Source organism: Rahnella aquatilis CIP 78.65 = ATCC 33071 (assembly GCF_000241955.1).
GTDB classification, from domain to species: domain Bacteria; phylum Pseudomonadota; class Gammaproteobacteria; order Enterobacterales; family Enterobacteriaceae; genus Rahnella; species Rahnella aquatilis.
Genome location: NC_016818.1, coordinates 514,605 through 572,275 on the forward strand (window position 1 = coordinate 514,605; position 57,671 = coordinate 572,275).

Consider the following 57,671-nt stretch of genomic DNA (forward strand, 5'->3'; position numbering starts at 1 on the left):
CGAATACCTCTAAAATCTGCATTAAAAAGGGCGAAACGAGACGTTTCGCCCTGTAATTCTCACATTCATGCAGTGAATTGCTTCACCGTAAATTGAAAACTAAAGTAAAAAGGCCTGCTCAGACCTTCCCCTGAACGTGATTTCGTGGCACCTTTCCGAAAATCTACAGCGCTTTTCGTTAAACCTTAATGGATTAACGCGGTAAGATAATTTTGCGGTCTTCGGTGGAAGGGCGATAAAGTACCAGCATATTGCCGATGACTTGCACATTACACGCCTTGGTTTCACGCACAATTGCGTCTACGATCAAGGACTTCGTTTCGCGTTCTTCTGCCGCGACTTTAACCTTGATCAGTTCGTGATGTTGCAGCGCCTGTTCGATTTCGGCGAGCACACCTTCAGTCAGCCCGTTGTTGCCCAGCATAACAACCGGTTTCAGTGGATGCGCGAGGCCTTTCAGGTACTGTTTTTGTTTATTGTTAAGATTCATCGTCTTTTTTGCTTAAGTTGGGATTGAAAACGGGTCATTCTACCGCCATCTCATGTATATCACCAACCCGGACTGCTTCGGGGAGGGAATAATACTGACTTAGCCATAGACGTCATGATGCTAACAGCTTGTTCCAAAAGCTCTAACTCAGGGTGGTTGGAAAACTATATGGTTACTAAATAATGTCTAATAAAAAGCGTTCTGCAAGTTCCAGTCGCTGGTTGCAGGAACACTTTAGCGATAAATATGTGCTACAGGCACAGAAAAAAGGGCTGCGTTCCCGTGCCTGGTTTAAACTTGATGAAATACAGCAAGGCGATAAGCTGTTTAAACCGGGTATGACAGTCGTTGATCTAGGGGCAGCACCTGGCGGTTGGTCACAGTATGTGGTGACGCAAATCGGTAACAAGGGGCGAATCATTGCCTGTGATATTTTACCTATGGATCCTATTGTTGGAGTCGACTTCCTTCAGGGGGATTTTCGTGATGAATTAGTTCTCAAAGCGCTGCTCGAACGCGTGGGAGAAAACAAGGTTCAGGTGGTCATGTCCGATATGGCCCCTAATATGAGCGGTACTCCGGCAGTCGATATTCCAAAATCGATGTATCTGGTTGAATTAGCATTGGATATGTGTCGGGATGTATTAGCACCAGGCGGAAGTTTCCTGGTGAAGGTGTTTCAGGGAGATGGCTTTGATGAATACCTGCGGGAAATTCGCTCCCTGTTTACGAAGGTGAAGATTCGTAAGCCAGACGCTTCCCGAGCACGTTCGCGAGAAGTGTACATCGTAGCGACAGGGCGGAAACTGTAGTTCCCTAACGCTGTTTGTTAACACAGTTGTAATATGAGGTTAATCCCTTGAGTGACATGGCGAAGAACCTGATCCTCTGGTTAGTCATCGCAGTTGTATTGATGTCTGTATTTCAGAGTTTTGGTCCCAGCGAATCTAATGGTAACAAGGTAGATTATACTACCTTTACAACCGAAGTGGCCCAAGACCAGGTCCGTGAAGTACGTATCAATGGACGTGCGATTGACGTTATCAAAAAAGACAGCAGCAAATACACAACCTATATTCCGGTTAATGATCCTAAATTGCTGGATACGCTGCTGAGCAAAAACGTGAAAGTTGTTGGAGAACCGCCTGAACAGCAGAGTTTCCTGGCGACTATCTTCATTTCATGGTTCCCGATGCTGCTTCTGATTGGCGTCTGGATATTCTTTATGCGGCAAATGCAGGGCGGCGGTGGCAAAGGGGCAATGTCCTTTGGTAAAAGCAAAGCCCGCATGTTGACGGAAGACCAAATCAAAACCACTTTTGCTGACGTTGCAGGTTGTGACGAAGCGAAGGAAGAGGTGAGCGAGCTGGTAGATTACCTGCGCGAACCAAGCCGTTTCCAGAAACTGGGCGGTAAAATTCCTAAAGGCGTTCTGATGGTGGGTCCTCCGGGTACGGGTAAAACTTTGCTGGCTAAAGCGATTGCCGGCGAAGCTAAAGTCCCGTTCTTTACCATTTCTGGTTCTGACTTCGTTGAAATGTTCGTCGGTGTGGGTGCATCACGTGTGCGTGACATGTTCGAACAAGCGAAGAAAGCAGCTCCATGTATCATCTTCATCGATGAAATTGACGCCGTTGGCCGTCAACGTGGCGCAGGTTTAGGTGGGGGTCACGATGAACGTGAACAAACACTGAACCAGATGCTGGTTGAGATGGATGGCTTCGAAGGTAACGAAGGTATCATCGTTATTGCCGCAACAAACCGTCCGGATGTTCTGGATCCCGCTTTACTGCGTCCGGGCCGTTTCGACCGTCAGGTTGTTGTAGGTTTGCCAGATGTTCGTGGCCGTGAACAAATCCTTAAAGTTCATATGCGCCGTGTTCCACTGGCAACGGATGTTGATGCTTCTGTGATTGCTCGTGGTACACCGGGTTTCTCCGGTGCAGACCTTGCTAATCTGGTCAACGAAGCTGCATTGTTCTCTGCCCGTGGTAATAAACGTGTGGTGTCGATGGTTGAGTTCGAAAAAGCCAAAGACAAAATCATGATGGGTGCTGAGCGCCGTTCCATGGTGATGACTGAATCGCAGAAAGAATCCACCGCATATCACGAAGCGGGCCATGCCATTATTGGCCGCCTGGTTCCTGAACATGATCCTGTGCATAAAGTGACCATTATTCCTCGTGGCCGTGCATTAGGTGTGACCTTCTTCCTGCCTGAAGGTGATGCGATCAGTGCCAGTCGTCAGAAACTTGAAAGTCAGATTTCTACCTTATATGGTGGTCGTCTTGCTGAAGAGATCATCTACGGTGTGGAAAAAGTGTCTACCGGTGCGTCTAACGACATCAAAGTAGCCACGTCGATTGCCCGTAATATGGTTACGCAGTGGGGCTTCTCAGAAAAATTAGGTCCGTTGCTGTATGCGGAAGAAGAAGGCGAAGTCTTCCTCGGTCGTTCAGTCGCGAAAGCTAAACATATGTCTGATGAAACCGCACGTATCATCGATCAGGAAGTTAAGTCTCTGGTTGAACGTAACTATATTCGTGCGCGTACTTTACTGATGGAAAATATGGATATCCTTCATTCAATGAAAGATGCCCTGATGAAGTATGAAACCATTGATGCACCGCAAATTGATGATCTGATGAACCGTACTGAAGTTCGCCCGCCAGCTGGCTGGGATGATGCTAACGGCAAAAACGGTAACAGCAATTCCAATGACGGTGGTGCGCCAAAAGCGCCGACGCCTGTCGACGAACCTCGTACGCCGAATCCTGGCAACACGATGTTTGAGCAATTCAGCGGCAAATAAGCGGCTGATTTGAAAATAATGCTGATAACACTCAACCCCGGGCTTGCCCGGGGTTTTTTATGTGTGCATTCTTTCCCTCGGAATTTGAAAAAGCCTTTATCGATTGCTCAGAAGGGACGTGATTTATGCATCTTACAGCCAGAGAGTCCAGGTTGGACCTCACTTTCCCTCAGGTTATGGGGATCCTGAACGTCACCCCGGATTCATTTTCCGATGGCGGGCGACATAATACGCTTGATCTTGCCCTCAGACATGCTCAGGCAATGGTTGATGCAGGCGCGACAATTCTCGACATCGGCGGTGAATCGACCCGCCCTGGTGCAGCAGAAGTCAGTGAAGATGAGGAACTGGCCCGTGTGGTGCCGGTAGTCGAAGCCATTGCGCGGCGTTTCGATGTCTGGATCTCCGTCGATACTTCAAAAGCCTCCGTGATCTGCGAAGCGGCAAATGCAGGCATGCATCTGATCAACGATATTCGTTCACTTCAGGAACCCGGTGCGCTACAAGCCGCCGCCGAAACAGGTTTGCCTGTTTGCCTGATGCATATGCAGGGTGAACCCAAAACGATGCAGCAAGCCCCGCATTACGACGATGTCGTTGTGCAGGTGGATCAGTATTTTTTTGAGCAAATTGCGCGTTGTGTGAACGCCGGCATTGCGAAAGATAAATTGCTGCTCGACCCGGGCTTCGGTTTCGGTAAAAATTTGGAGCATAACTATCAGTTGCTCGCACGGCTGGCTGATTTTCATCATTTTGGCATGCCATTGTTAGTGGGAATGTCGAGGAAATCCATGGTGGGGCAACTTCTGCATGTCTCCCCTGAGAAACGGGTTACCGGAAGTGTTGCTTGTGCTGTAATTGCCGCCATGCAAGGTGCTAAGATCGTGCGTGTACATGATGTAAAAGAAACCGTTGAAGCGATGCGTATCGTGGAAGCGACACTTTCTGCAAGGGATAAAAACTAATTATGAGTAACCGTAAATACTTTGGGACAGATGGCATCCGCGGAAAAGTGGGCGATACCCCGATTACCCCTGATTTTGTTCTCAAACTGGGCTGGGCGGCTGGCAAAGTATTAGCACGCCATGGTTCGCGTAAAGTGATTATCGGTAAAGACACCCGCATTTCCGGTTATATGCTGGAATCAGCGTTAGAGGCCGGGCTTGCGGCTGCAGGTTTATCGGCATCTTTCACCGGCCCGATGCCAACGCCAGCCGTTGCTTACCTGACGCGTACTTTCCGTGCAGAAGCTGGTATTGTTATTTCAGCCTCGCATAACCCTTACGATGATAACGGTATCAAGTTTTTCACTATCGACGGGACTAAATTGCCAGACGAGGTGGAAGAGGCAATTGAAGCAGAGCTTGAAAAACCCCTGACATGCGTGGAGTCCGCTGAACTGGGTAAAGCCAGCCGCATCGTGGATGCTGCCGGTCGTTACATCGAATTCTGTAAAGGGACATTCCCGACCGAGTTGAGCCTGAACGGCCTGAAAATTGTGGTCGATTGCGCCAATGGTGCCACTTACCATATCGCACCCAGTGTGTTGCGTGAACTGGGGGCAAAAGTCATCGCTATCGGCTGTGAGCCGGATGGGATGAACATCAACGAAGAATGCGGTGCAACGGATGTCCGTCAGTTGCAGCAGCGTGTACTGGCTGAAAAAGCAGATGTCGGGCTGGCATTTGACGGCGATGGTGATCGGCTGATTATGGTTGATCATGAAGGCAATAAAGTTGATGGTGACCAAATTCTCTACATCATCGCGCGTGAAGGGCTTCGGCAGGGGCAACTGAAAGGCGGTGCGGTCGGCACGCTGATGAGCAATATGGGCCTCGAGCTGGCTTTAAAACAGCTGGGTATTCCCTTTACCCGTGCAAAAGTGGGCGACCGCTACGTACTGGAAAAAATGCAGGAAAAAGGCTGGCGTATTGGTGCTGAAAACTCAGGCCATATCATTCTGCTGGATAAAACCACTACCGGTGATGGCATTGTGGCAGGCTTACAAGTACTTACCGCAATGGTGCGCAATCACATGAGCTTGCATGACCTGTGCAGCGGCATGAAATTGTTTCCGCAGATCCTGATCAACGTCCGTTTTGCTGGTGAACATGATCCGCTGGAATCTGATGACGTTAAGCAAGTGACGGCAGAAGTTGAAAAACAGTTAGCGGGCCGTGGTCGTGTGCTGTTGCGAAAATCAGGTACCGAACCTCTGCTACGCGTAATGGTAGAAGGGGAAGATGCAGAACTGGTGGAAAAACTGGCTAACCGCATTGCTGATGCCGTAAAAGCGGTCAAAGCGTAAGCTGATAAAAAACGGTAAATTTTCGGCGATTTTCTCGCTGCGGGATATCCTGACAGCAGGTTTTATCCCGATTTGCCGTTTTTTTCCGCAAACGAACAATTTGATGAAAATTGCCCTTGCACGGCAATACGGCTTTGGTTAGTATTCACACCCGCTTCAGTGGGTCCTTTGATGGCCTGCTAAATAGTGAGAAGCAATTGGCATGCGGTGAACCCGCGAGGATACAGGTACTACTATGTACGACGCTCTTCTGGTGATTTTCCTTATCGTAGCAATCGGGCTTGTCGCTCTGGTTATGCTGCAACAAGGTAAAGGCGCTGATATGGGAGCCTCTTTCGGAGCAGGTGCTTCTGGCACATTGTTCGGTTCGAGTGGTTCCGGTAACTTCATGACCCGTATGACCGGCATTTTGGCGGCACTGTTCTTTATCATTAGTTTGATTCTCGGGAACATGAGCACCAATAAAGGCCAGAAAGGCAGTGAGTGGGAAAACCTGAGTCAGCCAGCAAAAACTGAGCAGACGACTGCACCGGCAGCTCCAGCAGCGCCTAACAGTGACGTTCCTCACTAAGCAGTAAACTTCTTATAAAAGAAGCTAAGTTTTCAAACAGTGGCTTGTGCTTGGACAGTGCAAGCGATTGTGAAAAAAAAGAGTGCCGAGGTGGTGGAATTGGTAGACACGCTACCTTGAGGTGGTAGTGCCCGAATGGGCTTACGGGTTCAAGTCCCGTCCTCGGTACCAATCTTTATGATAATTTGCTTTTTAGCGATTATCGGCGTAGTATTTGCCACGTTTTCGGACGCGGGGTGGAGCAGCCTGGTAGCTCGTCGGGCTCATAACCCGAAGGTCGTCGGTTCAAATCCGGCCCCCGCAACCACTTTCCCTAAGTGTTTATTTCAAATAGACTTTCAGTATCTTCCTGTGATGTTCTGCAGCTTCAATTTGAAAGCTTCTATTTGAAACAATACTTTGCGAAAGTTGTACCGAAGCCGCTATGCGGCGAATAGGGTCCAGTTGCATAAAGCCCCGATTTATCGGGGTTTTTTGTTATTTGGCAACAGAATCACTGGGCTATTTAGCCCTTTTTTTATGTCTTGGGGGTGGGCTTGTCCACATTAGAACAAAAATTAACAGAGCTGATTACAGCACCAGTCGAGGCACTTGGCTTTGAGCTGGTGGGCATCGAGTTCGTTCGGGCTCGCCAATCGACGTTGCGCATCTATATTGATAGTGACGCCGGGATCAATGTTGATGATTGTGCTGATGTCAGCCACCAGGTGAGCGCTGTGCTGGACGTTGAAGATCCTGTCACTGTCGCCTACAACCTGGAAGTTTCCTCTCCAGGCCTTGATCGTCCTATGTTCACCGCTGAACATTACCAACGTTTTCTTGGCGACGAAGTCAGTGTTGTTTTGCGTATGGCAGTGCAAAACCGCCGCAAATGGCAGGGCATCATTAAAGCTGTCGAAGGCGAAATGATCACGGTGACAGTGGAAGGGAAAGATGAAGTGTTCGCACTGAGCAACATCCAGAAAGCGAACCTGGTACCCCACTTTTAAAGAGTTTGGAAGAGGCAACTAGGATGAACAAAGAGATTCTGGCTGTTGTAGAAGCAGTTTCTAATGAAAAATCCCTCCCGCGCGAGAAGATTTTTGAAGCGCTGGAAATTGCATTATCAACGGCGACCAAGAAAAAATACGAGCAGGAAATCGAAGTCCGCGTCAGCATTGACCGCAAAACAGGTGACTTCGATACCTTCCGTCGTTGGGTAGCAGTCAACGAAGTGACTCAGCCGACCCGTGAAATCACCCTCGAAGCTGCGCAATACGAAGATCCGTCAATCGACCTCGGCGGATATATTGAAGATCAAATCGAGTCGGTCACTTTCGACCGCATCACTACGCAGACCGCTAAACAAGTTATCGTACAGAAAGTACGTGAAGCAGAACGCGCGATGGTGGTTGAACAGTTCCGTGAGCAGCAAGGTGAAATTGTTACTGGCGTTGTTAAGAAAGTTAACCGCGACAGTATCGCACTGGATTTAGGCAGCAACGCTGAAGCCGTTATCCTGCGTGAAGACATGCTGCCTCGTGAAAACTTCCGCTCCGGCGACCGTATTCGTGGCGTGTTGTATGATGTTCGCCCTGAAGCACGTGGTGCTCAACTGTTCGTCAGCCGTTCACGTAACGAGATGCTGATTGAGCTGTTCCGCATCGAAGTGCCGGAAATTGGCGAAGAGCTGATCGAAATTAAAGCGGCAGCCCGTGATCCTGGCTCCCGTGCAAAAATCGCCGTAAAAACTAACGACAAACGTATCGACCCGGTCGGTGCTTGTGTCGGCATGCGTGGTGCACGCGTTCAGGCCGTTTCCAGTGAACTGGGCGGTGAACGCATCGATATTATCCTTTGGGATGATAATCCTGCGCAATTCGTTATCAACGCAATGGCACCGGCAGACGTCGCTTCCATCGTGGTTGATGAAGATAAATGCACCATGGATATCGCCGTTGAAGCCAGCAATCTGGCACAGGCGATTGGCCGCAATGGCCAGAACGTGCGTTTGGCCTCCCAATTGTTGAAACAGCATCGTGGTGATGACAAGTGGGAACTGAACGTGATGACAGCAGACGACCTGCAAGCCAAACATCAGGCTGAGGCACACGCTGCGATTGATACCTTTACCAAATATCTGGCCATCGATGAAGATTTCGCCACGGTTCTGGTTGAAGAAGGTTTCTCTACGCTTGAAGAACTGGCTTACGTGCCAGTTAACGAACTGCTTGAAATCGACGGCCTGGATGAAGACACCGTGGATGCGCTGCGCGAACGTGCGAAAGAAGCGTTGACCACGCTGGCTTTAGCTCAGGAAGAAAGTCTCGGTGACAAAAAGCCTGCTGACGATCTGCTTAACCTGGCGGGTCTGGAACGTAGTATGGCATTTAAACTGGCTGCACAAGGGGTTTGTACGCTGGAAGATCTTGCCGAGCAGGGTGTCGACGATCTGGCTGATATTGAAGGTCTTACTGACGAGCAGGCTGGTGAACTTATCATGGCCGCGCGCAATATCTGCTGGTTTGGCGACAACGCGTAATAAACTGTAGCAGGAAGGAACAGCATGACAGATGTAACTGTAAAATCGCTGGCGGCAGAGATTCAGACCCCGGTAGATCGCCTGGTACAGCAATTTGCTGATGCAGGGATCTCGAAGTCCGAATCTGACTCTGTGACCCAGCAAGAAAAAGAAACTTTATTGGCGCATCTCAATGGTGGAAATTCAGGTGCGACAAACAAACTGACGTTACAACGCAAAACGCGTAGTACACTGAATATTCCGAGCACCGGCGGGAAGAGTAAATCGGTGCAAATCGAGGTCCGCAAGAAACGCACTTATGTTAAACGTGATATGACCGAGGCAGAACTTGCCCAGGCCGAAGCGGAAGAGCAGGCGAAGCGTGACGCGGAAGAACAGGCACAGCGTGCAGCAGCAGAGCAAGCCCAGCGCGAAGCTCAGGAAAAAGCCAAACGCGCCGCCGAAGAGCAAGCTAAACGTGAGGCCGCTGATAAAGCTAAGCGTGATGCAGCGGAAAAAGATAAAGTGACCAATCAAAATACCGATGAAGTAATTAAACCAGCTCAGGCAGAGAAAGCACGCCGTGAAGCTGAAGCCGCAGAGCTGAAACGCAAAACGGAAGAAGAAGCCCAGCGTAAGATCGAAGAAAACGCCAAACGCATCGCAGAAGAAGCCCGCAAAATGGCTGACTCTGGTGTCTGGACTGAGGCTACCGCTCCAAGCGAATCAGAATCTGCTGACTACCATGTCACCACTTCTACGCATGCGCGTGCCGCTGAAGACGAAAATGACGCCAAAGTTGAAGGCGAACGTCGTAGCCGTACCCGCGGTGGCAAAGCAACCAAACAGAAAAAAGGCAACAAGCTGTCCGAGTCAAAAGCGGATCGCGAAGAAGCCCGTGCTGTTGGCCGTAATGGTAAAGGCAAACGCAAACCAAGCACGCTGCAGCAGAGCTTCAATAAGCCAGTTGTTGCCGTAAACCGCGACGTTGTCGTGGGCGAAACCATTACCGTTGCCGAACTGGCAAACAAAATGGCCGTCAAAGGTTCTCAGGTCATCAAAACCATGATGAAACTGGGCGCTATGGCGACCATCAACCAGGTTATTGATCAGGAAACTGCTCAGCTGGTTGCAGAAGAAATGGGCCATAAAGTTATCCTGCGTCGTGAGAACGAGCTGGAAGAAGCGCTGATGAGCGATCGTGACACAGGTGCCTCTGCAGCCGCTGAGCCTCGTGCTCCGGTTGTGACCATCATGGGCCACGTTGACCACGGTAAAACCTCATTGCTTGACTACATTCGTTCAACGAAAGTGGCAGCAGGCGAGGCTGGTGGTATTACGCAGCACATTGGTGCTTACCACGTAGAAACCGAAAACGGCATGATCACCTTCCTGGATACACCGGGACACGCCGCGTTTACTTCTATGCGTGCTCGTGGTGCTCAGGCAACAGACATCGTGGTTCTGGTTGTCTCCGCAGATGACGGCGTGATGCCGCAAACCATCGAAGCGGTTCAGCATGCGAAAGCTGCTGGCGTGCCAATCGTTGTTGCGGTAAACAAAATTGATAAACCAGATGCTGATCCAGACCGTGTTCGCACTGAACTGTCTCAGTACGGCGTTATGCCGGAAGAGTGGGGCGGCGAATCTCAGTTCATCCACGTTTCTGCAAAAGTCGGTACAGGTATCGACGATCTGCTGCAAGCTATCTTGCTGCAGGCCGAAGTTCTTGAACTGAAAGCTGTTCGCAGCGGTATGGCAAGCGGTGTTGTGATCGAGTCCTTCCTGGACAAAGGTCGTGGTCCGGTTGCTACCGTTCTGGTTCAGGAAGGTACGCTGAACAAAGGCGACATCATTCTGTGTGGTTTCGAATACGGCCGTGTCCGTGCGATGCGCGATGAAATGGGTCGTGACATTACATCTGCGGGTCCTTCTATCCCTGTCGAAGTACTGGGTCTCTCCAGTGTACCGGCTGCGGGTGATGAAGTTACCGTTGTTCGTGATGAGAAAAAAGCACGTGAAGTTGCTCTGTATCGTCAGGGTAAATTCCGCGAAGTTAAACTGGCTCGTCAGCAGAAATCTAAACTGGAAAACATGTTCGCGAACATGACCGAAGGTGAAGTTTCTGAACTGAACATCGTTCTGAAGTCAGACGTCCAGGGTTCTTGTGAAGCGATTTCTGATGCATTGCAGAGTCTGTCCACCGACGAAGTTAAAGTTAAGATCGTCGGTATGGGTGTCGGTGGTATCACCGAAACTGATGCGACATTGGCCGCTGCTTCTAACGCAATTATTCTGGGCTTCAACGTCCGTGCAGATGCGTCTGCCCGTCGCGTTGTAGAAAGCGAGAGTCTGGATCTGCGTTACTACTCCGTTATCTATAACCTGATTGATGAAGTCAAACAGGCGATGAGCGGTATGTTGGCGCCAGAATACAAACAGCAAATCATTGGCCTGGCTGAAGTTCGTGACGTCTTCAAATCACCTAAATTCGGCGCTATCGCAGGTTGTATGGTGACTGAAGGTATGATCAAGCGTAACAACCCAATCCGTGTACTGCGTGAAAACGTGGTGATCTACGAAGGCGAGCTGGAATCCCTGCGTCGCTTCAAAGATGACGTTGCTGAAGTGCGTAACGGCATGGAATGTGGTATCGGCGTTAAGAACTACAACGATGTGCGTACGGGTGATGTGATCGAAGTCTTCGAAATCATCGAGATCAAACGTACTATCGCTTAACGTTTGCGAAGTAGCTGATATCCAGATGGGGGCCTTGAGCCCCCTTATTTGTCTGGAGCTAGTAAGGAGAAAAGCATCATGGCAAAAGAATTTAGCCGTACTCAGCGTGTCTCTCAGGAGATGCAAAAAGAAATCGCCATCATCTTACAGCGTGAAGTCAAAGACCCGCGCGTAGGCATGGCGACAGTTTCAGGCGTGGAAGTATCACGTGACCTGGCGTATGCCAAAGTGTTCGTCACCTTCCTGGACGTGCTGACCACGGATAATCACGATCCTGATCGTGTCAAAAATGGCATCAAAGCCTTACAGGACGCGTCAGGTTTCATCCGTACGCTGATCGGTAAAGCGATGCGTTTACGTGTAGTACCAGAACTGACATTCGCTTATGACAACTCTTTGGTTGAAGGTATGCGCATGTCCAATCTGGTGACCAATGTCGTGAAGAACGATGCTGAACGCCGTTCAGCTGCAGGCGATGACGAGGAAGCATAATGAGTCGCCCACGTCGCCGCGGCCGTGATATACATGGCGTTCTGCTACTGGACAAATCTTTAGGCTTGTCTTCTAACGATGCCCTGCAAAAAGTTAAACGCCTTTATAACGCTAACCGTGCAGGCCATACCGGTGCGCTCGATCCCTTAGCTACCGGTATGTTGCCGCTGTGCTTAGGTGAAGCGACCAAGTTTTCCCGATTCCTGCTTGATTCTGACAAACGCTATCGCGTGATTGCCCGCATGGGACAACGCACGGATACGTCAGATGCTGAAGGTGCCATCATTTGTGAACGTGAAATGACGTTCACTCAGCAGCAACTGGATGACGCACTCGACAGTTTCCGTGGGGAAACTCAGCAAATTCCTTCTATGTATTCAGCATTGAAATATGAAGGGAAAAAACTGTACGAATATGCACGTCAGGGCATCGAAGTCCCGCGAGAGTCACGCAGCATTACTGTGTATGAATTGCAGTTCATACGCTGGGAAGGCTTTGAAGTTGAGCTGGAAATCCATTGCTCAAAAGGCACTTACATCCGCACTATCGTTGATGATCTTGGTGAGAAGCTGGGGTGCGGTGCGCACGTAAGCTATCTGCGTCGTTTGCAGGTGGCAACTTATCCTTCAGAGCGAATGGTCACAATGGAAAAACTCCATCAGCTGATCGCTCAGGCAGAAGAGCAGGGTATTGAACCGCGCTTGCTGCTGGATCCTTTGTTGTTGCCGATGGATAGCGCATGTGAAGATTTCCCGGAAGTGAACCTGTTACCTGTGGTGGCCGGATATGTCAAACAGGGACAACCTGTTCAGGCATCTGGTGCGCCTGTCAGCGGTATGGTTCGCATCACTGAAGGTGAAGAACGTAAGTTTATCGGTGTAGGAGAAATTGATGATGATGGCCGCATTGCGCCACGTCGTCTGGTCGTTGAATACACCGATTAAGCGCTTTCTGCCCACCTTGCGATCATATATAGCAAAGGGTAGAATAGCGCAGCTTATGCATTGGGTTGCTGAATTAGAGATCGGCACCCGTTTAATTATCTATAATATTTTGGAGTAAGATTATGTCTCTAAGCGTTGAAGCTAAGGCTCAGATCGTTTCCGACTTCGGTCGCGGCACTAACGACAGTGGTTCTACCGAAGTTCAGGTTGCTCTGCTGACTGCTCAAATTAACCATCTGCAAGGTCACTTTGCAGAACACAAAAAAGATCACCACAGCCGTCGTGGTCTGCTGCGTATGGTTTCTCAGCGTCGTAAACTGCTGGACTACCTGAAGCGTAAAGATGTAGCACGTTACACCAGCCTGATCGAACGTCTGGGTCTGCGTCGCTAATCAAGCGAGTTTCAGTGTAAAGGGGCCAATAGGCCCCTTTATTCTAGGAAGCGCAGCCAAATCAGGGTACTGTATGGCTGCTGTTTCTACTGTTATTCTAAGAACATGAACTTCCGTTACAGATGTTTTCGCGCGGCTAATGAGAGACTTTATTGCCACCTTGTCAGGCATATAAGGATTGTCATTAGTCGCGAGAATGTAGTGAGAAGCTCGGATATTTATCGGTGTGATCTGCTGTCATAACAGCTGCGCGCCACAAAAAAGGATATTACATTGCTTAATCCGACTATTCGTAAATTCCAATACGGCCAGCACACTGTTACGCTGGAAACCGGCATGATGGCTCGTCAGGCAACTGCCGCTGTTATGGTTAGCATGGACGACACTGCGGTATTCGTTACCGTTGTTGGCCAGAAAAAAGCTAAACCAGGTCAGAGTTTCTTCCCGCTGACTGTTAACTATCAGGAGCGTACTTACGCTGCTGGTCGTATCCCGGGCAGCTTCTTCCGTCGCGAAGGCCGTCCAAGTGAAGGCGAAACACTGACCTCACGTCTGATTGACCGCCCGATTCGCCCGCTGTTCCCGGACTCTTTCCTGAATGAAGTTCAGGTTATCGCGACTGTGGTTTCTCTGAATCCACAAGTTAACCCTGACATCGTTGCGATGATCGGTGCGTCGGCTGCCCTGAGCCTGTCTGGTATTCCATTCAATGGCCCGATCGGCGCTGCACGCGTTGGTTATATCAACGACCAATATGTTCTGAACCCAACCGCAGATGAGCTGAAAACAAGCCGTCTGGACCTGGTTGTTGCCGGTACGCAGGGCGCGGTTCTGATGGTTGAATCTGAAGCTGAAGTGCTGAGCGAAGATCAAATGCTGGGCGCGGTCGTATTCGGCCACGAACAACAACAAATCGTTATCGACAATATCAACTCACTGGTTGCTGAAGTCGGTAAGCCAAAATGGGACTGGCAGCCAGAAGCGGTTAACGCTGAGCTGCACGCTCGCGTTGCCGCACTGTCTGAATCCCGTCTGGGTGATGCGTACCTGATCACCGAGAAGCAAGAACGTTACAACCAGATTAATGTCATCAAAGCTGATGTTGTTCAGGCTCTGCAAGCTGAAGACGAATCCCTGGATGCGGGCGAAATCTCTGACATTCTGGGCAGCATCGAGAAAAATGTGGTTCGTAGCCGTGTGCTGCGTGGCGAGCCGCGTATTGATGGTCGCGAAAAAGACATGATCCGTGGTCTGGATGTGCGTACTGGCGTTCTGCCACGTACCCATGGTTCCGCTCTGTTCACCCGTGGTGAAACTCAGGCGCTGGTGACTGCAACTCTGGGTACTGCGCGTGATGCACAGAACCTGGATGAGCTGATGGGCGAGAAAACGGACAACTTCCTGTTCCATTACAACTTCCCTCCATACTCAGTAGGCGAAACCGGGATGGTGGGTTCGCCAAAACGTCGTGAGATTGGCCATGGCCGTCTTGCTAAACGTGGTGTGCTGGCGATGATGCCAAAACCAGAAGACTTCCCGTACACCGTACGTGTGGTTTCTGAAATCACTGAATCCAACGGTTCATCTTCAATGGCTTCTGTTTGTGGCGCCTCTCTGGCCCTGATGGATGCAGGTGTTCCGATTAAAGCCGCTGTTGCGGGTATCGCAATGGGTCTGGTTAAAGAAGGCGAAAGCTTTATCGTTCTGTCCGACATTCTGGGTGACGAAGATCACCTGGGCGATATGGACTTTAAAGTGGCCGGTAGCCGCGACGGTATCACCGCGCTGCAGATGGACATCAAAATCGAAGGTATCACCCGTGAAATCATGCAGGTGGCTCTGAACCAGGCTAAGGGTGCGCGTCTGCACATTCTGGGCGTGATGGAACAAGCTATCAGCATTCCACGTGGCGACATCTCTCAGTTTGCTCCGCGTATCCATACCATCAAGATCAGTCCGGACAAAATCAAGGACGTGATCGGTAAAGGTGGTTCTGTGATCCGTGCGCTGACCGAAGAAACCGGCACTACTATCGAAATCGAAGATGACGGTACTGTGAAAATTGCAGCAACCGATGGCGAGAAAGCGAAATACGCTATTCGTCGTATCGAAGAGATCACTGCTGAAATCGAAGTTGGCCGTATCTATCAAGGTAAAGTGACCCGTATCGTAGACTTTGGTGCCTTTGTTGCCATCGGTGGCGGTAAAGAAGGTCTGGTACACATCTCTCAAATCGCTGACAAGCGTGTAGAGAAAGTGACTGATTACCTGCAGATGGGCCAGGAAGTTCCGGTTAAAGTTCTCGAGGTTGACCGTCAGGGTCGTGTGCGTCTGAGTATCAAAGAAGCTACCGCACCTTCTCAGGACGAAACAACTGAGCAACCTGCAGCAGAATAATCTGTAACAGAAGTTTTACAGCTCCTTTCTATTTGGGAAGGAGCTGTTCGTCTCACGGACGCAGGACGCGTTTGTGTTAAGCAAGCGGATGACAGGATGTTCATCCAATGTTTGTCTCCGGGAGTAGAAATGAAGCCTTTCTTGCGCTGGTGTTATGTTGCGACAGCACTTATGTTGGCAGGATGCAGCAACCATGATTGGCGTAAAAATGAAGTTCTGGCGATTCCGTTGCAACCGACGTTGCAGCAGGAAGTCATCCTGGCACGCATGGAACAAATACTTGCCAGTCGGTCATTAACCGATGATGAGAGAGCACAGCTATTATATGAGCGCGGTGTGCTGTATGATAGTCTCGGGCTAAGAGCATTGGCGCGAAATGATTTTTCACAAGCGCTGTCTATTCGTCCTGATATGCCAGAAGTTTTTAACTACCTGGGGATTTACCTAACGCAGGCAGGCAATTTCGATGCTGCCTATGAAGCGTTTGATTCTGTACTAGAGCTTGATCCAACTTACAACTACGCGCGTTTGAATCGAGGTATCGCCCTGTATTATGGTGGCCGATTCTCGTTAGCGCAGGATGATCTGCAGGCGTTTTATCGAGACGATCCAAATGATCCCTTCCGTTCTTTATGGCTTTATCTTGCGGAGCGAGAAATCAATCCGAAGAATGCCGATGTAGCGCTTCAACAGCGTTATGACAAAGCGGACAGAGGGCAATGGGGATGGAATATCGTCGAATTCTACCTGGGCAAAATCAGCGAATCTACGCTGATGGAACGCCTCAAGGCAGAAGCAACGGATAACACTTCGCTCGCTGAGCATCTCAGTGAAACTGACTTCTATTTAGGTAAACATTACCTAAGTCTGGGGGACAAGAACAGCGCCGCGGCACTGTTCAAACTGACGGTAGCTAACAATGTTCATAACTTTGTTGAGCACCGCTATGCATTGTTGGAATTGGCGCTTTTGGGCCATGAGCAAGACGACCTATCAGAATCGGACCAGCAATAGCTGACGACACCAATCAGCCTTTTAATCATGGTATTTACCATTTTTAAGCGCCTTAACGGGCGAGGGTTGCTTTGTTCGTTTTATAATCTAATTTGAGCCGGTTCACACTTTTCAATGAAAATGACTGAAAATTTTCTCGACGAGTTATGTAGACTGGCTGCCATTATTAATGAGGCACGTGTACATGACTACTGAGCTTGAAACCTCTTTTGCTGACCTGGGGCTGTCTGCTCCGATCATTTCTGCCCTGACTGATTTGGGCTACGAAAAACCTTCACCAATCCAGGCTGAGTGTATTCCTCACCTGTTAAACGGCCGCGACGTTCTGGGCATGGCTCAGACAGGTTCCGGTAAAACAGCCGCATTCTCTTTACCGCTGCTGCACAACATTGATGCTTCACTGAAAGCACCACAAATTCTTGTTCTGGCACCGACCCGCGAACTGGCGGTTCAGGTTGCTGAAGCAATGACTGATTTCTCTAAACACATGCATGGCGTGAATGTGGTTGCCCTTTATGGCGGCCAGCGCTATGACGTCCAGTTGCGTGCTCTGCGTCAGGGACCACAAGTTGTTGTGGGTACCCCGGGGCGTCTGCTGGACCACCTGAAACGCGGCACCCTGAACCTCTCTAACCTGAGCGGCCTGGTGCTGGACGAAGCTGATGAAATGCTGCGTATGGGCTTCATCGAAGACGTCGAAACTATCATGGCGCAGATCCCGGCTCAACATCAGACCGCCTTGTTCTCTGCAACCATGCCAGAAGCTATTCGCCGCATTACCCGTCGCTTCATGAAAGATCCTCAGGAAGTGCGTATCCAGTCAAGCGTGACCACGCGTCCTGACATCAGCCAGAGCTACTGGTCTGTATACGGTCTGCGTAAAAACGAAGCGCTGGTGCGTTTCCTGGAAGCAGAAGATTTTGATGCAGCGATCATCTTCGTCCGTACTAAAAACGCGACGCTGGAAGTGGCTGAAGCGCTGGAACGTAGCGGCTACAGCAGCGCTGCACTGAACGGTGACATGAACCAGGCACTGCGCGAGCAGACTCTGGAGCGTCTGAAAGATGGCCGTCTGGACATTCTGATCGCAACCGACGTGGCAGCACGTGGTCTCGATGTAGAACGTATCAGCCTGGTTGTTAACTACGACATCCCGATGGACTCAGAATCTTACGTTCACCGTATCGGTCGTACCGGTCGTGCTGGCCGTGCAGGTCGCGCACTGCTGTTCGTTGAGAACCGTGAGCGTCGTCTGCTGCGTAACATTGAACGCACCATGAAGCTGACCATTCCGGAAGTTGAAATCCCAACTGCAGAAGTTCTGGGCGAACGTCGTCTGGCTAAGTTTGCAGCGAAAGTTCAGCAACAACTGGAAAGCAGCGATCTGGATCAATACCGTGCGCTGCTGGCGAAACTGCAACCAGCAGAAGAGCTGGATGTTGAAACACTGGCGGCGGCACTGTTGAAAATGGCACAGGGCGAACGTCCTCTGATTGTTGCAGCGGATCCGGTCTTCAAAAGCCGCCCACCACGTCGTGAATTCGAAGAACGTGGCGACCGCGGTGACCGTGGCGATCGTCGTGACCGTCCGGCTCGTAGCAATGACCGTCCTGCACGTGATGGCGACAGCCCGCGTCGTGAACGTCGTGATGCTGGCGAAATGGAGCTGTACCGTATCGAAGTGGGTCGTGATGACGGCGTAGAAGTTCGTCATATCGTTGGCGCTATCGCTAACGAAGGCGACATCAGCAGCCGTTACATCGGTAACATTAAGCTGTTCGGTACGCACTCCACTATCGAATTGCCGAAAGGTATGCCGGGCGAGATCCTGTCTCACTTCACCCGTACCCGTATCCTGAATAAACCGATGAACATGCAGTTGATCGGTGATGCGGTGCCACAGGCGCCACGTCGTGATCGCCCGGCCGGTGCTGGCGGTGAGCGCCGTGGTAACGGTGCTCCGCGTCCATTCAACGGCGAACGTCGTGAAGGTGGTCGTGGTACCGGTGGTGCTCCACGTACTTTCAGTGGTGACCGTCGCGAAGGTTCGTCAGCCGCGGGTGATCGTCGTCCGCCAAGCCGCGCACCACGTCGTACTTCTGACGTATAATCTGATTTCAGTTCGCTGATCTTCAGATAATAAAAAACCAGCCTTCATCGGGCTGGTTTTTTTTCGTCTGCCATTTACGGGGTTAGCCAATACGTTGTTCTTTGACCAATTCACCCTGAAGCTGTGAAACAATCTCGAATGAATGCAGGCGTGCCTGATGATCAAAAATCTGGCCGTTGATCATGAGTTCATCGGCTTCGGTTTCACGCAGAATATTTTGCAGGCCCTGCCGCACACTTTCCTTATTACCGACAACCGACATACGCAGCGCATTATCCACGCCAAAGCGTTCCTGAGCTGACCATAAGCTTTCGATGTTATCAACCGGCGCAGGCAGTTTGCCCGGCATTCCGCGACGCAGATTAATGAACTGCTGCTGGTTGGAGGTGAACATCCGGCGCGCTTCTTCATCCGTATCGGCAGCAATGGCATTGATACATACCATGGCGTGTGGTTTCTCAAGCTGTGCGGAAGGCTGGAATTTGCTGCGGTAAATCGCTAACGCCTGATACAACATGTCTGGTGCGAAATGTGAGGCGAAGGCAAATGGCAGACCGAGTGCCGCCGCCAGTTGAGCGCTGTACAGGCTTGAACCCAGTAACCAGATAGGCACATGTAAACCTTGTCCCGGCACGGCCTGTACGGCCTGCTGCGGCTGAACATCACCGAAATACATCTGCAATTCCTGCACATCCTGCGGGAAGTTATCGATCTCACCGGAAAGATGGCGGCGCAGGGCAATCATGGTGCGCTGATCGGTGCCCGGCGCACGGCCCAGCCCCAGATCCACACGGTTCGGATAGAGCGTGGCCAGCGTACCAAACTGTTCGGCAATCACCAGCGGTGAGTGGTTGGGCAGCATCACGCCGCCGGAACCCACACGGATCGTTTTTGTCCCACCCGCGATATACCCCAGCAGCACGGAAGTGGCCGCACTGGCGATGCCGGTCATATTGTGGTGCTCTGCCATCCAGTAACGCTGGTAGCCCCATTTCTCGGCATGTTGCGCCAGTTCCAGTGAACACTGGAATGCGCGGGCAGGGTCCGCGCCTTGCGGAACCGGTGCCAAATCGAGAACGGAAAGGGGAACGGTGTTTTTATCAGACATAATCGCGGCTCACTCTTGATGGAGGTGAGGGGAGAAGCATTCACTCCGCTCATAATTAGTATGAGTATTACCCAATAATGCCGTATTGAATACGGCATTTGTGCCCTTACATGCCGTTTAAACATCCTAAAATCAGATTGAAATAACCTAAACTATCATTTCAGCCAATATGTTGTTTTGTGTTAAAAACTCTCTGTTCACCCCGTTATTATTGAATCTGGCGAACAAAAAGGATGTCGCACCGATGAGTAAACGAATTTTACTGACCCTGCTGCTGGTTGCAGTCGCGGTTTCTCTGGCGGTGCTGTTTCGGGCGCACAATCAGGATCTCTTATTACAGGGCGAAGTTGACGCGCCGGAAGTGATTATTGCGTCGAAAGCCAAAGGCCGCGTCATTGAACGCCATGTGGAGCGCGGCGACGATGTCAAAGCCGGGCAGTTATTGATCACTCTCGACAGCCCCGAACTGATGGCGCAGTTGCGCGCGGCTGAAGCGGCGCGCGATCAGGCAAAAGCCCAGCTTGATCTTTCCGTTAACGGCACCCGTGAAGAAAGTATCCGTAACCTGAAAGCCACGCTGGCGCAGTCGCAGGCGGAATACATCAACGCACGTGATCTTTACAACCGCAATGCCAAAGTGGCGGCCAAAGGCTTCATTTCTGCTTCTGATTTGGAAGATTCCCGCCGTGCCCGCGACAGTGCTTATCAGCAGGTGCTCGTCGCCAAAGCCAATCTGGATGAAGGCATCAACGGCGATCGCGTTGAGCAACGGGAAAGCTATGCCGCCCAGTTGCGTCAGGCGGAAGAAGATCTGCTGGAAGTGAAAGCGCAAACCGATGATTTGCAGGTCAAAGCCCCGGTTGATGGTGAAGTCGGGCCGATTCCCGTTGAAGTCGGCGAGCTGCAAAATGCCTCGAGCCCGTTACTGACGTTAGTCCGTCTGCCTGATGCGTATTTCGTGTTTAACCTGCGGGAAGATATTCTGGCGGGCGTGCGGAAAGGCGATAAAGTCAGGATGCGCGTTCCCGCGCTGAATAACCAGATGATCGAAACTGAAGTGCGCTACATTGCTCCCCTCGGTGATTACGCGACCAAACGTGCCACGCGTGCGACCGGCGACTTTGATTTAAAAACTTTTGAAGTGCGTCTGTATCCCGCCAAACCGGTGCCCGGATTGCGTCAGGGTATGAGCGCATTATGGCAATGGAAAGCTAAGTGAGACCGGTTAAAGCACCGCGCAGTGAAAGGGTAAAAGCCGCATGGCGCTGTTTCAGTCGGGCTTTTACCCGCGAGACCCGACACGCTTTCCGCAAGCCGGTGATTCACTGGCTGTGCTGGATTTTCCCTTTGCTGCTTTTCGGGCTTATCAGCAGCAACTTTTCGGAAGGCACCTTGCTGGATTTACCGGTGTCTGTGGTTGACAACGATCACAGCCCGCTATCCAAAACGCTGGTCCGCAAACTGGATGCCGGTTCCCATGCCCATGTGCAGGCTTTCGAAGGCGGCTTACCTGAGGCGGAATACCGTCTGCGTACCGCGCAGGATTATGCCCTGTTGTATATTCCCGATGCTTTCGAAGCGGATGTATTGGCCGGAAAACAACCCAGCGCGGTGCTCTATTACAATGCCTTATTTTACGGGGCCGGCCTGTATTCCACGCAGGATTACAGCGGGCTTATCACCGAACTTAACACCCGCTACCGTTCCATCATTGCGGCAAAAATCGGCAAAACGCTGCCGTCGCTGGCCAGTGTCGATGTCTCTTATGGCAGCCTGTTCAATGCCAGCGGCAGTTACATTTACTATCAGCAATTCGCGGCAACCATTCACCTGCTGCAACTGTTCACGGTGACCTGCATGATCTACGTGATGGCGCGCAGTCAGGCCTTACTCAGCGCGCCGTCTTTCACACTGGCATTGCTCGGCAAACTCGCGCCGTACACCTTGTGTTTCACCACCTTGCTGATGGTGGAAATCGCCATGCTGGTGGGCTTTTTCGACGCACGTGTCAGCGGTAATCCCTTGTATATGCTGCTGATCGGCTTTTTCTATGTGATCGCCGCACAAAGCCTCGGATTGCTGCTTTTCACCTTCACCAAAACCACGATCACGGCTTACACCATGATGGGGATTTTCGTCAGTATCGCGCTGACATTCTCGGGAATGGCGGTACCGGTGCTGTCGATGCCGCTGCCAGCCCGTATTATTTCCGGTATTGAGCCGCTGAGTTACGCGCTGGCCGCCATGTTTGACGTTTTCCTGCGCGAGGTGTCGGTGCGCGGCATTCTGATGGTGTGTTGCATCCTGCTGATCTATCCGCTGCTGACCAGTTTGCTGGTGCGTAAACGCCTTTATATGCGGATGAAACAACAGGAGCCAGGACAATGACCGGTCGCGAATGGTTTAAAACCTGGTGGAAAACCTTCAGTAAAGTGCTCACTGGTTTGCTCGATAAACCGATGTGGATGATGTTGCTGCTTTCACTGTGCGTGATGAGTCTGGTGTATGCCAACCGTACGGTGTGGGATTTGCCCGTTGCGGTGATCGACCAGGATCACAGTACTGCCAGCCGCATGCTGGCCCGTCAGCTCGATGCGGGATCGAAAATTGCCACCGTCGCGTATGACAATCTGGCTGAAGCGGAACACGATCTGGCGCTGCGGAAACTGTTCGCGGTGATCATCATGCCGGTCGATCTGGAGAAGAAGATCCTCGCCGGACAAAACATCGTGATCCCGGTGTATGGTGATGCCACCAACCGGCTGGCGAACGGCCAGATCCAACAGGATGTACTGTCGGCGTATCAGTCGATCCTCACGCAGTACAACACTGATTTGCTGCTCAGTAACGGTTTCAGTGAGCGTCAGGCCAGCGTGGTGCTTTCGCCGATCCTCGGCCAGTCTCTTGATGTCTTTAACCCCGGCATCAGTTTTGCCGCGATTATTTTCCCCGGCTTGCTGGTGATGTTATTGCAGCACTCGCTGCTGATTGCCAGTGTGCGCGTCAGTATTGTGCTCAACAGCGGACCTTCGGGTAAACCGGCGATCCCGGCGTTTCTCGGCGGCATTTCGGCGCTGATCCCGGTCTGGCTGTTTCTGTCGATTGTATTGTTTGTGTTGTGGCCGTGGGTACTGGGCTACCGGCAGACCGCGAGTATTCCGGAAATCCTGCTGCTGACGTTCCCGTTCCTGCTGGCGGTTCTGGGCCTGGGAAAACTGGTGACGGAATGTCTGCGCAGCGTGGAGCTGATTTACCTGACGCTGGCCTTTCTGACCACGCCGGTCTTCTATATTTCCGGTACCATCTGGCCGTTGCAGGCGATGCCCGCGTGGGTTCGGGCGATTTCTTCCATGCTGCCTTCAACGTGGGCGACCAAAGCGATTGCCGGTGTGAATCAGATGGGATTGCCGTTCAAAGACGTGGGTGGCGATATACTTATGCTTTTGATCCTGTGCGGTTTTTACACCTTTATTGGCATTGCGGTGGGGATGCTGCGCGATGGGGTGCGGCTCAGGGCACTGTTCCGGCCAAAGCCTAAAAAATCATGATCAAAAAAGGGATATGACGTTGCGGCCATATCCCTTTTGCCGGTCAGCTCCGTCTGAATTACTGACGCAATTCCAGTCCGGCGACGCGCTGCCAGTAGCCGTTACAGTCGGCTTTCTCGGTGAGCGTCAGCGGATGCAGACCACGTTCATTGGTACGGAATGCTTCGAGCGTGGCGAGCGTGTCCATGGTTTCCGGCGACAGACGCACAATGTCCACCAGGCCCTGCATTGAGGTCAGTTCGTTACCCAGGTTATAACAATAGCCGCTCTGAGTCTGAATGCCGTTAAGCACGAACACCTGCTGATTTTCCTGTGACAGCATTTTGCGGCCCTGCGGATAATGGATGCAGCAGGTTTCGCATTCATCCTTTGCCCGGTTTTCTGAACGTGCAGTAAAACAGCGCGCTGAATAGGCCAGCGGCAGATGGCCGTAGGACAACACCTCCACTTCGAACTTATCGCGGATGCCCAGATCCTGACACTGGTTCAGCAGATTCACCAGCCAGTCGCGGGAGAGTTCTACCGGCATACACCAGCGCACCATGCCCTGTTTATGCAGCAATTTCAGCGTGACCGCGTTATAGCAATTCAGCGCATGGCCGACGACAAACGGCAGGTTGCGTTCTGCCGCCATATTCACCGCGCCGAAATCATTGGCTTCCAGCAAAAACTCGCCGTTCTCCACATAGCGTTTCAGTTCATTGAGCTCTGACGGTGCCTGCAACAATGCCAGCGTGGAAATGACCACCTGTTTGCCCGTCGCGGCCAGCTGGCGCGCAATCTCCAGCCAGTCATTCACTTTCATCTCACGGCGTTTGCTGCAGACATTTTCGCCGAGGTAAATCACATCCGCGCTGCTGGCTGCGGCGGCCTGATAAAAGTCTTCAACCTGCGCTTTCGGCCAGTAATAAAGGAGGGTGCCTAAAGAATATTTCATCATCGTCTCTTCAGTTACTGCCACTTGCGGTGATAAGCACCCAGCGTCGTTTGGGTGCCCTCAGACATGGAACCCAGCGTGTTCATCCAGGCTTCATCAGTTTTAAAGTTTTGCGGATCGGCCATGCAGCGGTCGATGGCCGCACGCCAGACACGCGCAACCTGGCTGACATACGCCGGGCTGCGCTGGCGCCCTTCGATTTTCACCGAGGCAATATTGGCGGCAAACAGCTCCGGTAATAATTGCAGCGTATTCAGGCTGGTCGGCTCTTCCAGCGCATGATATTTCGCGCCATCTACCAGATAACGGCCTTTACACAGCGTCGGATAACCGGCGTTTTCACCTTCGTCATACCGGTCGATCAGCACGTCATTCAGACGTGATTCCATACCCTGCGTGGTTTGTTGCCAGCGCACGAACCGCGCCGGTGAGCAGGCACCGACGGTATTGGGGGATTCGCCGGTCAGATAGGATGAAAGATAGCAGCGGCCTTCGGCCATAATGCACAAACTGCCGAACGCGAAGACTTCCAGCGGCACAACGGTGGTACGGGAAAGTTGCCGCACCTGATGCATGGAAAGCACACGCGGCAACACCACGCGGGCGACATCAAAGTTGCGTTTATAGAAACGGATGGCTTCGTCGTTGGTGGCAGAAGCCTGCACCGATACATGGCGCTCAACGTGGGGATATTTATTCGCCGCGTAATCGAGCATCGCCAGATCCGCCAGGATCAGCGCATCCGCGCCAAGCTGTGCCGCCATATCCACCGCACGTTCCCAGCGCTGATAACCGTCAGGATGCGCAAACGTATTAATGGCGATATGCAGTTTACGGTGGTGACGATGGACATAACTGGCAGCTTCCTGCAGCTTTTTTTCCGTAAAATTCAGGCCAGCGAAATGGCGGGCATTGGTGTCATCTTTCAGACCGATATAAACCGCATCCGCGCCATTGTCGATCGCCGCTTTCAGCGCAGGTAAATTTCCTGCCGGGCAAAGTAGCTCCATTCTCGTTCCTTACTGCAACCGGTCAGCCAGAGCTGAAAAGTTGGGGGGTGATGAAAAGCCAGTTGCCGACGTCATTCATTCATCAGTCAGGGCTTTGATTGGTGAACTATTTTAGAGAAGGCAGGGATGCAATATTTTGATTTGAGGCAGTTTCTGCGGCTTTGAAGGGCTTACCGCCGTCGGGGAGGTTGTACGTGGCGTTTTTCTGTTGCAGTATTTATTGATGTAGACCGCTGAACGTTCCCGGCAATGTGTCAAAATAGGCCGCATAACTGCCTTAAAACTTGCCGAAAAGTTACCGAAAGGAGTAGTGCCAGTGTTGCAAAAACTACGTGCACGTATGGTCCGTCAGGGGCCATCCCTGTTGAGTGTGCCCTTGAAATTCACGCCGTTTGCGTTGCAGCGTCAGGTTTTGCAACAGGTGCTGAGCTGGCAGCTTCGTCAGGCGCTGGCGGATGGCGAACTGGATTTCCTGGAAGGTCGCTGGCTGAAAATTGATGTCAGCGATCTGAACCTGAACTGGCTGATGTCGGTGGACGAAGGCAAGCTGGTAATTGCCGAACACGGTGAGGCGGACGTCAGCTTCAGCGGTACGGCGAATGACCTGATCCTGATCGCCGCGCGCAAAGAAGACCCGGATACGCTGTTTTTCCAGCGCCGTCTGCGCATCGAAGGTGACACTGAGCTCGGTCTGTATGTGAAAAATCTGATGGATTCTATCGATCTTGATACCATGCCGCTGTTGCTGAAAAACGGTCTGCTGCGTCTGGCCGATTTCGTCGAAGCGGGACTGCAAGAGGACCGCGGGTCAAAAACTCCGGTAGCTGAGCCATGTTAATTCGTACTGAAATTCCGGTCGATGCTGCGGGCATAGACCGTCTGTTGCGCGCCTCATTTCCGACCGGCGCAGAAGCTGATCTGGTGCAGGAATTGCGCGAAGATGGTCTCCTGACGCTGGGCGTGGTCGCCACCGACGATGAAGGCGGGGTGGTGGGTTATGTGGCGTTCTGTCCGGTGGATATCCAGGGCGAAGACCGCAACTGGGTCGCGCTGGCACCGCTGGCGGTAGAGCAATCTCTGCGTGGTCAGGGGCTGGGCGAAAAGCTGGTGTACGAAGGGTTAGATTCCCTGAATGAATTTGGTTACGCTGCCGTTGTGGTATTGGGTGACCCCGCTTACTACAACCGTTTCGGTTTTAAACCTGCTGCGGTTCACGGTCTGCATTGCCGCTGGATTGGTACCGAAGCCGCATTCCAGCTTTTCACCTTGTCAGACGATGCGCTGTCCGACGCCAGCGGTGAAGTAGTCTTCCCGTCAGCGTTTAATCGCTTCTGATTTCAGTCAGAGGCAACAAAGGCCGGTTTTCCGGCCTTTTTCATTTTCCGCTTTCCGCTAATCCCAGATAATTTTCCAGACATTCCGGTGCGTTTCTGACCAGCAACTCTTTTTGCGCCTTACTCAGTTTTTTGACTTTTATTTCCAGCTTTGACGCCAGTGAACGGTCACCCGCCGGACACTGGAACGCCAGCAGTAATTCTCCTTTTCCACGCAATGATTTCGCCCCTTTACCACACTGATGCTGGCTGAGACGCCGCGTCACGTCGGTCGTGATACCGGTGTAAAGCATCCCGGTTGGGGTTCTCAGCATATATAGAAACCAGTGGGCAGTGGCGGGCATAATTTTGGATATTGGAAATAGAAATAAAGGGTGGTGTCAGTTTACCCGAAAGGCACAACTGAGTGAGGTAAAACATCGGTATACAGCGTTAAACTGTGAGAAATGAAAATAAGGACTGGCGATGAATAACCCTGATGACCTGAAACATATCCTGAAATTTCTGAAAAAGAATCATGTGCTGGCGCTGTGTGCCACCGCTGACGGTGAAATGTGGAGCGCTAACTGTTTTTATGTTACTGACGCGGACAGGATGACGCTCTATTTCATGACGGAACTTAAAACCCTTCATGGCTCGCTGATGTCCCGATCACCCCACATTGTGGGAACAATTGCGCCACATCCCAAAACCATTGCGCTGATTAAAGGCATTCAGTATCGCGGCGAAGCGACCGTTCTCGAGGGTGAAGAAGAAAGCCGTGCGCGCAGTCAGTATTGCCAACATTTCCCCGTCGCTCTCACGATGAAAGCGCCTGTCTGGGCACTTAAACTTAGTCACATCAAAATGACCGACAACGCGCTGGGCTTCGGGAAGAAACTGCTGTGGGATCGGGAAGGGGAATAGCCCCTCTGTGCGGAGAGGGGCGTCGGGATTATGCTGCCAGAATCTTCAGCGATTCGCGATTAAAAGCGGGCAGATCGTCCGGCGTCCGGCTGGTGACCAGCGTGTTATTGTCGACCACTACTTCTTTGTCATAAAACTCGGCTCCGGCATTTTTCACATCCACGACCACCGGTTTCACTGTAGTGAGTTTACGTCCCCGCACGACATCGGCATTAATCAGCAACTGCGGGCCGTGGCAGATGGCGAAAATCGGTTTGCCGCTTTGGGCGAAAGCCCGGGTGAATTCAACAAACCGGTCATCGCCGCGCAGGGTATCCGGTGAATGTCCTCCGGGCAGCAGCAGGGCATCAAAGTCAGCCACTTGCACATCATCAATTGATTTATCAATGGTAACAGAGGCTTTCCCCTGCTTGCCTTTAATGACATTACCCGCTTTTTTTTCGATAGTAATGACCTGATGACCAGCCTCTCGATAAGCTTCGGCAGGCGAAGTGAATTCAGAATCTTCAAATTCATCAGTGATGAGTACAGCTATCTTCTTGCTCATGGTTCCTCCTGCTAAGAATGTATCTTTGAACTTACATCCTTAAGCCTAGAAGCCATGGGCGGGCTGATCAAACTGGAATCATCCGAGTCTGGTCAGGTAACAGGAACTGTCTTATAGCGTGATATTCACATTCAGGTAACACTTCAATCTCTGTGTCTGTATGCCGTTATTTAAAAGGAAGTGATATGGCAAAAGTTCTTCTGCTGGGTGGGAGTGGTCTGATTGGAAGGGAGCTTTTACGCCTGCTGCAGCTGGATCCGCGCGTCAGCCGTATTGTCGCGCCGAGCCGCCGTCCCCTGCCGCCAGGCAAGAAACTGATCAATCCGCTGGGCGCAAATCTGACCTCGCTGGTTGTCGCACTCGATGAACCGGTTGATTTGCTGTTCTGCTGTCTGGGAACCACACGGAAACAGGCGGGCAGTGCACAGGCATTTCGGGCCGTGGATTACGATCTGGTGGTTGACTGCGCCAAAGCAGCACGGGAACTGGGCGCACGTCATTGTCTGGCTGTCAGCGCGCACGGCGCGGATGCGCATTCACGTTTCCTCTACAACCGTACCAAAGGTGAAATGGAACTGGCGCTGATGCAACAGGGCTGGCCACTGCTCACGCTGGTCAGGCCGTCGCTGCTGGTTGGCCAGCGTCATCCGCCGCGCCTGCTAGAACAACTGAGTGCGCCGTTATTTAAAATGTTGCCAGGGAAATGGAAAGCCATCGAGTCCGACATTGTGGCAAAAGCCTTGCAGGAACAGGCCTTTAACGCCGGGCTGGGTGGGATCACTGTGCTGGAATCTGATCAGATTGCCGCCAGCATTGAAGAACTTTAATTCGCGTGATCCGCTGTAGCGGATCCTTGTGATAAGGTATCAGGCAAAAAACGCGAATTTTCTGCCTGCCAGATCCTACGCCCGATCCCTGGCGATCTTCACAAATATTTTTCCGCAAACACCGCCAGATCCCTGAAGTCCGGTATCCTTTCTTTCAGCGTTTCATGATCCCAGTTCCACCACTGACTTTTCTCGATCCTGTCGATCATACCTTCGTCAAAACGCATGCCGATCTTTTTCGCCGCCACGCCTGCGACGATGGAGTATGGCTCGACGTCTTTGGTCACCACCGCTGACGTGCCGATTACCGCGCCATTGCCGACTTTTACGCCGGGCATCAGCACGGCGTTATGGCCAATCCAGACATCATTACCGACGGTAACGTGATGTTCGCGTCGCCAGTCGAAAAACCCCTGATCGTCTTCACCCAGCCCGTACGCCGAACTGCGGTAGGTAAAATGGTGCTGAGCCACACGCTGATAAGTCGGATGGTTACCGGGATTGATCCGCACATACGTCGCGATCGACACAAATTTACCGATCGTCGCGTAGAAAATCTGATTGTTTCCGGCGGTGTAGGAGTAATCGCCGATCTGCGTTTCTTCGATGATCGCATTATCGGCAATATGCACATACTGTCCGAGCTGTGATCCGTTCAGTTCGACCTGCTGACCGATTTTAGGCCGGGCATAATCCTGTTCGTCAGCCAGCGAAAAGGGAGAAATGATGTCTGTCATAGGATCCTTCATAGTGAAGTCACGGGATAAACAGGCGCACTGACCGGCAGCGAAAGGATCGCCAGCAGATGCTGTAAAGTTTCCTGCAATGCGCCGTCGTTGTTCAGCAGATGACACTCTGCGGGCAGCGCGCTGGCGTATTCTCTGGCACGTTGCAAACGACAGGCAATTTGCGCTGCGTCTTCGCGTCCGCGTTGCAAAAGGCGCGAAGCCAGCACAGTGTCTGAGACCTGCAAACACACCGGCAGCAGGCGCTGGCCGTAACGCTCAAGGGCTTTTTCCAGATGCGCGCGCGAGCCATTCACGACCACATGACAGCCCAGTTGCAGCCAGTGGTCGATCTCAATGCCCACACCATACCGGCACTGGTGCGCGTGCCATTCCAGCGCAAACAACCCCTGCTGGCGGCGTTGAAAAAATTCGGCTTCGCTCAGTGCAATATGATTTTCCGAACCGGCGTCTGCGGGGCGCGTAATATAACGATGCGCCACAATGACACTGGCCGGTAAATGCTGACGCAGGGCGTCCAGCAGACTGTCTTTTCCCGAACCCGACGCGCCCATCAGATAGAGTAAACGACTCATTTTACCTCCTTAAACTCCATCCTCTCAGAACACCTGAATGCCCTGACGCCAGACGTTTTGCACGTAGTGATGGTCGCCATGCGCCCGCGCCAGTACCAGATCCGCGCGTTTGCCTTCGGCAATTTCTCCGCGATCCTGCAACCCGAGCGCGTTAGCCGGATTGCGCGTCACCAGCTTCACCGCCTGCGGCAGGCTGAATGCGTTGTTGTCATCGGTGGCAATGCGGAACACCGCGTCGAGCAGGCTGGCGGGATAGTAATCGGAAGAGAGAATATCCAGCAGGCCGAGCGAGGCCAGATGGTGCGCCGCGACATTGCCGGAATGGGACCCGCCGCGCACGATATTCGGTGCCCCCATCAGTACCTGCAAACCGTTGGCGTGCGAGGCGCGTGCGGCCTCTTCAGTGGTCGGGAATTCGGCGATCACACTGCCGAGTGCCAGCGATTCTTCAACATGCGCGGCAGTCGCGTCGTCGTGGCTGGCCAGTGAAATATTGCGTGCCCGGCAGTGCGCGGCAATAGCTTCACGGTTTGGTTGTGCCCAGCGGCGCGAGAGGGCGATTTGCTCTTCCTGATAGTCGTCCATCTGCTGGTCATTAAGGTTGTACTTGCCCTGATAATACTCACGGTACTTCTGGGGTGTGGCGAACTGGCGCTGGCCCGGCGAATGGTCCATCAGCGAAACCAGTGACAGTATTGACGTATCCATAAGTTTTTCGAATAACGGCAAGGTGGTTTCATGCGGCAGTTCGCAGCGCAGATGCAAACGGTGCTCGGCACGGTTCAGTCCGGCATTCTGACTGTTGATGATAGCGTCGATCATCTTTTGCAGATTATCCAGACGATGCCCGCCGTCGCGCACATCGCCGACGGCGACGGCGTCCAGCACCGTGGTGATGCCGCTGGCGACCATCAGGGCATCGTGGCTGCTCATGGCTGAATGTGCCGGCCAGTCAACTTTCGGGCGCGGCGTGAAAAATTTATCCAGATTGTCGGTGTGCAGCTCGATTAAACCCGGCAGCAACCAGCCGCCCTGCGCATCCAGCGCCTGCGGTAACTGGCTGCTGCTGTCTGCGAAGGCACTGATCACGCCGTTTTTCATCTCAAGCGATCCTTCAACAACCTGATCGTCGAGTACCAGTCTGACGTTATTGATGATCATACGGACACCTCCGGCGCGGTTTCAGGGCTCATTTCATACAAACGATCGGCAACGCGTTCGCGCACATCCTCATCATGGAAAATCCCGACCACTGCCGCACCGCGCGCTTTGGCCTGTTCAATCAGCGTCACCACCGCCGCGCGATTGACCGCATCCAGCGAGGCGGTCGGTTCATCGAGCAACAGCACCGGATAATCGACCACAAAACCCCGGGCGATATTCACGCGCTGTTGTTCGCCGCCGGAAAACGTTGAGGGCGCAAGATGCCACAGACGTTCCGGCACGTTCAGATGGCGCAGCAATGCGCTGGCACGGGATTCGCTCTGCGCTTTATCTACGCCCAGCTCGAGCAGCGGCTGCATCACCAGATTCAGTGCACTGATACGCGGAATGACCCGCAGAAACTGGCTGACCCAGCCAACCGTATGGCGTCGGACCGCCAGAATTTCACGCGCTTCGGCGCTGACCATGTCGATCTGCTGCCCCTGATGTTCCACCCAGATGTTGCCGCTGTCCGGCAAATAATTGCCGTATAAAGAGCGCAAAAGGGTGGATTTTCCGCTACCGGAATGGCCGTGCAGTACCACACATTCCCCGGCATCGACCGTCAGGCTGGTGTGGCTGAACACCGGTAATCTGGCGCTGTTCTGGTTATGCAGAACGAAAGTTTTACTGAGATTTTCGACCCTGAGCTTCGTCGTCATTTTGGTCACTCTTTCTCTGGAATTAGATTCAGGACAGCACGGAAGAAACAAGCAGCTGCGTGTACGGATGATGCGGATCGTCGAGTACGCGGTCGGTTAAACCACTTTCTACCACCTGACCTTGTTTCATCACCAGTAAACGGTGCGCCAGCAGGCGGGCGACGCCAAGGTCGTGGGTGACAATCACCACCGCCAGTTGCATTTCCACCACCAGCGTGCGCAGTAAATCCAGCAGGCGCGCCTGAACGGACACATCGAGGCCACCGGTCGGTTCATCCATAAACACCAGTCGCGGGTGGGTCACCAGGTTACGGGCGATTTGCAGACGTTGCTGCATGCCGCCGGAAAACGTGGTCGGCAGGTCATCAATGCGTGAAACCGGAATTTCGACATCTTCCAGCCACTGACCGGCTTTCTTGCGGATATTGCCGTAATGGCGCTCACCGACTGCCATCAGACGCTCGCCGATATTACCCCCGGCTGAAACCTGACGACGCAGGCCGTCCATCGGATGCTGATGCACCACGCCCCAGTCGGTACGCAGCAGGCGGCGGCGGTCACTTTCAGGCATGTCATACAGAGATTGCGCCGGGGCTTGCCCGTTGTTGTAAATCACATTGCCTTGTTGCGGCGCAAGGCGGGCGGAAATCGACTGCAACAGCGTGGTTTTGCCGGAACCGGATTCGCCAACAATCCCCAGCACTTCGCCGGGAAACAGATTAAACGACACATCGCAAAAGCCTTTGCCCGGTGCATAAAGATGGGTCAGGTTATTCACCGACAACAACGGTCCGGCGGTGAGATTTAACGGAGTGTTCATCAGCGGTTACCCTCGTTGGAAGCCTGTTGCTCAACCTGCTGAGCACAAAAATCGGTGTCGGAGCACACGAACATCCGGTTGCCCTGATCGTCGAGCACCACTTCATCAAGATAACTGTGATGCGAGCCGCAAATTGCACAAGGTTCATCCCATTGCTGGACGGTGAACGGGTGATCGTCGAAATCCAGGCTTTCGACTTTGGTGAACGGCGGCAGGGCGTAAATACGTTTTTCACGTCCGGCACCGAACAGCTGCAATGCCGGCATCATGTTCATTTTCGGATTATCAAATTTCGGGATCGGCGACGGGTCCATCACGTAGCGGTCATTCACTTTCACCGGATAGGCGTAAGTGGTGGCGATATGGCCAAAGCGGGCGATGTCTTCATACAGCTTTACCTGCATCACGCCGTACTCTTCCAGCGCGTGCATTTTGCGGGTTTCGGTTTCACGCGGTTCGATAAAGCGCAGCGGTTCCGGGATCGGCACCTGGAAAATCAGGATCTGATCTTCCTGCAACGGCGTTTCCGGAATGCGGTGACGAGTCTGGATCAGGCTGGCTTCCACCGTTTTTTCAGTGGTTTTCACCCCCGCGACGCTCTGGAAGAATTTGCGGATCGACACGGCATTGGTGGTGTCGTCAGCACCCTGGTCGATCACTTTCAGCACGTCTTTTTCGCCGATCACGCTGGCAGTCAGCTGGATCCCGCCGGTGCCCCAGCCGTAAGGCATCGGCATTTCACGTCCAGCGAACGGCACCTGATAACCGGGGATCGCCACGGCTTTGAGGATCCCACGGCGGATCATACGTTTGGTCTGCTCGTCGAGATAACCGTGGTTGTAGCCGGTAATCGTTTGAGCGGCATTATTGTTCATTGGCGGGATCCTGTTCTTTCGCGGCACGCAGGCGTTTTAACAACTCCAGTTCGGCCTGGAAATCGACGTAATGCGGCAGCTTGAGGTGCGAGACAAAACCGGCAGCTTCGACGTTATCGGCATGGGACAATACGAATTCTTCGTCCTGCGCCGGACTGCTGATCTGTTCGTTGTATTCACGGGTTTGCAGTGCGCGATCGACCAGCGACATCGACATCGCCTTGCGTTCAGCACGACCAAATACCAGCCCGTAACCGCGGGTAAAGTGCGGCGGCTTGTCTTCCGGCGCGATGAAACCGTTCACCATCTCGCATTCGGTCAGCAGGATTTCGCCTATATCAATCGCAAAGCCCAGTTCTTCCGGCACGATTTCGACGGTCAGCCAGCCGGTACGGATTTCACCGGCGAACGGATGTGTGCGCCCGTAGCCGCGCTGGGTGGAATAACTCAGCGACAGCAGAAAACCTTCATCGCCACGCACCAGTTGTTGCAGACGTGCCGCGCGGGATGCCGGAAATACCGGTGGCGTGCGGGTGATGTCTTCCGGTTCGGTGCCGTCATCTTCTTCACGAACTGCCAGCTGCTGACTCGTCAGCAAATCAAACACGTGGCCGCACTCTTCCGGCTGGGGTTCATCGGCTATGGGTGTGAACGGTGCTTCACCTTCGGCCAGCAGGGCAAAATCCAGCAGACGGTGGGTGTAATCGTAAGTCGGGCCGAGCACCTGACCGCCGGGCAAATCTTTGTAGATAGCGGAAATACGGCGTTCAAGGCGCATCGCCTGGGTATTCAGCGGCTCGCTGGTGGCCAGACGCGGTAATGTGGTGCGGTAAGCGCGCAGCAGGAAAATGGCTTCAACCAGATCCCCGCCGGACTGTTTAATCGCCAGCGCTGCCAGTTCACGGTCGTAAATCCCGCCTTCACTCATGACACGATCGACCGCCAGACCCAGTTGTTGTTCGATCTGGTCACAACCGATTTCATTTACCCCGGTGTTGCCACGGCGCTCGTGCGCCAGCAACTGGTGAGCGGCGGCAATCGCCTTCTCACCCCCTTTAACGGCGACGTACATCAGCACACCTCCACGCGCGTGGTGCGCGGTATGGCAATCAGTTCTTCGCCGCAGGTGAACATAAAATCCAGACCCAGCGGGAAACGGTGAGGGCGGTTCAGCAGATAATCGCGTACGCAATCAGGCAACTGTGGAGAAAGGGTTCGGCTGTTCTCAATGCCCGGCCCGCGCAGACGCAGCGGGGTGCCGCCGGTCAGGCTTTCGAGCTGAACAATCACGCTGGTCGACAGTTCCGGCGACATTTCATCGCCGCACGGGAAAGCCAGCAGGGTAGCGCTGTCCAGCGCCGGATCAGCCAGTGCAAAACTGACAGCCGACGGGTCATCGGTGAGCACCGCGCCGGTATGAAAACGCAGGTTTTTACGCAGGATTTCATCGTTAAGCGACGCACTCAGCCATAACGGTGTGTCCTGATCGATAAGCGTCAGCAGCACGCACGCGCTGGCGGAACCCAATGCGCCGAAACCGGGCATGGCAGGTAACTGTACGCTGACACCGGGCTCGCTTAACGCTTTAAGGATACGGCGAAAACTGTACTGCGCATCGGCAACCGGATGTTGAAAACTGGCAACAAGTGACATGCGTTATTCTCCGCGAACCAGAGTAAAGAAATCGACGCGGCTGGAAGCCACCTCACGGGCGCGTTGCTGGCGGCGTTCCTGTTGCAGTGCGGCCAGCGGTGCTATCACGCGTTTATGCAGCAGTTCGTCCATGCCCTGTATTTGCAGTAATGCATCAATAATTGCGCACAGTTCGGCGTGGGCCTTATTACGACCGGCGACATAGCTGTAGCCACAGACGCCGCTGTCTGTCCGGATAACCGCGCGGGTAACGGTCATGTCGCCCATCACGAAGCGTTTGCCGGTACCGCCCATCCGGCCCTGAAGCTGAGTCAGGCCGGTTTCAGCGGCACGGAGTCGTTCAAATTGCGGTGACAAATTCAGCGGTTGCCAGTGCGCAAGCAACTCATCGGGACGGCTGTGAGCCAGCACCGACATCCAGCGCTGACGGGTTTGCAGGTGATCCATTCAGTGCTCCATGGTCAGTTCGATCATGTCGGCGCGCGTCAGGCTGACGGAGTATTCCGCCACTGACTCGTTGCCTTCACAAATGTTCAGGGTGCGGACACACAGCAGCGGTGCCTGCGGTACGATTTCGAGTAATTTGCTTTCTTTCGCCAGTGCACGGCGGGCATTAATGCGGGTGGTGCGGCGGGTGAGCTTTTGCTTAATTTCCTCGCGGATAAAATCGTGCAATGAGCCGCTGTGGAAGTTTTGCAGCGCAGGCCACCAGTCGAGATCCGGCAGGTAGTGATCAATCACGCAGACCGGCACGCCGTTGACGCGGCGCAGCGTGCGCAGGTGGATCACCGTGTCGCCCTCCTGACGTGACAGCGCCGCGGCAACGTGATCGGTGGCCGGACGCAGCACCGCCAGCAGACGTTCGCTGGTCGGGTGACTCCCCTGATCCAGCAGGTTCTGGCTGAAACGTGCCTGCGAATGCAGCGGATAATCATAAGGGCGCATCAGCACCAGCGTGCCTATTCCCTGACGGCGTTGCAGCCAGCCGCGATCGACCAGCTCATCCACTGCACGACGTAGCGTATGACGGTTCACCTGAAAACGTTCGGCAAGCTGTTGTTCCGGCGGCAGATAATCGCCGCAGCGGTAACCGTTACGCAGCTCCTGTTCCAGTTCAGCAGCGATTTGCTGATATACCGTCGTGTGACTGGTCGGATGTCTAGATAAGTTCATCACAATGAATACCTCGCATAGGATAAACGGACAAAGGGTGGCGCTGCGATACTGCGCAGTCGCCGGAGACTTTTATGGAAACGAGATAAAGAAGCCATGATGCAAACCTCAGTTCGGTGTTGGCATCATGTTGGAGAAGTTACGTGACAGTTGGGTGAAGGCCTGGTTGCAATGATGTGAAAGATGAAATACAGGAAGAAATATTAAAAATAGAGGGAACTTTTCGAACGGCGACTTTGTAACATCTTGATGGGGCAGATTATGGTAAATATCGATTTCTATTTGATTTCATTGATTTTTATAATTTTAAGAAATGTAAAAATTAATGGCTATTTTTTAATTTTTCGATCTTAAGTTATTTTAATTTATAATCCCTCTGAGCTTAATTTTAAAAATTGACATATTAGCTAAGCTAAATACTTAACACATATTGTGTTTTTAAAAATATAACTCAGTGTTTTTAATGCTGAATTTGAACATGAATGTATAATGATTCCACAAATAGATTCGTTATTTTAATGTTTGCTTTAAAGAACATACAAAAAATGATTGATTTTATCTGAAAGTGATTTGTTAAAAATTAGTATATATTTAAAGTGCCACGCATTTATGTACAATATGCGTCTTCTGGCCATTGCTTATATTATTCAATTAACAAGGAAAAGTTAGTTATGTTAAAAAAATCCAAGATTTTATTATTACCTGTTTGTTTATTTGCCAGCAGCATGGCAGCCAGTGCTGAAGATGGCACAATTACTTTTACGGGCACTATCAGTGATGCAACCTGTATCGTTGAAGGGGGAACTGACGCTGGCTTAACACCATCCGGGACTTTTACCGTTAATCTTAAACCTGTCAGCACTACTGCGTTAAGTGCACCAGGTAAGAAAGCGGGTGATACGCCGTTTTATATTAGTTTAAGCGGTGCTGAGTGTCCGAACGGTAAATTTGCTAATGTTTCATGGGAACGTGCTGCAAGCACCAAGATTGACAGCGCAACAGGTAATTTGCAGAACTCAACTGCAACAGGTTCTGCAACGAAAGTTCAGGTTGTCCTGTCCGATGAAAATAAACAAGCCATCGATTTACGTGTGCCGGTAACGGATCCTACTACAGGTAAAGAAATTACAAATAATACTGCACGTTTCGATTACTGGGCTCAGTATATTGCTACGGGCGGAGCATCCACCTCAGGTACCGTAAATACCGATATCGTTTACTCCATTATTTATAACTAAGATAAGACGCCGGAGTACTTGGTATTCCGGCTTATGAATAAAAAGGAGTGTTTAAGATGAAGTTGAACCTGGCAATCCTGTTGCCTTTACTCTTCGTATTTCTTTCGCCGGCCGAAGCCTCTATTCAGGTAATGGGAACTCGCGTTATTTTTAATGCGAAAGAGAAAGAACAATCGGTTCGTATTAATAATGTAGGAGACGCGCCTGCGCTTATTCAGGTCTGGCTCGACAGCCGAAGGGAATCAAAAATTGATGATAAAGAAAACTTGCCCTTTGTCATCAATCCGCCTATTTCCAGGATAAATAAAGGGAAAGGTAAAGTACTGCGAATATTTCCGACGGATGAAACCACGGCAAAATATCCACAGGACCGTGAAACGATGCTTTGGATAAACATTCTCGATATACCACCAGAGGATGAGAACGCAGCAGATAAAAATTTGATGAACATTGCGGTAAGAACAAGACTTAAGTTCTTCTATCGCCCGGCAGGACTTAAAGGTGATCTGATAACTGCGTCGGAAAACGTCCAATGGTCAGCTCAAAAAACGGCTACGGGTTATAAATTTACGGGAAGTAATAATTCACCTTATTATATTTCGTATGCCTCCATAAAAATGGTCGGGCAGGAAAAAAATATCCTTCAGGGTGATACTATCGAACCTTTTAGCAGTAAGGTTTTTGAATTTAAAGACGTGAAAAGCGTAGCTTCACCTGTACTAAATTATACTTTCATCACTGATCTTGGTGCATTTGTTAGCAAGGAATTCAAGTTGTAATAACCGCTTCTGCCTGTTGTTACAATAGATAAAGGAATATTTTTGTGATTCGTTACATTCAGGCATCAAAGCATATTCCTGCATTTATGGCGGGAGTTTTCAGTGTTGTGGTCAGTAATGCGTTTTGTGAAGAAACGCCCGTTACGCCAGTTGTGCCTGAAAACAATATCGAATCATCAAATTCGGTAAAAGAAAAGAAATCTATAAAATTTAATAACGGATTTATGGTAGGTAATCTTGCTGGCATGGATCTCTCTGCATTTGATAATGAAAGCGTAACACAGCCAGGAAACTATCATGTGGATATCGAAATCAATGGCAAATCTATTGGTACAAAGAAAGTTAAATATGTCGCTGTCGCCGGAACGCATGACGTACAACCGTGCTTGACTAAAGAATATGTTTATCAATTTGATATTGATACGTCAAAACTGCAGGCAGGCTGGGATCAGGATGAATGCATTTTATTGAGTAAGCTCATTCCGTCAGCGTCGTTTAAGTATGACGCTGATGAAGAAACACTATCATTTTCAATACCCCAAGTCAGCTTACTCAATAATCCGGAAGGCTATGTTAACCCTGAGCTTTGGGATAATGGTGTGCCTTCTTTAGCCGTAAACTATTCGCTCAGTGCAACTAACATGCGAAGCAATGATCATACTTCTGATGATTATTATTACGGAAATGCGATCTCTTCGTTAAAGCTGGGAGCATGGCGTTTTTATACTTACGACAGTGTCACGAAAGACAGTACCTCAACACAATGGGATCATATTTCATCGTATGTTCAGCGGGCGATTGCGCCTCTCAAAGCAGAAATGAAAGCCGGGGATATCAACACCAGTGGTGAACTGTTTAATACCGTTTCGCTGCGCGGTGTCACGTTAGAAACCGATGAACGTATGCTGCCTGATTCTCTCAGAGGGTATGCGCCGGTGATCCGTGGCGTGGCTGACACCAATGCAAAAATAACCATCAGGCAAAATGGTAACGTGCTTAAGGAACTGACGGTGCCGCCGGGTGAATTTGAAATCACGGATCTTTATGCCACGGGTTATGGCGGGGATCTGGAGGTCACGATTACCGAGGCGACGGGTCAGGTTCGTACCTTTGTTACGCCTTACTCCAGCGTACCGATGTTATTGCGTCCAGGGCAGTCGAGGTTTTCAACAACAGTGGGTGAGGTACGTAATGATTCATTACGTCATAAGCCGCTGGTTATGGAAGGTACTTACCAGTATGGACTGACTAACCAGGTCACTGCATACACGGGTTTCCAGACCACAGACAATAACGAATATTCAGCATTAATGGCCGGTGCCGCTGTTAATACGCCAATCGGCGCTTTGGGTGCGGATATTACCCGATCATTTACCTCGTTCGAGAAAGAAGATGAGGAGTCCTGCGATAGTTTCTGTGACATGAGTGTGAAACTCAGCCTGGCGAAATTCTTTAATGACACCGGAACGAACCTCAGCCTTGCGGGTTATCGTTATTCAAGTAAGGATTATTACACGCTCAGTGATGCACTGATGACGGCTCAGGCATTAGAGGATGATGAGGGTAAATATTTACCCATCAACTATCGCGACAAAGTTGAGATAAACATCAGTCAGAATCTTATCGATGGCTGGGGGAATGTTTATCTTTCCGGATATTATGGTCGCGCATGGGATTCAAAAACAGAAAAAAATAACGCCAGCAGTTATCAGTTTGGCTATTCAAACTCCTGGCATGCGATGAGTTATAACATCAATTTCAGCAAAACCATTGATGAAGATGGTAATACTGACGACGCCATATATCTCAGCATGTCTGTGCCTTTTGGTACGTTGCATTCTAAAGTCCCTAAGCTGAATGCCTCGGTGAGTTACAGTGATCAGGACTCCAGTATCAGAACCGCTCTTAATGGTACAGCGGGCGAATATAATCAGATGTCGTATGGTGGATGGATTAATTACGTTCAGGATCATCAAACGAATGCAGGTATAAATTTGGGGTACAGCGGCAGTGCTGTGCAAGGAAATGTCGGCTATAGCCAGACTGAAACTTCATTTATGACCACCATGAATGCCAGCGGCGGAGTGGTATTACATGAAGGAGGTGTGAATTACACCTCTGCGCTAAGTGACACCTTCGGCATTGTTGAGGCAAAAGGAGCAACAGGTTCGCATGTTTATCCTGATATGACTTCTCAGGTTTCTGAAAATGGCTATGCGATTATTTCCTCACTGAACCCGTATCAATATAACGATGTTTATCTTGATACAAAAGGCGCAGAAGCGGACGTAGAAGTTGAAGATACCAAAGCGAGTCTGGTTCCAACAGCCGGAGCCTCGGTGAAACTGAATTTCAAAACGAAAAATAATGTCACTAAATTCTTAGTGATTAAAGATAAACAAGGCAGCGTTATCCCTTATGGGGCAATGATAAAAGACAGCAATAAAAATATCCTCGGCATTGTCGGGCAGGGCGGAAGGACAATGATCGCTCAACCCGAAGACAATGTTGAACAAAAGTTAATAGTGACCTGGTCTAAAAAATCGGGGGCATATACCTGTCTCATAAAATATATTCCTGATGAGAAAGAAGTCACCGAGAAAAAAGTTGGGATCGCCACGCTTAATAAAGTGTGTGAATAAAAAGTCCCATGATTTGTTTCATAACGTATAGGAGGGTGCATGATGAAATCAATAATGACGTTCGTTATGCTGGGGTTAGTATCCTGGATAATGCCAGTGTCTTTAGCATTGGCAGCGAATGAATGTACCATCACGCAGGGTAAGGCGATTAATGTTTCCGTTAGTATTCCTACCCTGCGACCAGCCACGAAAGGTACTTCCGGGACCGTATTAGGAAGAGGGGAAGTCAGTACCCCGGCAATCAGCTATAACTGCGGGAATTTAATTCGTAATACCTGGCGATCGAAATTTACACGGCCTGAATCGACTCAGCAGGCACTGAATAATGTATATAACACGAATATTCCGGGGCTGGGCATCAGATTAAGTTGGCCTTCCTCAAGGAATATGTATTTTCCGGATGCAGCGGAATGCATCAGCAGTTGTACCGAACCTGCTGATAAGGTTCTTTTGGAGTTCGTACAAACGGGCACCATAAACAGCGGAACAATTCCGGCAGGCGTGATAGGCGAAGTCAATTTGGTGGCAGATTCTAATCCTGGCACTCCGGTAAAGATTGTCACCATAAGTCTGAGTACTCCGGTTGATGTCGCACCTAAATCTTGTGCCATTTTAACGCCTGTACAAAACGTCGAACTCGGTACTTATTCTTTGGCTGATTTCCAAAACAGAGTTGTCAGACGCGGCGCTGAGATCCCTTTCACGATCAAGCTCGATTGTCCGCAGGAAACTTCTATAGAATTTAGTTTCAGTGGCGATTTTCCCGTCGGTGCAACAAAAGGATATATTGACAATTGTGATGAAACAAGTTGTGCAAATAATGTGGGCGTCAGGCTATTAAGCAGCACAAGCTCAGCCGTGGATACTCAGGGAAAATACAGCACCGCTGTGAAATTTACCGGTGAGCGGACTTTCGGCTACAAAGCACAAATTTATCCTTACAATTATGCCGAAATGACAGCTGGCAAAATAGATACCAAAGTGATTTTTAATATTCGCATGAACTAGATTTTTCTTTTATAAAACATCAGGAAATTAATTATGTATAGGACGTACAAATATTTAGGGGCTGGCTTACTGGCTTTATCTTTTTCCGGCCAGTCAGCGATGCTGGCACCCATGAATTCCAATCGTGAGCTTGACCAGCTCGAACGCCGTCAGACTCAGATGAATATTGAGCAGGAGAAAAAACGTGAAGCTGAAGTATTAAATGCTGGGAAAAGTGCAGAGCAATTACCCGATAGCTTTGCCAAAGCGGGGCCAGGCTATAAGTTTGATATTAATGATATTGTTGTGCTGGGCGATGAAGAGTTTAATGATTCCCCAGCGCGTCAAAAAATAGTCGATGCCTATAAGCATACTAAAATGGGCCAGTATGAAATTATCAAACTCATCAGTGAGTTGACAAATTTCTATGTCGGTAAAGGCTATACGACAACTACAGTGACCATTCAGGAAAGCAGTCTGAAAAGTGGCATTCTGACCCTCAAAGTTTTATGGGGTAAAATTGATGGTGTCAGCGTTGAGGGTAAAGCGCCAACTTTTCGGCAATCGACACGCCTGTTCAGTGCCATGCCATTTGCATCAGGTAAAGTATTAAACATGTCGGATGTGGACCAGGGGCTTGATAATCTTTTGCGAGTCTCAGGTAGTGATAAACTCATTATTGTTCCTTCAGAAAAAAATGGTTATTCGACAATAGATTTGCAGAATTCAGATGTGAATCTGTTTAGCGGTAGTTTGGGGACGAATAACTCAGGAACAGAAAAGGACGGCTGGGCGCAATATTCTGCCAGCCTCAGTGCTAATAATTTAGCCGGATTTAACGATGTTCTAAACTACTATAACTCTTTCAATGACCTGAATAATAATAATGATAACCAGAAATCCTGGTCATTAGGCTACAGCGTGCCTCTGGGTTATTGGGCTTTTGATGCTCAATATTACCATTCAAGTTACGACAAAACGATCGGTGGCGATTTTGGCGGCTATGGTTCTGATGGTACATCTGATCGTATGTCGCTTAAAGTCAGCAGAATGCTGTTCCGTGATGCGAAAGGTAAAACCAGTGCTTACGCCAAAGTAGAAAGTAGCGACAGTACCAATAATATTGAAAATTCTCCGATTGATGTTAGCAGCAAACGTTTTTCTAACGTTACCCTGGGCCTCACCCGTGTGGGGACATTATTTGATGGCTCACTCTATGCCGATTTAAGTACCACCTTTGGTGTGCCCTGGTTTGGTGCTGCATGGAAAAACGATCCTGATTTAACAGGATTTGATGTTGATGCTGTGAAATATAATGGTTTGCTGAGTTGGTCAAAATCACTTTATCAACTCGGTCGTGTTGGTGTGGAATATGAACTGGGGTCCGGTTTTCAGTACACCGACGATATCTTAGTCAGTGATGACAATATGAGTGTTGGCGACGAGTATACGGTACGCGGATATAAAGATAGCTATATGTCCGTTAACAGTGCTGCCTATATTTCTAACACGTTTAAATTCCCCATCAGTATTTTTAAGTTTGGGATAAACCAAATATCTCCTTTCATTGGTTATGACCTGGCCGTCGTAAAGGATAACTGTTCGCAGGATGTTTCACTTTGTCATGCCGAGTATATGACAGGTGCAGCAGTTGGTTTGAAGTTTAGTGCAAAACATATTAACAGTGCCTTAACTTATAGCCGACCTTTAACAGAGCCTACATCTTTAAGGCATACAGGAATGTCAGAGGAAGCACTTTACTATAATGCTTCCGTGTCATTTTGATAGATTTTATCCAGTAATTTAAAATACCAGACAGAGGACGTTATGAATAAAAATTGTAATAAAAATCACTCCAGTAAAGTGATCAAGCTAAAACCCTTATATCTGGCGATGGCCAGTATTTTCTCATCATTTGCAGATGCAGGTGCAATTATTCCTGATAACCGGGAACATAATGCGCCCACAATGAATCAAAGCGCCAATGGCACACCGGTTATCAATATTGTTGATCCGAACGCCAGCGGCGTTTCACATAACAAATTTTCTGAGTTTAACGTTAATCAGGAAGGCGTTGTATTCAACAACAGCATGACCGATGGTGCCAGTAAAATTGGTGGTTTCATTATTAAAAACAACCAGTTGACTCATGAATCAAAAGCCATTATTTCTGAAGTTACCGGCACGAAAGGAACTCAGATTAATGGCGCTATGGAAGTCTTTGGTAAGAAAGCCGATATTATTATTGCCAACCAAAATGGGATTTCCGTTAACGGCGTTTCAACTGTCAATGCGAATAACCTGACATTAACGACAGGTAAAATTAATGCTCAGGCGGATGGTCGTATTCAGCTTAGTGTGGAAAAAGGCGAGGTCAATGTTCAGGGGAAAGGGATCTCGACTGAGGGCCTGAGCTATTTCGACATTATCAGCCGTTCTGCGGTACTTGAAGGCGAGATTGCGGGCCAGGCGGATATCAAAGTTGTCACCGGTCTGAATGAATACGATATTCAATCCCGTACCCATACTGTGCGTGATGCGAATGCCAGCGATCGTCCTGAAGTGTCCATTGATGGCAGTGCGTTAGGTTCAATGTACGGTAACCGCATTCAGCTGATCAGTACCGAAAGTGGTGCCGGGGTTCGCCATGAGGGCAGCGTTGTCGGGAAAAACGGCATTGAAATATCTGCTAATGGTGATCTGCGCTTAAGTGGTTTAAAGAGCGAGCAGGGTGGAGTGACGCTTACAGGTAACAATATCAGCGTACAGAAAAACTCTGCGGGTCAGGGTGGGATTATAAGCCAGCTGGATCTGGTGATGAATGCATTAGGTCATGTTGAGTTAGGTGCTGATGCGATTTCAGCACAGGGTCGGATCCTTATTGACGCCAGCTCAATGTTGCAAAATGCGGCCACATTAATGGCCGAAAATGATCAGGCAGCGGCTGTTAACGTGCCCTCAATCCAGATTAATATCGCGAATGAATACCAAATCGTTGGCTCACTGTATGCGGTAGATCAATCTGGCAACCAGATCTCAGGCGCCGTTATTTCTCTGGAAAATGGGGATTATGTTGTCCGCCAAAACGGCCAGGTCATCGATGCCGGAGTTGCCTCCAATGCACAACTTATCAGCAACAGTGGTGATATTGCCGTTAATGCCAAAACGGTCAAAAATAACAATGGTGGTATCTTCGCTCAGAAAGGCGCACTGGTATTAAATATTGATGAGGCCTTTGAAAACAACGGTATGATCAATGCGTCGGGTAAACTGTCCATCAATACCCGTGCATTTAAAAATAAAGGCATTATCTTTACTAATAGCCAATTGATTAACACGAATTCATTTGAGAATGCCGGCGGGTTGTACGCACAGAATGCTGTTGAAGTGAACACTGACTCGCTAAGTAACAGTGGCCAAATGAGCTCGACTGACAGCGATATTCAACTGAATGTAAATGGCGTATCTGCGAGTAACAGCGGTAGTATCTCCGCGAAAAATATCAGCATTAATCAAAAGAACCAGGGAAATAAAAGCGCTGTATTTACCAATGATGGCAGAATAGATACCGAAGAGAAACTGCATATTAATTCTGATTCTGTTTCTAACAGCGGTACCCTGATTGCAGGCACAACAGTCGAACTTGCTTTAACAAAAGAATTAAAGAATACCGGTGCTGCTGCAGAAATTATTGCTGAGCAGGATTTGCTCATTCACAGTAACCTGTCTGATCATGCCCTGAATATTTTCAATGAAGCCGGATGGATACAGGGCGATAATCTTTCTATATCTGACATTGATACTTATAGTAATACTGCCGGCGCTACGTTGATTGCCAATGGCAATATTGAATTGTCAAATATCAACAATATTTTTAATGATGATTCGTTGATTAAAGCAGATTCTGTATTATTAAGTCATATCCAAAATCTTAGTAATACACAGAATTCTGTGATTGAAGGTAGCAATAGTTTAACAATCACTGATGTTAAAAAACTGATTAATGATAAATCATCTCTTCAGTCTGATGGTGATGTGACAATCAGTGGTATCACGGATCTGAATAATGTGAATGGCCTGATAAGTTCGGGGGGTACCCTGGATATCAATCAGGTTGAAAATTTCCTGAATACCGCGGTATCGACTATTCAGGCATCCACGGCGTTATTGATAAATTCTGTTACATCTCTGGAAAACAGCGATGGTTCTGCCTTGCTTTCACAAGATGTGATGAATATTGATGCAGTTAAAAATATTCTCAATGATGAGTCAAGCAATATCATCAGTGACACGGAATTGACGGTTTCAAATTCAGATCGTCTTGATAATGCTGGTTTTATTCAGTCAAACGGTAATTTGTTGATCAAAGATGTCAATACCTTACTCAACTCAGGTGAATCCTCCCTGATTGCAGCGCTTGATAATCTGACGATTGAAAATATTTCAAATTTATCCAATACAGATAAAGCAACAATCTCTGCGGGTCTGGAATTGGTGCTTAACTCCATTGTGACGCTGGTAAATCATGCTGCCCTCATCCAGTCAGAAGACAGTATGACAGTTAATGCAGCCAATCTGACTAACCTGGCAGGTAATATCCAGAGTTATGGAAATATCGCTTTAAACATTAATAATGTGCTTGAAAACCTGTTTGAAGATGGTATTGATGAGTACGGAAATCCGGTTAAATTTGGCGGCAATCTTCTTTCTGACGGCACGCTTGATATTCATGCTGCAACGCTGGTTAATAACAGTGAAATCAATGCAACAAACATCCTTATTAATGCCAACGATGTCAATAACACCTCCGGTAATATTGAGGGCTACGAGACCGCTGAACTTAAAATAACCAATGACTTCATTAACAAAGAGGGTACGGTTCGCGGTAACGACCGTATGTCTTTGGATTTAGACAAAGACTATGTATTTGATGAGAATGCCGGGAGTCTGACAACACTCGAGGAATTATCCATTCATTCTGACGGCAATATTACAGTACGTGGCTCACTTGAAAGTGCAGGCGATCTTATCCTCGATGCTGGAAAAGATATTACTAACTATTATGCGATTGTCAGTAATAAAGATATTACCCTGACGGCTAACAATATCACCAATGCTTTTAACGCTGAAACGGTAGACCGTGACGGAAATGCGATCCCTGCGATGAGCAGCCTGATCTGGGCTTTTGGTGATGTCAACATTGATGCACGTGAAGGAACATTCCATAACGAAAAATATGGCAACGTTCTGAGTGTGGGCGACATGAGCATTATCGCCAATGAAATTATTAATGATGCCGGTATTATTCGCTCAGAAGGCGATATGGCGCTGGATGCAAGAAGCATTAAGAACCTCAGCGAATATAGCGGTGGTGACTGGAAAACCGGGCCTATTCAGGAAGGGCGTGGTTTCGTTGAATTTTATAGTGGGTTAAATTACTACTCTCGTACTATTAAAACTTATCTTCCTACGCTGTCTTCCGATATTACAATGTTAACGAAGGCTGAAATATCTTCATCTGGAAAAATAGATATCAATCAGCGTAATATTTTTGAAAATACTTCCAGTAATCCATTAGAAATACTTAATGAAGGCGGTATTATTCAATCAACCGGTGATATGACCATAACGGGGAATTTAACGAATCGGCCAAAATATACACAAGCACCTCTATACGACTATTTAACTGAACCTTTAGCGCAACCTATAGAAATTGATATTTATCATAAACTTGTTAATGATGATAATATCCCAGCTACTTTTAATACTATATACAGTTTCCTGAATTGGATGTTTGCGGATGGTAATCCTAGTACCATAGATGGTAAAGAATATGGTGACGATTATGTTCCTCATACGCCTCAGCCTCCGTTTATAGTAATTGATCCAGTCATTAGGATTGGTGAATATAAAGATGCGTTCTTAAATTCGCTTAGAAAAGCTGCAAGTGGCGGTGATAAATCTGTGGAATCCCCACAGCTTAACACCGTAATGACCATGATATTTGGTGAGAGCTGGTTAACTAAAGATCTGGATACGTTAAGAAGTGATTGGGTTAATCTTGGTAAATCTTCGGATAGCACTGATATTGGTACCGATGCAGCCCTGAAGGAAAAAGGTTTCTATTTCCTGCCTAATGACAAGGGAAGCATCGTCACATTGGGCACCTTCACCCACAATGGTGGGGAATTAAATAATGGTATTGGCGACTTTCATACAGAAACTGGGACTTCAGGCTCAGTGAATGTTGAGAAAGTTGGTGACCAGGAAATTACCCCAATTGGTGGTAGTACAGAGGTTCTGGTTAATATCAAAGACATTGAAGAATACCGCGCAGGTATTTCTCCAATGAGTACTATTGAGGCCATGAGTAAGTTGCCTGCCATGTTCCCTTATTCTCCGGAATGGAACCAGCGGAACACGGACGAGCCAAATCTCAAGGACGGACCTACAAATACCGTCACACCGGTTTTCGAAACACGCTTCGAAATGATCGACCAGAGCCAGTATTTTGGTTCAGACTATTTCTTCGAACAGGTCGGTTATGTTCCTGACGAACCTGTCTATGTGATTGGCGACAACTATTATATTTCTGAACTGATCCGTCGGCAGATCAACGACTCTGTCGGCACCTATTTCGCAGTGCGCGATGGTGTTGATGGCGTTGATTTAGTCAAGATGCTGATGGACAACGCTATGGAAGTTGTCAACTACGGTGTTGCTGATACCAGTGGCACTGAAGACAGCGATGAAGTGTCATCCTCCGCGATGAGTTCAACAAGCAGCAATAACAGTCCGGGTCAGACGCTGTCGGTTGAAACGAGTACCGCCATGTCCGGCACATCCCCGGCGATGAGTTCAACAAACAGCAATAACATTCCGGGTCAGACGCTGTCGGTTGAAACGGGTACCACCATGTCCGGCGCATCCGCCCCGACGGGTGCGACCATCAGCAATGGTCAGGTCGTGTCGTCTGGTACAGGCATCACCATGTCCGGCGCATCCGCCCCGACGGGTGCGACCATCAGCAATGGTCAGGTCGTGTCGTCTGGTACAGGCATCACCATGTCCGGCGCATCCGCCCCGACGGGTGCGACCATCAGCAATGGTCAGGTCGTGTCGTCTGGTACAGGCATCACCATGTCCGGCGCATCCGCCCCGACGGGTGCGACCATCAGCAATGGTCAGGTCGTGTCGTCAGGTACAGGCATTACCATGTCCGGTACATCCGCCCCGACGGGTGGGTCAATCAGCAATGGTCAGGTCGTGTCGGCCGGAGCGGGCGCCGTTGCGGGCGACACATCTTCTGCGATGGGTTCAACAAACAGCATTAACCTCCCAGGTCAGACCCTGGAGGGGGGAGCGGGTGCTATTGCGGGCGGCACAACCTCCGAGACGGGTGCGACAAGCAGCAATAACATTCCGGGGCAGACGCTGTCGGGTGACACTACTGCTGCCTCATCCCCTGAAACCAGCGGGACGGCGAGCAACAATAACCTGCCGGGTCAGACGTCAGATACGGCCAGTTCAACGACTACTGCGGTGAAATCAAATTCCACTAAAGAAAATCTTGGTCTGGTGGTCGGTGAGCCATTGACTGAAGAACAGCGCGGTAAGCTGGATAAAGACATTGTCTGGTTCGTTAACCAAACGATTGATGGCGAGCAGGTATTAGTGCCTTTTGTGTATCTTGCAAATTCAACCATTGAAGCCATGTCCACCGGCGCAAAAGAATCCAGTGGTTCTGCCGTCATTCATGCGAAGAACGATGTCAACATTGATGCCTCTTCCGTGAATAACCAAAACGCCGTTATTTCCGCAGGTAATGACGCGAACATTACTGCCAAAGGCGATATTAATAACAGCAGCAACGGTGCAAATGGCGGAATTGTTGCTAAAAAAGATGTAAGCATGGTCAGCACTGAAGGTTCCATTAATAACGATGGCGCTTACGTGAAAGCAGGCAATGACATTAATATGTCTGCTGAAAATGGCAGCATTGAAATGACCGCCAGCGTCGGACGTGATGCAGAAGGTAAACAGCAAGTTCATACTTATGATGATGCTGTTTCTGCTGGTGGCGACATTAATATGAAAGCCAAAGATATTACATCTAATGCGGCCAATATTGAGGCCGGTAATGATGTCAATATGAAATCAACTGAAGGTGATATCACCTTCAATGAAATGCATGAAATTTCAGCTGAATACACCAATGAGCTGGATAAAAAGAATGCGCTTAACTTTACCCATACTGAGACTGAGACGACGACCGCAACCGCGATTGAAAGTAAAGTCAAAGCGGGCGGCAAGTTAAATATCGACTCCGCCGAAGACGTAGTGATGAAAGGGGGCGAGTACAGTGGCACTTCCGGCAATATCAAAGCAGCGGGTGAAGTGGATATGCAGGCCACCCAGGATTATGAACATTCAGAATCTGTGGTTGAATCCCGTGAGTTCACGTTAACCGGTAATGCTAATGCTGTTGGCTATAGCGCTTCCGCTGAGCACAGCGCACTAGAGGGGGGAAGTAGCAGTACTAATGCGGGTGATTATGGCTTCGACTACGGTTCTGAATTTGGTGGTCATGGCTCGAAAAGTCCGGGTAAAGCTCCTGTCGCTCCTGCCGCTGAGGCTTTTGTAGGTTTCCGCTCCTCCACAGATAAGGCAACCTCAGATACCACAACGAATCAAAATGCTTCTTTCAATTTCAGTGATGATCTTAATATTGAAGCGAAAACCGTGGATATTGGTGGTGCAGATATCAAGGCGGGTGACGAGTTAAATATTACGGCTGATGAACTTAAAACCACGAAGTACGTGGATACTCACGATGAAACCTTCAGCCATGAAGGGCTTTCAGTCGGTGTGACGGGAAGTGCGTCCAGCGTCATTCTTGATGTTTTAGATAAGAATGCCGGCATGGTCGTAAACGAAGCCAATAATCCTGATGTGGATTTTGATGCCTTAACTACAGCAGCTCAGGTTGCCGGGGATGCGACAAACTTAATCTTCAATGATTATGCTTCTTACAACACCACCTGGGGTGTTGATTACAACAAGTCTTCGGGGTCATCAAGTTCGACCAGTGAAAATATTACGCATCTTGACGCCGGTAAAATCAATATCAAAACCAAAGGCGATACCACGCTGAACGGGGTTGATATGAAAGCGAATGATGTTGCTATTGATGCGGGTGGTGACGTTAATATGCGCGCGGCCGAAAAAACCTCTTCTTACACTGAAGATGGGATGAACGTCAGCATCGGCGTGACTGCTGGTGCGGCCATAGACCGTGACACTGCCGGTGCCGGTGCCTCACTGGATGCTTCCGGGGGGAATAACCATACTGATAAGAGTTCTAAAAGTTATACCAACACCACCATTCTCGCTGATAATGTTGATATTAAAAGTGGAAATGATATCAATTTACATGGTGCTGATATTACGGCGAACACTGCTGATGTGAAAGCCGAGGGTGATCTGAACATTGTTTCCGTTCAGGATACGGTTAACAACGATGCATCGAGCTGGCATGCCGGTCTTTCTGTCGGTGCCGCAGTAACAACGGACTCGAAGGGTATTCCTATTCCGACTGCTTCTGCGAATGCCGGTGGAGGTTCTGACTACCTTGATAGCGCAAAAACCGCGAAACAATCGGGGATACACACCAGCGGTGAGCTAAATGTTGACGTCAGTGGTGATCTCAATATGAACGGAAGCCATCTTATTTCCGACGATCATACCGGTAATGTTGATGTGGCAGGTAGCATCAATGTGCAGGATCTGGTCGATACGGTTGAGCAAGATGGCGCGTATGGCGGTGGCGGTGGCGGTGTGACCAAAACCGGTCCGAGCGTCAACATATATGCGCAAACGACAGATGAAGTCCATTATCAGGAAAATCAGCATTCCACTATTGATGTTGGTAACACCACCGCAGGCCAGATTAATGGCGATGTGAATACTGATGGCACCAAAACGTCTGAAGTCGTTAAAGATGAGAAAGAGTGGGGCAGTGATATTTCTGCGACGGTAAGCTGGAGCCCGTCTAAGAGCGATAGCTATGATGTGAAGACGCCAGACGCGGTGAAACCAAAACCAGCCGATACGACGGATGGCGTGACGCCACGACCGGAACCGACGCCACAGCCGAAACCGGAGCCAACGCCGGAACCGACGCCACAGCCGAAACCGGAACCAACGCCGGAACCGACGCCACAGCCGAAACCGGAGCCAACGCCGGAACCGACGCCACAGCCGAAACCGGAACCAACGCCGGAACCGACGCCACAGCCGAAACCGGAACCAACGCCAGAACCAACACCTGAGCCGACACCGGAACCAGCACCAACACCGAAACCGGATGAGAGTGAGACGCAGAAAACGGGTGACGATGATACACCAGTGAAACCGGATGACGGCACGAAACCGGATGACGGCACGAAACCGGATGACGGCACGAAACCGGATGACGGCACGAAACCGGACGACGGCACGAAACCGGACGACGGCACGAAACCGGACGACGGCACGAAACCGGATACAGATGAAACGGATTCACCGGACAAAAAACCGCGCCCAAGCGAATACAACGGTAAGAAATGGGAGGTTAAAACACCTGAGCGTGTGGTATTAACACCGGGGTCGGCAACCGGCAACACGACCTGGATTGAACCGCCGAAATCTGGCCCGGGTAAAGACGGTACTCAGTATCAGGGGGTGCCAAGGAGTGGTGCGGTTAAAACGCGTGATACTACGCCGAAAACACCGGCTGCGGACACCAAAAAGGCGGATCCAAGTCAGTATCAGGGTAAAAAATATCCTATTGTACAGCCTGTGAAACCGATAATAGCGTCGCCTGGTTCCAGCACTAATAACATCACGCCAAATGATACGCCGCGAGATGGGAATAAAAATAATGGCACGGAATATGAAGGCCAGCCGGTGCGCCAGGAAGTGAAGCTGCCGGACGGTGCCGCTATCTGGAAGCCACTGATGCCAGAACACGTTATGGCATCTGCGCATACTTATCAGGAAACGGAGTGGTCTGAGAGTAATACCCCAATCAACCAGCGGGGTACTAAGAACGCGTAATTGATACACCTGTAATCTCCATTAGCCCTAAAATGCGTCTCACATGAGGCGCATTTTTTTTACCTCTTGTTTAACAAGTTTTTGATCAGGTTTGTTGGCTCAAAAAAACAAGGGAGAAGGGAGATGAAACTAAGAGATAACATGACGAGATAAAAAAGAGGGCACAGCCCGAAAAGGTGTGCCGTTAATGGCTATCTGAGGTAATGAATCACCTGATTGCCACTGCCGCGCCAGATAAGCGATGGGTCTTTCAGCTCCTGCACGAATTTGCCATCGACCAGCACGTTGATTAACGCTACGACTTCCTGCTGTTCAGCGCTCAGTTCCCCGAGTGTATAACCGGTCCACATCCACACATCTTTGCCCGGGCATTCCGCCTGCACGCGCACTAATAACTGGTGTATCGCAGACAAATTTTGCGGATGCAGCGGGTCGCCGCCGGAAAGCGTTAAACCCTGACGCGGGATCACGGTGTTTTGCAGATCGGCGATGATGCGGTCTTCGTCTGCCTGCGTAAAAGGTTTGCCGGAATCCAGCCGCCAGGTGCTTTTGTTGTAGCACCCGCGGCATTCGTGGACGCAGCCGGAAACGAACAGCACGCAGCGCGTTCCCGGACCGTTCACGACATCTATCGGATAGTACTGATGAAAATTCAACGTGTTAACCCAACTGACCGTTACCCAGATGTTTAATCCGGCGCTTCACTTCTTCCTGCTTACCGGCGTTAAACGGACGGGCGTCGGGGCTGCCGAGATAACCGCACACGCGGCGGGTGACTGACACGCGGGAAGGTTCGTGATTGCCGCATTTCGGGCAGGTGAAACCTTTGCTGGTGCATTCGAATTCACCGGTATAGCCGCAGTCGTAGCACTCATCGATCGGCGTGTTGGTGCCGTAATACGGCACGCGGGTATAGCTGTAATCCCACACGTCTTCCAGCGCTTTCAGGTTGTGCTGCAGGTTCGGGTATTCGCCATAGCAGATGAAACCGCCGTTGCTCAGTGGCGGATACGGTGCTTCGAAATCGAGTTTTTCATACGGATTCACTTTCTTCTCGACGTCAAGATGGAAGCTGTTGGTGTAATACCCTTTATCGGTGACACCGGCCACCAGGCCGAATTCAGCTTTGTCCAGACGGCAGAAACGATCGCACAGGTTTTCGCTCGGTGTGCTGTAGAGACTGAAGCCGTAGCCTGTTTCGTCTTTCCAGCTTTCCGTTGCCGCTTTCAGACGGGCAACAATCGCCACGGCTTTTTCGCGCAACTGGCTGGCGTCGAACACATGGGTCTGGTCACCGAACAGGGCATTGATGGTTTCATGCACCCCGATATAGCCCAGTGAAATTGACGCACGGCCATTTTTGAAGATGCCGGAAATGTCGTCGTCGGCTTTCAGGCGCACGCCGCACGCCCCTTCCATATACAGGATGGGTGCCACGCGGGCCTTGATGCCTTCCAGACGCGCAATGCGGGTCATCAGCGCTTTTTTCGCCAGCAACAAACGCTCGTCGAGCAGTTTCCAGAACGCGGCTTCATCGCGGTTGGCTTCCAGCGCAATGCGCGGCAGGTTCAGGCTGATCACGCCGATATTGTTGCGGCCTTCGTGGATCATCTCGCCGTTTTCTTCGTAAACGCCCAGGAAGCTGCGGCAGCCCATCGGCGTTTTGAAGGAACCGGTGACTTTTACCACCTGATCGTAATTGAGAATGTCCGGGTACATGCGTTTGCTGGCGCATTCCAGTGCCAGTTGCTTGATGTCGTAACTGGCGTCACCAGCTTTATGATTAAGGCCGTCACGGATGGCGAACACCAGTTTCGGGAACACGGCGGTTTTGCGGTTTTTGCCCAGTCCGGCAATGCGGTTACGCAAAATAGACTGCTGGATCAGACGGGATTCCCAGGAGGTACCCAGTCCGAAACCGAAGGTGACAAACGGCGTCTGGCCGTTGGCGGTATGCAGCGTATTAACTTCATATTCCAGCGACTGAAAGGCGTCATAGCACTCTTTCTCCGTGCGGTTATGAGCGAACGCTTCGGCATCGGCAATTTGCCACTCTTCGGCGGTCTGACGATGTTTGTTGAAGCTGGCGGTGACGAACGGTGCCAGCACTTCGTCGATGCGGTTAATGGTGGTGCCGCCATAAATGTGGCTGGCGACCTGCGCAATAATCTGCGCGGTGACGGCGGTTGCCGTTGAAATTGACTTTGGCGTGTCAATTTCTGCATTGCCCATTTTGAAACCATGATTCAGCATGCCTTTCAGGTCGATGAGCATGCAGTTAAACATCGGGAAGAACGGCGAATAATCGAGATCGTGATAATGAATTTCGCCGCGCTCATGCGCCAGTACCACGTCACGCGGTAAAATATGTTGTTTGGCGTAATGCTTTGCCACGATCCCGGCGAGTAAATCGCGCTGCGTCGGGATGACTTTGCTGTCTTTGTTGGCGTTTTCGTTGAGCAGCGCCATATTGCTTTGCTCAACCAGACCACGGATTTCCTGATTCAGACGTCCGCGCATTTCGCGTTTCACGTCGCGGTCATGGCGGTATTCAATATAGGCACGTGCCAGTTTTTTGTATGGCCCCGCCATCAGCTGGTTTTCTACCGCATCCTGAATTTCATGGATATCGACGCGTGCCTGATCTTGCAGATTCTGTGCAACAATCCGGGCAACCTGCTCGCAATAACCAATGCTGTCGATACCGGCGGCTTCAGCTGCGCGTTGCACCGCTTGTTTGATCAGAACTTCATCGAAAGGGACCTGACAACCATCCCGCTTAATCACGATGGGCTGCATTGTAGTGGATTTTGCGGGTAGGGTTTCCAGTCTGTCTGCCTTCACAATGACACTCCTTTTGGGCGGATCCCGCGCCGCACAAGGCTTACAGGCCGGTTGTGTGGCTGTTGCGGTAAACCGCTATATATTGGGTTGGGTGTGTACTATACACACTATATGTAGCATTCACGCGAGTGATAATTCTCGTTTTATTGACCTGAAACAAAGAATTTTTTTGGCGGAAGAATTGATGACCAAATGTAAATTCTGGCCTGAATTTTGCCTGTTGTTTTATAAGGGGATGCATAAAAAATAAACGGGTCAGACACGCTTGTGACTGACCCGACAGAAGGGGAAATTCAGATTATCCGGCGAGTTGCCAGCGGCATTCGTAAGGACGAAGTGTGCCGGAAACTGCCGCTGTGGCGTAATTACTTAACACCATTTCGCCGCTCACTTCCGGCAAGGTGAACGTCTGAGCCCGATCGCTCAGGTTCGCCACCACGCGCAGGGTATTTCCGTCCGCTGTGCGTGAAAAACACCATAATTGCGGATGTTCAGGCAGCAAATCCTGATAATCACCACCGGTCAGTACCGGCAATGTTTTGCGCAGGCGGATCAGTTGCTGATACAGATAAAAGACAGAATCTTTATCGGCCAGTGCCTGTTCGGTATTGATGTCTTTGGCGTTTTGGCTGACGGAAATCCACGGCGTGCCGGTGGTAAATCCGGCCTGTTCACCGGCGGTCCACTGCATCGGCGTACGGGCGTTATCCCGCGATTTCCGCGCCAGAATGCGCAGCAGTTCTGCGGTGTCGCGGCCATCCGATTTCAGTTCGGCAAACATGTTAAGGCTTTCCACATCGCGGTATTGCTCGAGATGTCTGAAGCCCGGATTGGTCATGCCGATTTCTTCTCCCTGATAAATATACGGCGTGCCCTGCAGACCGTGCAGCACCATCGCCAGCATTTTAGCCGACGTGGTACGCAGTGCGCCTTCATCACCAAAACGCGACACGATGCGCGGCTGATCGTGATTACACCAGAACAGCGCGTTCCAGGCGTGACCGTGCATGCCCTGCTGCCAGTCGCGGAAAATCTGCTTGAGCTGCACGAAATCAGGCGGCGCGTCAGTCCATTTTTCGCCGTTCGGATAATCCACTTTCAGGTGATGGAAGTTAAAGGTCATCGACAGTTCGCTGCCGTCATTGGCGGCGTAACGGCGGCAGTGTTCCAGTTGGGTGGAAGACATTTCGCCGACGGTCATCAGCCCGAGGGGCTTGAACACGTCGCGGCTGAATTCCTGCAGGAACGCATGAATGCGCGGGCCGTCGGTGTAAAAACGGCGGCCATCACCGGCGTTGTCAGACGGGAAATCCTGCTGCTTGGACACCAGATTGATCACGTCCAGACGCAGCCCGTCGACGCCTTTATCCGCCCAGAACTGACAGACTTTC

General features: G+C 50.4%; 48 protein-coding genes and 2 tRNA genes (2 of these 50 cut by a window edge). 31 read left to right on the forward strand and 19 right to left on the reverse strand.

Annotation, left to right across the window (positions count from 1 at the left end; translation table 11 throughout):
• A protein-coding gene (gene greA, locus RAHAQ2_RS02420) for a transcription elongation factor GreA (RefSeq protein WP_014333695.1) crosses the window boundary here: on the forward strand, nucleotides 1–13 show its end. It extends 464 nt beyond the left edge of the window; 13 of the gene's 477 nt are visible here — the last part of the coding sequence; the start codon falls outside the window, past its left edge; it ends in the stop codon at nucleotides 11–13.
• Nucleotides 14–193: 180 nt separating this feature from the next.
• Here the strand turns inward: greA and yhbY are convergent, their stop codons facing one another.
• The gene (gene yhbY, locus RAHAQ2_RS02425) at nucleotides 194–490 is read right to left on the reverse strand and encodes a ribosome assembly RNA-binding protein YhbY (RefSeq protein WP_013573813.1); all 297 of its coding nucleotides are present in this window, start codon (nucleotides 488–490) and stop codon (nucleotides 194–196) included.
• Between the two features lie 182 nt (nucleotides 491–672).
• Between yhbY and rlmE the strand changes: the two genes are divergently transcribed.
• The 17 genes from rlmE (at nucleotide 673) to RAHAQ2_RS02505 (ending at nucleotide 18,769) form a co-directional block, all read left to right on the forward strand.
• Nucleotides 673–1,302 carry a 23S rRNA (uridine(2552)-2'-O)-methyltransferase RlmE gene (rlmE, locus tag RAHAQ2_RS02430; protein WP_014333696.1) on the forward strand — a complete coding sequence of 210 codons (630 nt, stop codon included), beginning with the start codon at nucleotides 673–675 and terminating at the stop codon, nucleotides 1,300–1,302.
• Between the two features lie 56 nt (nucleotides 1,303–1,358).
• Complete coding sequence (gene ftsH, locus RAHAQ2_RS02435) at nucleotides 1,359–3,302, forward strand: ATP-dependent zinc metalloprotease FtsH (protein WP_037040633.1); 1,944 nt, start codon at nucleotides 1,359–1,361, stop codon at nucleotides 3,300–3,302.
• Between the two features lie 125 nt (nucleotides 3,303–3,427).
• Nucleotides 3,428–4,267: a dihydropteroate synthase gene (gene folP / locus RAHAQ2_RS02440; protein ID WP_014333698.1), complete on the forward strand. Its 840-nt coding sequence runs from the start codon at nucleotides 3,428–3,430 to the stop codon at nucleotides 4,265–4,267.
• 2 nt (nucleotides 4,268–4,269) lie between these two features.
• The gene (gene glmM / locus RAHAQ2_RS02445; RefSeq protein WP_014333699.1) at nucleotides 4,270–5,610 is read left to right on the forward strand and encodes a phosphoglucosamine mutase; all 1,341 of its coding nucleotides are present in this window, start codon (nucleotides 4,270–4,272) and stop codon (nucleotides 5,608–5,610) included.
• 235 nt (nucleotides 5,611–5,845) lie between these two features.
• On the forward strand, nucleotides 5,846–6,181 hold the full coding sequence (secG, locus tag RAHAQ2_RS02450) for a preprotein translocase subunit SecG (protein WP_014333700.1): 336 nt from the start codon (nucleotides 5,846–5,848) through the stop codon (nucleotides 6,179–6,181).
• A gap of 84 nt (nucleotides 6,182–6,265) precedes the next feature.
• A tRNA-Leu gene (locus tag RAHAQ2_RS02455) sits at nucleotides 6,266–6,352 on the forward strand.
• 59 nt (nucleotides 6,353–6,411) lie between these two features.
• Nucleotides 6,412–6,488, forward strand: a tRNA-Met gene (locus tag RAHAQ2_RS02460).
• A 229-nt stretch (nucleotides 6,489–6,717) separates the two neighbouring features.
• A complete protein-coding gene (gene rimP, locus RAHAQ2_RS02465) occupies nucleotides 6,718–7,170 on the forward strand; it encodes a ribosome maturation factor RimP (protein WP_014411570.1) in 453 nt (150 codons plus the stop codon).
• A gap of 23 nt (nucleotides 7,171–7,193) precedes the next feature.
• Nucleotides 7,194–8,702 (forward strand): transcription termination factor NusA, encoded by a 1,509-nt coding sequence (gene nusA, locus RAHAQ2_RS02470; protein ID WP_014333702.1) that lies wholly within the window; start codon nucleotides 7,194–7,196, stop codon nucleotides 8,700–8,702.
• Nucleotides 8,703–8,726: 24 nt separating this feature from the next.
• Nucleotides 8,727–11,420, forward strand: a complete 2,694-nt coding sequence (infB, locus tag RAHAQ2_RS02475; RefSeq protein WP_014333703.1) for a translation initiation factor IF-2 — start codon at nucleotides 8,727–8,729, stop codon at nucleotides 11,418–11,420.
• A gap of 78 nt (nucleotides 11,421–11,498) precedes the next feature.
• Entirely contained in the window at nucleotides 11,499–11,912 is a 414-nt protein-coding gene (rbfA, locus tag RAHAQ2_RS02480; protein WP_014333704.1) for a 30S ribosome-binding factor RbfA, read from the forward strand.
• The gene (truB, locus tag RAHAQ2_RS02485; RefSeq protein ID WP_014333705.1) at nucleotides 11,912–12,856 is read left to right on the forward strand and encodes a tRNA pseudouridine(55) synthase TruB; all 945 of its coding nucleotides are present in this window, start codon (nucleotides 11,912–11,914) and stop codon (nucleotides 12,854–12,856) included. The genes rbfA and truB overlap by 1 nt, the downstream gene beginning before the upstream one ends.
• A 122-nt stretch (nucleotides 12,857–12,978) precedes the next feature.
• Nucleotides 12,979–13,248, forward strand: coding sequence for a 30S ribosomal protein S15 (gene rpsO / locus RAHAQ2_RS02490; protein WP_014333706.1), 270 nt, complete (start codon nucleotides 12,979–12,981; stop codon nucleotides 13,246–13,248).
• A gap of 273 nt (nucleotides 13,249–13,521) precedes the next feature.
• Nucleotides 13,522–15,645, forward strand: a complete 2,124-nt coding sequence (gene pnp, locus RAHAQ2_RS02495; RefSeq protein ID WP_014333707.1) for a polyribonucleotide nucleotidyltransferase — start codon at nucleotides 13,522–13,524, stop codon at nucleotides 15,643–15,645.
• Nucleotides 15,646–15,774: 129 nt separating this feature from the next.
• Complete coding sequence (gene nlpI, locus RAHAQ2_RS02500; protein WP_014333708.1) at nucleotides 15,775–16,659, forward strand: lipoprotein NlpI; 885 nt, start codon at nucleotides 15,775–15,777, stop codon at nucleotides 16,657–16,659.
• 120 nt (nucleotides 16,660–16,779) lie between these two features.
• Nucleotides 16,780–16,854 carry a protein YrbN gene (yrbN, locus tag RAHAQ2_RS26170; RefSeq protein WP_223499600.1) on the forward strand — a complete coding sequence of 25 codons (75 nt, stop codon included), beginning with the start codon at nucleotides 16,780–16,782 and terminating at the stop codon, nucleotides 16,852–16,854.
• The gene (locus RAHAQ2_RS02505; protein WP_014333709.1) at nucleotides 16,844–18,769 is read left to right on the forward strand and encodes a DEAD/DEAH family ATP-dependent RNA helicase; all 1,926 of its coding nucleotides are present in this window, start codon (nucleotides 16,844–16,846) and stop codon (nucleotides 18,767–18,769) included. The genes yrbN and RAHAQ2_RS02505 overlap by 11 nt, the downstream gene beginning before the upstream one ends.
• 82 nt (nucleotides 18,770–18,851) lie before the next feature.
• On the opposite strand, the gene RAHAQ2_RS02510 is transcribed toward RAHAQ2_RS02505, so the two are convergent.
• Entirely contained in the window at nucleotides 18,852–19,877 is a 1,026-nt protein-coding gene (locus RAHAQ2_RS02510) for a luciferase-like monooxygenase (RefSeq protein ID WP_014333710.1), read from the reverse strand.
• A 244-nt stretch (nucleotides 19,878–20,121) separates the two neighbouring features.
• On the opposite strand from RAHAQ2_RS02510, the gene RAHAQ2_RS02515 reads away from it, so the two are divergent.
• The 3 genes from RAHAQ2_RS02515 to RAHAQ2_RS02525 are packed head-to-tail and all read left to right on the forward strand — an operon-like array spanning nucleotide 20,122 to nucleotide 23,425.
• Entirely contained in the window at nucleotides 20,122–21,096 is a 975-nt protein-coding gene (locus tag RAHAQ2_RS02515; RefSeq protein ID WP_014333711.1) for an HlyD family secretion protein, read from the forward strand.
• Nucleotides 21,093–22,265, forward strand: coding sequence for an ABC transporter permease (locus tag RAHAQ2_RS02520; protein ID WP_014333712.1), 1,173 nt, complete (start codon nucleotides 21,093–21,095; stop codon nucleotides 22,263–22,265). Before RAHAQ2_RS02515 ends, RAHAQ2_RS02520 begins: the two co-directional genes overlap by 4 nt.
• Nucleotides 22,262–23,425, forward strand: a complete 1,164-nt coding sequence (locus RAHAQ2_RS02525; protein WP_014333713.1) for an ABC transporter permease — start codon at nucleotides 22,262–22,264, stop codon at nucleotides 23,423–23,425. Before RAHAQ2_RS02520 ends, RAHAQ2_RS02525 begins: the two co-directional genes overlap by 4 nt.
• Nucleotides 23,426–23,483: 58 nt before the next feature.
• Here RAHAQ2_RS02525 and RAHAQ2_RS02530 read toward each other — a convergent pair whose 3' ends face one another.
• Together RAHAQ2_RS02530 and ubiU are read right to left on the reverse strand one after the other, a co-directional pair.
• Complete coding sequence (locus RAHAQ2_RS02530; RefSeq protein ID WP_014333714.1) at nucleotides 23,484–24,362, reverse strand: U32 family peptidase; 879 nt, start codon at nucleotides 24,360–24,362, stop codon at nucleotides 23,484–23,486.
• Nucleotides 24,363–24,376: 14 nt separating this feature from the next.
• Entirely contained in the window at nucleotides 24,377–25,372 is a 996-nt protein-coding gene (gene ubiU, locus RAHAQ2_RS02535) for a ubiquinone anaerobic biosynthesis protein UbiU (RefSeq protein WP_014333715.1), read from the reverse strand.
• Nucleotides 25,373–25,688: 316 nt separating this feature from the next.
• Between ubiU and ubiT the strand changes: the two genes are divergently transcribed.
• Both ubiT and RAHAQ2_RS02545 read left to right on the forward strand, forming a co-directional pair.
• Nucleotides 25,689–26,210: a ubiquinone anaerobic biosynthesis accessory factor UbiT gene (gene ubiT / locus RAHAQ2_RS02540; RefSeq protein ID WP_014333716.1), complete on the forward strand. Its 522-nt coding sequence runs from the start codon at nucleotides 25,689–25,691 to the stop codon at nucleotides 26,208–26,210.
• Entirely contained in the window at nucleotides 26,204–26,707 is a 504-nt protein-coding gene (locus RAHAQ2_RS02545) for a GNAT family N-acetyltransferase (protein ID WP_014333717.1), read from the forward strand. The genes ubiT and RAHAQ2_RS02545 overlap by 7 nt, the downstream gene beginning before the upstream one ends.
• 40 nt (nucleotides 26,708–26,747) lie before the next feature.
• Here the strand turns inward: RAHAQ2_RS02545 and RAHAQ2_RS02550 are convergent, their stop codons facing one another.
• The gene (locus tag RAHAQ2_RS02550; protein WP_014333718.1) at nucleotides 26,748–27,050 is read right to left on the reverse strand and encodes a GIY-YIG nuclease family protein; all 303 of its coding nucleotides are present in this window, start codon (nucleotides 27,048–27,050) and stop codon (nucleotides 26,748–26,750) included.
• Nucleotides 27,051–27,171: 121 nt separating this feature from the next.
• On the opposite strand from RAHAQ2_RS02550, the gene RAHAQ2_RS02555 reads away from it, so the two are divergent.
• The gene (locus tag RAHAQ2_RS02555; protein ID WP_014333719.1) at nucleotides 27,172–27,612 is read left to right on the forward strand and encodes a YhbP family protein; all 441 of its coding nucleotides are present in this window, start codon (nucleotides 27,172–27,174) and stop codon (nucleotides 27,610–27,612) included.
• Nucleotides 27,613–27,640: 28 nt separating this feature from the next.
• Here the strand turns inward: RAHAQ2_RS02555 and RAHAQ2_RS02560 are convergent, their stop codons facing one another.
• Nucleotides 27,641–28,159, reverse strand: coding sequence for a type 1 glutamine amidotransferase domain-containing protein (locus RAHAQ2_RS02560; protein WP_014333720.1), 519 nt, complete (start codon nucleotides 28,157–28,159; stop codon nucleotides 27,641–27,643).
• Nucleotides 28,160–28,344: 185 nt separating this feature from the next.
• On the opposite strand from RAHAQ2_RS02560, the gene RAHAQ2_RS02565 reads away from it, so the two are divergent.
• On the forward strand, nucleotides 28,345–28,986 hold the full coding sequence (locus RAHAQ2_RS02565; protein ID WP_014333721.1) for a Rossmann-fold NAD(P)-binding domain-containing protein: 642 nt from the start codon (nucleotides 28,345–28,347) through the stop codon (nucleotides 28,984–28,986).
• Between the two features lie 98 nt (nucleotides 28,987–29,084).
• Here the strand turns inward: RAHAQ2_RS02565 and RAHAQ2_RS02570 are convergent, their stop codons facing one another.
• From RAHAQ2_RS02570 to phnF, 10 genes are read right to left on the reverse strand one after another with little or no spacing between them, the layout of a single operon-like run.
• A complete protein-coding gene (locus RAHAQ2_RS02570; protein ID WP_014333722.1) occupies nucleotides 29,085–29,723 on the reverse strand; it encodes an LbetaH domain-containing protein in 639 nt (212 codons plus the stop codon).
• Between the two features lie 8 nt (nucleotides 29,724–29,731).
• On the reverse strand, nucleotides 29,732–30,307 hold the full coding sequence (gene phnN / locus RAHAQ2_RS02575) for a ribose 1,5-bisphosphokinase (protein ID WP_014333723.1): 576 nt from the start codon (nucleotides 30,305–30,307) through the stop codon (nucleotides 29,732–29,734).
• Nucleotides 30,308–30,331: 24 nt separating this feature from the next.
• Complete coding sequence (phnM, locus tag RAHAQ2_RS02580) at nucleotides 30,332–31,468, reverse strand: alpha-D-ribose 1-methylphosphonate 5-triphosphate diphosphatase (protein WP_014333724.1); 1,137 nt, start codon at nucleotides 31,466–31,468, stop codon at nucleotides 30,332–30,334.
• Nucleotides 31,465–32,172 carry a phosphonate C-P lyase system protein PhnL gene (gene phnL / locus RAHAQ2_RS02585; RefSeq protein WP_014333725.1) on the reverse strand — a complete coding sequence of 236 codons (708 nt, stop codon included), beginning with the start codon at nucleotides 32,170–32,172 and terminating at the stop codon, nucleotides 31,465–31,467. Before phnL ends, phnM begins: the two co-directional genes overlap by 4 nt.
• Before the next feature lie 28 nt (nucleotides 32,173–32,200).
• Nucleotides 32,201–32,992 carry a phosphonate C-P lyase system protein PhnK gene (phnK, locus tag RAHAQ2_RS02590; RefSeq protein ID WP_014333726.1) on the reverse strand — a complete coding sequence of 264 codons (792 nt, stop codon included), beginning with the start codon at nucleotides 32,990–32,992 and terminating at the stop codon, nucleotides 32,201–32,203.
• Nucleotides 32,992–33,867, reverse strand: coding sequence for an alpha-D-ribose 1-methylphosphonate 5-phosphate C-P-lyase PhnJ (locus tag RAHAQ2_RS02595; protein WP_014333727.1), 876 nt, complete (start codon nucleotides 33,865–33,867; stop codon nucleotides 32,992–32,994). Before RAHAQ2_RS02595 ends, phnK begins: the two co-directional genes overlap by 1 nt.
• Nucleotides 33,857–34,939 carry a carbon-phosphorus lyase complex subunit gene (locus tag RAHAQ2_RS02600; protein ID WP_014333728.1) on the reverse strand — a complete coding sequence of 361 codons (1,083 nt, stop codon included), beginning with the start codon at nucleotides 34,937–34,939 and terminating at the stop codon, nucleotides 33,857–33,859. Before RAHAQ2_RS02600 ends, RAHAQ2_RS02595 begins: the two co-directional genes overlap by 11 nt.
• On the reverse strand, nucleotides 34,939–35,520 hold the full coding sequence (gene phnH, locus RAHAQ2_RS02605; protein ID WP_014333729.1) for a phosphonate C-P lyase system protein PhnH: 582 nt from the start codon (nucleotides 35,518–35,520) through the stop codon (nucleotides 34,939–34,941). The genes RAHAQ2_RS02600 and phnH overlap by 1 nt, the downstream gene beginning before the upstream one ends.
• A 3-nt stretch (nucleotides 35,521–35,523) precedes the next feature.
• Nucleotides 35,524–35,967: a phosphonate C-P lyase system protein PhnG gene (gene phnG, locus RAHAQ2_RS02610; protein WP_014333730.1), complete on the reverse strand. Its 444-nt coding sequence runs from the start codon at nucleotides 35,965–35,967 to the stop codon at nucleotides 35,524–35,526.
• Nucleotides 35,968–36,693, reverse strand: a complete 726-nt coding sequence (phnF, locus tag RAHAQ2_RS02615) for a phosphonate metabolism transcriptional regulator PhnF (protein WP_014333731.1) — start codon at nucleotides 36,691–36,693, stop codon at nucleotides 35,968–35,970.
• 671 nt (nucleotides 36,694–37,364) lie between these two features.
• On the opposite strand from phnF, the gene RAHAQ2_RS02620 reads away from it, so the two are divergent.
• Genes RAHAQ2_RS02620 through RAHAQ2_RS02645 form a run of 6 tightly spaced genes read left to right on the forward strand, consistent with a single transcriptional unit; the run spans nucleotide 37,365 to nucleotide 53,436 of the window.
• Nucleotides 37,365–37,931, forward strand: coding sequence for a fimbrial protein (locus tag RAHAQ2_RS02620; protein ID WP_014333732.1), 567 nt, complete (start codon nucleotides 37,365–37,367; stop codon nucleotides 37,929–37,931).
• 56 nt (nucleotides 37,932–37,987) lie between these two features.
• On the forward strand, nucleotides 37,988–38,710 hold the full coding sequence (locus RAHAQ2_RS02625) for a fimbrial biogenesis chaperone (protein WP_014333733.1): 723 nt from the start codon (nucleotides 37,988–37,990) through the stop codon (nucleotides 38,708–38,710).
• Between the two features lie 44 nt (nucleotides 38,711–38,754).
• Entirely contained in the window at nucleotides 38,755–41,352 is a 2,598-nt protein-coding gene (locus RAHAQ2_RS02630; protein WP_014333734.1) for a fimbria/pilus outer membrane usher protein, read from the forward strand.
• Between the two features lie 39 nt (nucleotides 41,353–41,391).
• On the forward strand, nucleotides 41,392–42,360 hold the full coding sequence (locus RAHAQ2_RS24775) for a fimbrial protein (protein WP_014333735.1): 969 nt from the start codon (nucleotides 41,392–41,394) through the stop codon (nucleotides 42,358–42,360).
• Between the two features lie 33 nt (nucleotides 42,361–42,393).
• Nucleotides 42,394–44,124: a ShlB/FhaC/HecB family hemolysin secretion/activation protein gene (locus tag RAHAQ2_RS02640; protein WP_014333736.1), complete on the forward strand. Its 1,731-nt coding sequence runs from the start codon at nucleotides 42,394–42,396 to the stop codon at nucleotides 44,122–44,124.
• A gap of 42 nt (nucleotides 44,125–44,166) precedes the next feature.
• Nucleotides 44,167–53,436, forward strand: a complete 9,270-nt coding sequence (locus RAHAQ2_RS02645; RefSeq protein WP_014333737.1) for a two-partner secretion domain-containing protein — start codon at nucleotides 44,167–44,169, stop codon at nucleotides 53,434–53,436.
• Nucleotides 53,437–53,627: 191 nt separating this feature from the next.
• Here the strand turns inward: RAHAQ2_RS02645 and nrdG are convergent, their stop codons facing one another.
• The 3 genes from nrdG to treC all read right to left on the reverse strand — a co-directional run.
• The gene (nrdG, locus tag RAHAQ2_RS02650; RefSeq protein WP_014333738.1) at nucleotides 53,628–54,092 is read right to left on the reverse strand and encodes an anaerobic ribonucleoside-triphosphate reductase-activating protein; all 465 of its coding nucleotides are present in this window, start codon (nucleotides 54,090–54,092) and stop codon (nucleotides 53,628–53,630) included.
• A gap of 4 nt (nucleotides 54,093–54,096) precedes the next feature.
• Nucleotides 54,097–56,235, reverse strand: coding sequence for an anaerobic ribonucleoside-triphosphate reductase (gene nrdD, locus RAHAQ2_RS02655; protein WP_037040622.1), 2,139 nt, complete (start codon nucleotides 56,233–56,235; stop codon nucleotides 54,097–54,099).
• A gap of 343 nt (nucleotides 56,236–56,578) precedes the next feature.
• A protein-coding gene (gene treC, locus RAHAQ2_RS02660; protein ID WP_014333740.1) for an alpha,alpha-phosphotrehalase crosses the window boundary here: on the reverse strand, nucleotides 56,579–57,671 show its 3' portion. The gene runs 551 nt beyond the window's last position; only the last 1,093 of its 1,644 coding nucleotides appear in the window; the start codon falls outside the window, past its right edge — the gene reads right to left on this strand; it ends in the stop codon at nucleotides 56,579–56,581.

Coding starts and splice junctions, on each gene's coding strand:
- RAHAQ2_RS02510 (WP_014333710.1), bottom strand. CDS start 19,877: ATGTCTGATAAAAACACCGTTCCCCTTTCCGTTCTCGATTTGGCACCG.
- RAHAQ2_RS02645 (WP_014333737.1), top strand. CDS start 44,167: ATGAATAAAAATTGTAATAAAAATCACTCCAGTAAAGTGATCAAGCTA.
- phnK (WP_014333726.1), bottom strand. CDS start 32,992: ATGAACACTCCGTTAAATCTCACCGCCGGACCGTTGTTGTCGGTGAAT.
- RAHAQ2_RS02560 (WP_014333720.1), bottom strand. CDS start 28,159: ATGAGCAAGAAGATAGCTGTACTCATCACTGATGAATTTGAAGATTCT.
- nrdD (WP_037040622.1), bottom strand. CDS start 56,235: ATGCAGCCCATCGTGATTAAGCGGGATGGTTGTCAGGTCCCTTTCGAT.
- phnG (WP_014333730.1), bottom strand. CDS start 35,967: ATGGATCACCTGCAAACCCGTCAGCGCTGGATGTCGGTGCTGGCTCAC.
- RAHAQ2_RS02550 (WP_014333718.1), bottom strand. CDS start 27,050: ATGCCCGCCACTGCCCACTGGTTTCTATATATGCTGAGAACCCCAACC.
- rpsO (WP_014333706.1), top strand. CDS start 12,979: ATGTCTCTAAGCGTTGAAGCTAAGGCTCAGATCGTTTCCGACTTCGGT.
- glmM (WP_014333699.1), top strand. CDS start 4,270: ATGAGTAACCGTAAATACTTTGGGACAGATGGCATCCGCGGAAAAGTG.
- rlmE (WP_014333696.1), top strand. CDS start 673: ATGTCTAATAAAAAGCGTTCTGCAAGTTCCAGTCGCTGGTTGCAGGAA.
- ftsH (WP_037040633.1), top strand. CDS start 1,359: ATGGCGAAGAACCTGATCCTCTGGTTAGTCATCGCAGTTGTATTGATG.
- nusA (WP_014333702.1), top strand. CDS start 7,194: ATGAACAAAGAGATTCTGGCTGTTGTAGAAGCAGTTTCTAATGAAAAA.
- RAHAQ2_RS02530 (WP_014333714.1), bottom strand. CDS start 24,362: ATGAAATATTCTTTAGGCACCCTCCTTTATTACTGGCCGAAAGCGCAG.
- rbfA (WP_014333704.1), top strand. CDS start 11,499: ATGGCAAAAGAATTTAGCCGTACTCAGCGTGTCTCTCAGGAGATGCAA.
- phnH (WP_014333729.1), bottom strand. CDS start 35,520: ATGTCACTTGTTGCCAGTTTTCAACATCCGGTTGCCGATGCGCAGTAC.
- RAHAQ2_RS02515 (WP_014333711.1), top strand. CDS start 20,122: ATGAGTAAACGAATTTTACTGACCCTGCTGCTGGTTGCAGTCGCGGTT.
- RAHAQ2_RS02570 (WP_014333722.1), bottom strand. CDS start 29,723: ATGACAGACATCATTTCTCCCTTTTCGCTGGCTGACGAACAGGATTAT.
- RAHAQ2_RS02600 (WP_014333728.1), bottom strand. CDS start 34,939: ATGTACGTCGCCGTTAAAGGGGGTGAGAAGGCGATTGCCGCCGCTCAC.
- phnL (WP_014333725.1), bottom strand. CDS start 32,172: ATGACGACGAAGCTCAGGGTCGAAAATCTCAGTAAAACTTTCGTTCTG.
- RAHAQ2_RS02640 (WP_014333736.1), top strand. CDS start 42,394: ATGTATAGGACGTACAAATATTTAGGGGCTGGCTTACTGGCTTTATCT.
- phnN (WP_014333723.1), bottom strand. CDS start 30,307: ATGAGTCGTTTACTCTATCTGATGGGCGCGTCGGGTTCGGGAAAAGAC.
- RAHAQ2_RS02625 (WP_014333733.1), top strand. CDS start 37,988: ATGAAGTTGAACCTGGCAATCCTGTTGCCTTTACTCTTCGTATTTCTT.
- folP (WP_014333698.1), top strand. CDS start 3,428: ATGCATCTTACAGCCAGAGAGTCCAGGTTGGACCTCACTTTCCCTCAG.
- infB (WP_014333703.1), top strand. CDS start 8,727: ATGACAGATGTAACTGTAAAATCGCTGGCGGCAGAGATTCAGACCCCG.
- ubiU (WP_014333715.1), bottom strand. CDS start 25,372: ATGGAGCTACTTTGCCCGGCAGGAAATTTACCTGCGCTGAAAGCGGCG.
- secG (WP_014333700.1), top strand. CDS start 5,846: ATGTACGACGCTCTTCTGGTGATTTTCCTTATCGTAGCAATCGGGCTT.
- RAHAQ2_RS02555 (WP_014333719.1), top strand. CDS start 27,172: ATGAATAACCCTGATGACCTGAAACATATCCTGAAATTTCTGAAAAAG.
- RAHAQ2_RS02525 (WP_014333713.1), top strand. CDS start 22,262: ATGACCGGTCGCGAATGGTTTAAAACCTGGTGGAAAACCTTCAGTAAA.
- nlpI (WP_014333708.1), top strand. CDS start 15,775: ATGAAGCCTTTCTTGCGCTGGTGTTATGTTGCGACAGCACTTATGTTG.
- RAHAQ2_RS02545 (WP_014333717.1), top strand. CDS start 26,204: ATGTTAATTCGTACTGAAATTCCGGTCGATGCTGCGGGCATAGACCGT.
- RAHAQ2_RS02565 (WP_014333721.1), top strand. CDS start 28,345: ATGGCAAAAGTTCTTCTGCTGGGTGGGAGTGGTCTGATTGGAAGGGAG.
- truB (WP_014333705.1), top strand. CDS start 11,912: ATGAGTCGCCCACGTCGCCGCGGCCGTGATATACATGGCGTTCTGCTA.
- RAHAQ2_RS02505 (WP_014333709.1), top strand. CDS start 16,844: ATGACTACTGAGCTTGAAACCTCTTTTGCTGACCTGGGGCTGTCTGCT.
- yhbY (WP_013573813.1), bottom strand. CDS start 490: ATGAATCTTAACAATAAACAAAAACAGTACCTGAAAGGCCTCGCGCAT.
- phnM (WP_014333724.1), bottom strand. CDS start 31,468: ATGATCATCAATAACGTCAGACTGGTACTCGACGATCAGGTTGTTGAA.
- RAHAQ2_RS24775 (WP_014333735.1), top strand. CDS start 41,392: ATGATGAAATCAATAATGACGTTCGTTATGCTGGGGTTAGTATCCTGG.
- phnF (WP_014333731.1), bottom strand. CDS start 36,693: ATGAACTTATCTAGACATCCGACCAGTCACACGACGGTATATCAGCAA.
- RAHAQ2_RS02595 (WP_014333727.1), bottom strand. CDS start 33,867: ATGAACAATAATGCCGCTCAAACGATTACCGGCTACAACCACGGTTAT.
- RAHAQ2_RS02620 (WP_014333732.1), top strand. CDS start 37,365: ATGTTAAAAAAATCCAAGATTTTATTATTACCTGTTTGTTTATTTGCC.